This is a genomic window from Massilia sp. Masssp94 (assembly GCF_059491305.1).
The window spans coordinates 3,240,737-3,298,407 of record NZ_CP168501.1; the positions used below are offsets into that span (position 1 = coordinate 3,240,737).

Sequence of the window (57,671 nt, forward strand, 5' to 3'; positions counted from 1 at the left end):
AGGCCCAGTTCCTTGACGCGTTTCTTGGCGTGCTGCTGCGCCGCTTCCGCGCCGCTCTTGCCGCAGCTGGGGCGGCAGTCCTTGCCTTCGCGTTCGTTCAGGCAGAAGAACACGTGGTGTTGATAAAAGGGTTTGTCGTCGTTCATGTCGGTTCCGGATGGCGTGTATCTTTCATATGATACGCCGTTATCAAGAGCGATTCAGCCGGTGCGACGGCAGCAGCAGGAACCACAATGCGATGATGGGCCAGGCCATGTCGAGGAACTGGGCCGCCCCGTTGAAATTCAGGAATTTACCCTGCTGCCAGGCCTGCAGGGTGGAGACGAAATACGGGTTGGCGGGAATCGTGTTGACGACGATGAGCGACAGTACGAGCGTCACGACGGCCAGCCGGCGCTGCGCGACCTGGGGCGCGAACGCAAGGCCCGTCAGCATGATCAGTCCGATCAGGAAGCCGCCTTCGGCGCCCGGCGTGACCCACACGAACGCATTGTCGGGCGCGAAGAACAGGGAACTGGCGAGCGTCTTGACGACGATGCCGACGCCGACCAGCGCCAGCATCAGCGACAGCCGCGGCGCGCCGCGGCGCGTGAGGCACAGCAGCGTGAGGGCGGCGCCCGTCATGCCGCACGCGGTGATGATGGTTTCAGAGAGCCAGTATTGCTCCACGCTCATCGGCACGTCGCCGCGCAGCATGGTCACGAGGTCGATGTCCGTATCGAGCCAGTCGGACAGCCATTCCGACAGCAGCGGCAGGATCTGGCCGTTGCCGAACAGGTAGTTCTGCGGATAGACCTGGGCCAGCGGCCACAGCGCGACGAGCACGAGGCCCTGGCTCGCATGCGCCGCGAACCAGCGCTGCCGCAGCAGATACAAACGGCTGCGGTCGAGCAGCATCGGGGCGAACCACGCGCCGATCACCGCCCCGGCCAGGCAGCCGCCCGCATTGGTCAGCAGGTCGAGGCTCGACGGCACGCGGCTGGGCAGGTAGTTCTGCACGACCTCCATCGTGCCCGAGACGAGCAGGCCGACGACGGCCGCGATGGCGACCGCCCACAGGCCACGCACGCGCGGATGCAGCGCGAGCACGATCAGGATCCCGAACGGCATGTAGCCGACGATGTTGACCATGACGTCGAAGCCGGTCCACCAGCGCGGCATCTGCAGGACGAGGAAGGCGAACGGCGACAGGCCGCTGCTGCGCCAGCCGGAGAACGGGAACCAGCTGGCGTAGATGATCAGCAGCAGATAGGCCAGCAGCGCCGCGCGCGCCACCGGCGAGGCGCGCGGGCCGGCAGCGTCTTCCGTCTCGGTCATCGTCGGTTGAGATTCAATGTGCCCAGCCACGCCACGATGTCGGCCGCGACGGCATCGGTGCTGGCCGCGAGGGCGCGCGCGCCGCCGGCCGCATCGGCGCTGGGCGCGGCGACGGCCTGGCGGAAGCTCTTCTGGTCGACGAGCGTATGGCCCTGGAACACGGAGGCGCGCACGGCGACGACGCCGGTGCTCTGGCTCACGCCGCCGAAGTCGTGGATGAATTCATCGACATCGATGCGCAGCAGCGGGATGCCGGCGGCCGCATCCGTCTCCGACAGCACGCGCGCACCTGCCTGCGCGAGCCGCGTCTTGAAGCGCTGCGTCAGCAGCTGCAGCGGATTCGCCGTCCAGCGGCTGTTCGCATAGGTGCGGGCCTGCAGCGGGTCGGCATAGCTCAGGCGGTAGAACATGCGCTCGCTGTCCAGGGCACTCGAGCCGGTGACGTCGGTGACGACCACCGCGCCGAGCATGCCCTGTGCCTGCGCTTGCGCGGCCGTGGCGGGGCCGAAGTCGAATTGCGTGGTGGGCTGGCCCTTCTGCGAGGCGCAGGCGGATAGGGTCAAGGCCAGGGCGGCAGCGAGAATGATGCGGGTCGGATGCATGGTCGCTGGGTTCCTCATTTGGTCGGGGGGACGAAGCCGGGTTCGCCCGGGCCGGGTTCGGCGGCCGGTGCGCCGAACAGGATGCTTTGCGGGCGGTCGCCCAGGTTCGTCACGGTGCGGCGCACGGCGCGCAGCGAGGTCTTCGCCTCGTCGGCCATGTCGACGACGTGCGGCAAGGTTTGCAGCTCGAGGTCGGATGTCACGCCGCCCAGCGAATCGATGGCCGCGCCGGCGCGCTCGACCGGGCCGCCCGGGGCCTGCAGGCTCGTCGCGAGGCGGTCGTAGTTGTGTGCGGCGGCAGTGACGCTGGTGGAAAGCTCCTGTACGGAGCCCATCGTGCGGTCGAGTTTATCCGCCAGCGCGGGCAGGCGCGCCAGCGTGGGTTGCAGCTGGCCCGGGATCTCGGCATACGCGGCGGCGGCCTTGTTGATGCTGTCGAAGGCGCCCGTGAGCTTGTCCTGGTTTTCTTTACTGAGCACGTTGTTCAGGCTGTCCGTGATGCGCTCCGTTTTTTCCAGGATCGCGAGGCCGCGCTTTTCCAGTTGGTCGAGCAGGCCGGGACGCAGCGGGATGCGCGCCACGTGGCCCTTGTCGCTCTGCAGCAGCGGGGAGCCGGTGCGGTCGTCGTCGAGCTGGATGAAGGCGATGCCCGTCACGCCCTGGTAGCCGAGCGAGGCGAACGTCGTCTGCGTGACGGGCGCGCCTTCCTCGATCGAGAGCTTGATGAGGATCTGGCCCGTCACGCGCGGATCGAACACGATGTCGTCCACGCGCCCGACTTCCAGGCCGCGGTAGCGCACCGCGGCCTGCGGGTTCAGGCCGGGGATGGTCTGCGTGGTGACGATCTCGTACGGATGCATCGTGGTGCGGTCGCGGTTCAGCCACAGGCCGATCAGGATGGCCGCGACCAGCAGCGCGACCGTGAAGAAGCCCGTCATGAGGGCATACGATCTGTTTTCCATGTCAGTCTTCCGACTCCTTTCTTGCGATGCGCTCTTCCAGCACTTCCAGCGCCCGCTGGCCGCGCGGCCCCAGGAAAAAGTGTTTGATGAAGGGGTGCTGCACGCGCAGCACGTCGCACGACGGTCCCACCGCGATCACGTGCTTCTCCGCCAGCACGGCGATGCGCGAGGACAGCGCGAACAGCGTGTCCAGGTCGTGCGTGACCATCACGACGGTGAGTTTCAGCTCGCTGTGCAGCGTCTGGATCAGCGCCACGAACGAATCGGACAGGTCGGGGTCGAGGCCCGCCGTCGGCTCGTCGAGGAACAGCAGTTGCGGCTCGAGCGCGAGCGCGCGCGCGAGGGCCGCGCGCTTGATCATCCCGCCCGACAGGTCGGACGGCATCTTGTTCGCGTCGCCCGGGCCGAGTCCGACCATGTCCATCTTGAGCAGCACGGCGGCGCGCACGACCTCCTCGGGCAGGGCGCGCAGTTCGCGCAGCGGCAGGGCGATGTTGTCGAATACCGTGAGCGCGGAATACAGCGCGCCCTGCTGGAACAGCATGCCCCAGTGGTTGCGCATGCGCTGCAGCTGTTCCGGGCTGGCGCTGCTGACATCCTCGCCGAACACCCGCACGCAGCCGCTGGACGGCCGCTCCAGGCCCAGCATCTGGCGCAGCAGCACGGTCTTGCCGGTCCCGGATCCGCCCACGATGGACAGGATTTCGCCCGCATAGATGTCGAGGTTCAGGTCCTGGTGGACGACGGTGCGGCCGAAGCGCGTCCACAGGTTGCGGATCTGGACGACCGGCGGCCCGACGTCTTCCTCGGGCTCGCGGTTCAGTTGCTGCGGCGGGCGTTGGGCTGGTTGAGCAGGATTCGCCATCAGAAGCCCACTCCCGAGAAGATAATCGCGAACACGGCGTCGGCCAGGATCACGACGGTGATCGCCGTGACGACCGACGTCGTCGTGCCGCGGCCCAGGCTTTCCGTGTTCGGTTTGATGCGCAGGCCGAAGTGGCACGAGACGAGCGCGATCAGCATGCCGAACGCGACGCCCTTCGCGAGGCCGATGGTGTAATTCACGATCGGCACGGCGGACGGCAGCTTCTGGATGAAGTAGCGCATCGTCAGGTTCAGTTCGATCTTCGCGGAGACCATGCCGCCGATCAGGGCCATCGCATCCGTCCACACGACGAGCAGCGGCATCGCCAGCGCGAGCGCGACCACCTTGGGCATGATGAGACGGTAGCCGTGCGAGATGCCCATCACCAGCATTGCGTCGAGTTCCTCCGTCACGCGCATCACGCCCAGTTGCGCCGTGATCGACGACCCGGAACGGCCCGCGACGAGGATCGCCGCCAGCAGCGGCCCCAGTTCGCGGATGATGCTCATGCCGAGGATGTTGACGAGGTAGATGTCGCCGCCGAACATGCGCAGCTGCTGCGCCGACAGGTACGACAGCACGACCCCGATCAGGAAGCCCACGAGCGCCGTGATGCCGAGCGCCTGGAAGCCGGAGTGATAAATATTGGCCGACACTTCGCGCCAAGGTCCGGACAGCGGATGGCGGATGAAGCGGCCGATGTCCTGCACCACCTGGCCGATCAGGGTGATCGCGCCGCGCAGGTGTTCGAAGAAACTCAGCACGCCGCCGCCCAGCGTGATCACCCATTGCAGATGGCTCTTGCGCGTGCGCGGCAGCTCGATCCGGCCGGATTTCTCGATGCGCTCGAAGAGTTCTTCCTGCTTCGGGTCGAGCTTCAGCTGCTCGGGGCGGCGCTTGCCCCACGAACTCCAGAACAACTGGGCGCCGATGTGATCGAGGCTGGCGATCTCGGAGAGGTCCCAAACGACCGGCTTGCCGGCGAGGGATTTCAGCGTCTTTTCGATGTCCTTGAAGCCGCGCCGGGAAAACGCGTGGACCTGCCATACGCCGCGCGCCACCACGGATTGCCCCGCGCCGGCGTCTGGGTGTTCGATGGTTAATGTTGGCGCATTTTCAATCCGCATTGCGGCAGTGTAAAAGAGATTCGCGACTGCCGCCACCAGCGCTACGTTACCGTGACCGGATAGCGTTCGGTGGCGCACATTGCCGTGTTTACGCTGCGAGGTGGCGAACCTGGCGCTCGGGTGCTGCGTGCGTCGACTTGTCGGCCGGCTTGTGGGCGCTGCCGGCGTAGTCGCTCGCGATGAGGGCGGCAGCGTCGGCGGCCGGCATGCCCTGGCGCTGCAGCCAGGCCTGCACAAGCTTGGCCAGGCGGTCGAGCGCGATGCGGTGGGTGGCGTCGAGCTGCGTGTAGATCCAGTCCGAGAACGCCATGAAGTTGGCGAACGGGCTGTCGCCCAGCAGCACCTTGACCGTGTGGGCGAAGCGGCCGGAGTTCGCGACCAGGTCCCAGTAGCGGGCAAAGCGCACGAGCCGTTGCATGGTGGCGAAGTCGATGCGGTCGGTGGCCAGCACGGTGTAGGGCGGGTACGGCTCATACACCATCTTGTACGGTTCCGTGTGGCGGATGATCGGCGTGCCGCGCAGGCGCTTGAGGATGCCGAACTGGATCTCGTGCGGGCCGAGGGCGACCAGTTGGTCGAAGCCGCGCGCGAACGATTCGACGTCTTCGCCCGGCAGGCCGGCGATCAGGTCCACGTGCAGGTGGGCGTGCGATTGCGTCGTGAGCCAGCGGATGTTGTCCGCGGCCTTGGCATTGTCCTGGCGGCGGCTGACGAGCGTCTGCACTTCCGGGTTGAAGCTCTGGATGCCGATCTCGAACTGCAGCGCGCCGGGCGGGAATTGCGCGATCGTCGCCTTCAGCGCTTCCGGCAGGTGGTCCGGGACCAGTTCGAAGTGGGCATAGACCGGATCATCGGGATTCGCCGCGATCTTGTCGAGGAAGAACTGCATGATGCGCTGGCTCGTCTTGACGTTCAGGTTGAATGTGCGGTCGACGAATTTGAATAATCGTGCGCCGCGCTGGTACAGCGTCTCCATCTCCGCGAGAAAGGTGTCGATGCCGAATGGCCAGGCCGTCTTGTCCAGCGACGACAGGCAGAACTCGCATTTGAACGGGCAGCCGCGCGACGCTTCCACGTAGAGGGTGCGGTGGGCGATGTCTTCGTCGCTATATAAGGTGTAAGGCAGGGAGATGTCCGCCATCGGGGGCTGCACGCCCGCATGCACCTTCATGATCGGCTTGGGGCCATTAAGGATCTCGCCGCACAGCTTGGGGAAGGTGATGTCGCCCCAGCCGGTGACGACATAGTCGGCCAGGCGCGCGATCTCCTGCTCGTTCGTCTCGTACGAGACTTCCGGCCCGCCCAACACGACCGTCACCTCGGGCGCGACGCGTTTGAGCATTGCGACGGCCTTGGTCGTTTCCTCGACGTTCCATATATAGATGCCGAAGCCGACGATGCGCGGCTTCTTCGCCAGCAGGCGTTCGACGACCTCCACGGTCTTCGCGCCGATGACGAATTCCATCAGGCTCGTCTGTTCCTGGAGCTCGCCCATATTGGCCAGCAGATAGCGCAGCCCGAGCGCAGCGTGGGCGTAGCGGGCATTGAGGGTGGAGAGCAGGATGGTCATGGCGGTGCGGGGAGGACGGCAAAGGATGCATTGTAGCGGGACTTGCGGCCCGTATGCGACGCTGGTATGATTCGGTCCCTCGTCGCAAACGACAGGCCTTCAAACGGTTCTGAACGCTTCGATGGGAATAAAAAGAAGTTGACGAACATCGCGAAACACTGCATAATCTCACTTCTCTGCTGCTGACGAACAAAACGATTCGCAAGCGCAGCAAGGCAGTACCGAATACAGCTCTTTAACAATCAACAGTCGATAAGTGTGGGCGTTTGATGAAGTGCCAGCATCCTTCGGGGTGCTGAATGCTTAAATTATCAAATGTTCACACAAAAGAAATACGTTGCTCAGCAATGAGTGACGGTCAGTATTTTGAGTGAGCGACATGCTACGAAAGTAGCAAAAACAGAGATTAAACTGAAGAGTTTGATCCTGGCTCAGATTGAACGCTGGCGGCATGCTTTACACATGCAAGTCGAACGGCAGCGCGGGGCAACCTGGCGGCGAGTGGCGAACGGGTGAGTAATATATCGGAACGTACCCAAGAGTGGGGGATAACGTAGCGAAAGTTACGCTAATACCGCATACGATCCAAGGATGAAAGTGGGGGATCTTCGGACCTCATGCTCCTGGAGCGGCCGATATCTGATTAGCTAGTTGGTGAGGTAAAGGCTCACCAAGGCGACGATCAGTAGCTGGTCTGAGAGGACGACCAGCCACACTGGGACTGAGACACGGCCCAGACTCCTACGGGAGGCAGCAGTGGGGAATTTTGGACAATGGGCGCAAGCCTGATCCAGCAATGCCGCGTGAGTGAAGAAGGCCTTCGGGTTGTAAAGCTCTTTTGTCAGGGAAGAAACGGTTCAGGCTAATATCCTGGGCTAATGACGGTACCTGAAGAATAAGCACCGGCTAACTACGTGCCAGCAGCCGCGGTAATACGTAGGGTGCAAGCGTTAATCGGAATTACTGGGCGTAAAGCGTGCGCAGGCGGTTTTGTAAGTCTGTCGTGAAAGCCCCGGGCTTAACCTGGGAATTGCGATGGAGACTGCAAGGCTTGAATCTGGCAGAGGGGGGTAGAATTCCACGTGTAGCAGTGAAATGCGTAGAGATGTGGAGGAACACCGATGGCGAAGGCAGCCCCCTGGGTCAAGATTGACGCTCATGCACGAAAGCGTGGGGAGCAAACAGGATTAGATACCCTGGTAGTCCACGCCCTAAACGATGTCTACTAGTTGTCGGGTCTTAATTGACTTGGTAACGCAGCTAACGCGTGAAGTAGACCGCCTGGGGAGTACGGTCGCAAGATTAAAACTCAAAGGAATTGACGGGGACCCGCACAAGCGGTGGATGATGTGGATTAATTCGATGCAACGCGAAAAACCTTACCTACCCTTGACATGTCAGGAACCCTCGAGAGATTGAGGGGTGCCCGAAAGGGAACCTGAACACAGGTGCTGCATGGCTGTCGTCAGCTCGTGTCGTGAGATGTTGGGTTAAGTCCCGCAACGAGCGCAACCCTTGTCATTAGTTGCTACGAAAGGGCACTCTAATGAGACTGCCGGTGACAAACCGGAGGAAGGTGGGGATGACGTCAAGTCCTCATGGCCCTTATGGGTAGGGCTTCACACGTCATACAATGGTACATACAGAGGGCCGCCAACCCGCGAGGGGGAGCTAATCCCAGAAAGTGTATCGTAGTCCGGATCGCAGTCTGCAACTCGACTGCGTGAAGTTGGAATCGCTAGTAATCGCGGATCAGCATGCCGCGGTGAATACGTTCCCGGGTCTTGTACACACCGCCCGTCACACCATGGGAGCGGGTTTTACCAGAAGTAGGTAGCTTAACCGCAAGGAGGGCGCTTACCACGGTAGGATTCGTGACTGGGGTGAAGTCGTAACAAGGTAGCCGTATCGGAAGGTGCGGCTGGATCACCTCCTTTCTAGAGTGGCACGGAGTCTAACGACTCATCATCAAGCGCCTACGCTTATCGACTGTTCAAAGTTAAACGAGAAGAGTTTTCGGGGCTGTAGCTCAGCTGGTTAGAGCACCGTGTTGATAACGCGGGGGTCGTTGGTTCGAGTCCAACCAGCCCTACCACGTTACACTGGGGGATTAGCTCAGCTGGGAGAGCACCTGCTTTGCAAGCAGGGGGTCGTCGGTTCGATCCCGTCATCCTCCACCACTCTCTGTTCACTGCATTTATGTAAGCCCGCGTGGTTTAGATAAGTGTAGTTCTCGTTCTTTAACAATCTGGAAGAAGTAAAGTTTTCTTTAAGCGTGTAGCTGGCGAAAGTCAGATGCACACTTAGGGTAGTAATCTGTATGTATCAACAAACATAGTAAGCTGAACTCTTGTCGATATGACGTTCCCTGATACTCATGCAGGGGCCAACGTTATAGGGACAAGTGAATAAGTGCACATGGTGGATGCCTTGGCGATTACAGGCGATGAAGGACGTAGTAGCTTGCGATAAGCTGCGGGGAGTGAGCAAACACACTTTGATCCGCAGATTTCCGAATGGGGAAACCCGGCCTTTTAGGTCATTGCATACTGAATACATAGGTATGCAAAGCGAACGCGGCGAACTGAAACATCTAAGTAGCTGCAGGAAAAGAAATCAACCGAGATTCCCAAAGTAGTGGCGAGCGAAATGGGATGAGCCTTGTACGTGATAGTCGATCGAATAGTGGAACAGCCTGGAAATGCTGGCCATAGAGGGTGATAGCCCCTTACACGAAATTCGAACGGTGGTACTAAGCGTACGACAAGTAGGGCGGGACACGAGAAATCCTGTCTGAAGATGGGGGGACCATCCTCCAAGGCTAAATACTCGTAATCGACCGATAGTGAACCAGTACCGTGAGGGAAAGGCGAAAAGAACCCCGGGAGGGGAGTGAAATAGATCCTGAAACCGTGTGCATACAAACAGTCGGAGCCTCTTCGTGGGGTGACGGCGTACCTTTTGTATAATGGGTCAGCGACTTACATTCAGTGGCGAGGTTAACCGGATAGGGGAGCCGTAGAGAAATCGAGTCCGAACAGGGCGACAGTCGCTGGGTGTAGACCCGAAACCAGGTGATCTACCCATGGCCAGGATGAAGGTGCGGTAACACGCCCTGGAGGTCCGAACCCACTAATGTTGAAAAATTAGGGGATGAGCTGTGGGTAGGGGTGAAAGGCTAAACAAACCTGGAAATAGCTGGTTCTCTCCGAAAACTATTTAGGTAGTGCCTCAAGTATCACCATCGGGGGTAGAGCACTGTTATGGCTAGGGGGTCATTGCGACTTACCAAACCATTGCAAACTCCGAATACCGATGAGTGCGAGCTTGGGAGACAGACGTCGGGTGCTAACGTCCGGCGTCAAGAGGGAAACAACCCAGACCGCCAGCTAAGGTCCCAAAGATTGGCTAAGTGGAAAACGAAGTGGGAAGGCTAAAACAGTCAGGATGTTGGCTTAGAAGCAGCCATCATTTAAAGAAAGCGTAATAGCTCACTGATCGAGTCGTCCTGCGCGGAAGATGTAACGGGGCTAAGCCAGTCACCGAAGCTGCGGATATGTGCTTGCACATATGGTAGGAGAGCGTTCCGTAAGCCTGAGAAGGTGTCTTGTAAAGGATGCTGGAGGTATCGGAAGTGCGAATGCTGACATGAGTAGCGATAAAGAGGGTGAAAAGCCCTCTCGCCGAAAGCCCAAGGTTTCCTGTTCAACGTTCATCGGAGCAGGGTGAGTCGGCCCCTAAGGCGAGGCAGAGATGCGTAGCTGATGGGAAGCAGGTTAATATTCCTGCACCGTCGTATGATGCGATGGGGGGACGGATCGCGGAAGGTTGTCCAACTGTTGGAATAGTTGGTTCTTGACTCATAGAAGGCGCTTAGGCAAATCCGGGCGCGTAATTCAAGGGGTCGAGACGTGTGCCCTTGTGGCACGAAGCAATCGGAAGTGGTTCCAAGAAAAGCCTCTAAGCTTCAGTCATACGAGACCGTACCGCAAACCGACACAGGTGGGCGAGATGAGTATTCTAAGGCGCTTGAGAGAACTCGGGAGAAGGAACTCGGCAAATTGGTACCGTAACTTCGGGATAAGGTACGCCCCGGTAGCTTGAATGGTTTACTCCATGAGGGTGAAAGGGTTGCAATAAACTGGTGGCTGCGACTGTTTAATAAAAACACAGCACTCTGCAAACACGAAAGTGGACGTATAGGGTGTGACGCCTGCCCGGTGCTGGAAGATTAAATGATGGGGTGCAAGCTCTTGATTGAAGTCCCAGTAAACGGCGGCCGTAACTATAACGGTCCTAAGGTAGCGAAATTCCTTGTCGGGTAAGTTCCGACCTGCACGAATGGCGTAACGATGGCCACACTGTCTCCTCCCGAGACTCAGCGAAGTTGAAATGTTTGTGATGATGCAATCTACCCGCGGCTAGACGGAAAGACCCCATGAACCTTTACTGTAGCTTTGCATTGGACTTTGAACCAATCTGTGTAGGATAGGTGGGAGGCTTTGAAGCGGGGACGCCAGTTCTCGTGGAGCCAACCTTGAAATACCACCCTGGTTCGTTTGAGGTTCTAACCTTGGCCCGTGATCCGGGTCGGGGACAGTGCATGGTAGGCAGTTTGACTGGGGCGGTCTCCTCCTAAAGTGTAACGGAGGAGTTCGAAGGTACGCTAGGTACGGTCGGACATCGTGCTAATAGTGCAATGGCATAAGCGTGCTTAACTGCGAGACCGACAAGTCGAGCAGGTACGAAAGTAGGACATAGTGATCCGGTGGTTCTGTATGGAAGGGCCATCGCTCAACGGATAAAAGGTACTCTGGGGATAACAGGCTGATTCCTCCCAAGAGTTCATATCGACGGGGGAGTTTGGCACCTCGATGTCGGCTCATCACATCCTGGGGCTGTAGCCGGTCCCAAGGGTATGGCTGTTCGCCATTTAAAGTGGTACGTGAGCTGGGTTTAAAACGTCGTGAGACAGTTTGGTCCCTATCTGCCGTGGGCGTTGGAAATTTGAAGGGGGCTGCTCCTAGTACGAGAGGACCGGAGTGGACGAACCTCTGGTGTACCGGTTGTCACGCCAGTGGCATTGCCGGGTAGCTAAGTTCGGAAGAGATAACCGCTGAAAGCATCTAAGCGGGAAACTCGCCTTGAGATGAGATTTCCCGGAGCCTTGAGCTCCTTGAAGGGTCGTTCGAGACCAGGACGTTGATAGGTCAGGTGTGGAAGTGCAGTAATGCATTAAGCTAACTGATACTAATTGCCCGTACGGCTTGTCCCTATAACCTTGGCAGTCATTGCCATTGCAAGGGTTCAGCTGTTTGTTGAGACAACAGATTACGAAAACTGCTTCTTCCGGATTCAGAGTGACGCATGCACTATGCAAGCGGCACTCGTACAAGTTATGCCTGATGACCATAGCAAGTCTGTACCACCCCTTCCCATCCCGAACAGGACCGTGAAAAGACTCTGCGCCGATGATAGTGCTGCAACCAGTGTGAAAGTAGGTTATCGTCAGGCTAGTTATATGCAGAAGCCCGCTCAGTTGATACTGAGCGGGCTTTTTGCTTTCTAGATCCTCTCGAGCTTCTTCAGCACACCCGGAGACAACACGAGATCCGTCGCCTTCAGGTTCTCGCGCAGGTGGGCACTCGACGACGTCCCGGGAATCAGCAGAATGTTCGGCGACCGCTGCAACAGCCAGGCGATTGCTACCTGCATCGGCGTCGCCCCCAACTCGGCTGCGACTGCGGACAACGCATCCGACTGCAGCGGCGAAAAGCCACCGAGCGGGAAGAACGGCACATACGCAATACCGTCGCGCGCCAGGGCATCGACCAGCGCATCGTCATTGCGGTGTACGAGGTTGTACATGTTCTGCACGCACGCGATCGGCACGATGCGCCGTGCGTCCTCGACTTGCTTCATCGTCACGTTGCTCAGGCCGACGTGCTTGATGAGACCTTCCTCGCGCAGCTCCGCCAATGTCGTCACCTGTTCTTCGAGCGACCCTTCCGCCGGACCATGGACATCCAACATGCTGCGGAAATTGACCACCTCCAGCACGTCCAGGCCGAGATTGCGCAGATTATCGTGCACGGCCTCGCGCAGTTCCTTCGGCGACGTGGCCGGCAACCACGCACCCTGGGCGTCCCGTCGCGCACTGACCTTGGTGACGATGACGAGGTCGTCCGGATACGGATGCAGCGCTTCCCGGATCAATTGATTGGTGATGTGAGGGCCGTAGAAATCCGAAGTGTCGATGTGGTTGACGCCGAGCGCCACCGCGTCGCGCAGCACGGCGAGCGCGGCCTCCCGATCCCGCGGCGGCCCGAAGACGCCGGGTCCTGCCAGCTGCATGGCACCATAGCCGAGGCGCCGGACGGTGCGGTCGCCGAGTTGATACGTGGTGGACATTGAGATTCTCCTTGATGGATAGTGAACAGTGCAGCCACGATAAGCCCGCGACGATCTCAGGACAATCCGGCATAATCCGCATGGGTTGTACGTCAAAACGGACAATGGAAAACACATGAAAGTCGATCTGGGCGATCTGTCCGCCTTCGTCGCCGTCGCGCGTGCCGGTGGCTTCCGCGATGCCGCGCGGGCCACGAGCGGCAGCGCATCCGGTCTCAGCGATGCGGTACGGCGCCTCGAAGCAAAGCTCGGCGTGCGCCTGCTCAACCGCACCACGCGCAGCGTCGTGCCGACGGAAGCGGGCCGTAGCCTGCTTGCGCGCCTGGACCCCGTGCTCACCGAAGTCGAGAGTGCGCTCGACGTGGTCAATGGTTTTCGCGATACGCCCACCGGCACTCTCAAACTCAATGTACCGATGAGTGCGGCCCGGCTCGTGCTGCCGTCCATTGTGCCGCGCTTCCTGGCCGCGTACCCCGAAATCCGCCTGGAAGTGATCGCGGACGAGAGCTTCGTCGACGTGCTCGCGGCCGGCTGCGATGCGGGTATCCGCTACGAGGAAAAGCTCGAGCAGGACATGGTCGCCGTGCCCATCGGCCCGCGCATCCAGCGCATGGCCGCAGCCGCGGCGCCCGACTATCTCGACCGGCGCGGCCGCCCTCAGCATCCGCGCGACTTGCTGGACCACGCTTGCATGCGCGCGCGTTTTGCCAGCGGCGCCGTCATCCGCTGGACGTTCGAACGCGGCGGCGAGACGATCACGATCGATCCGCCCGGACAATTGCTCGTCCAGGTGGGCGGCGCTCTCGACCTGAAAATCGACGTCGCCGTCGCCGGCACGGGCATCGTCTACCTGTTCGAGGACTGGCTGCGCCCGTATATCGACCGCGGCGAGCTCGAGCCCGTGCTGGAATCGTGGTGGCCATCCTTTTCCGGCCCGTATCTCTACTATCCGGGGCGCAGGCTCGTCCCCGCGCCACTACGCGCCTTCATCGATTTCATCCGCGCGGATCAGTGACCGCGCTGATAGGTGCCGATCAGTTCCGCCTGCGCCTTCACATGTCCCTGCATCGCCTTTTCCAGCTGGGGCTTGGTCGGGTGACGCAGGTCGGGCAGCACGGTGTCGAGCGCATATAATTTATGCACGTAGCGGTGCCGTCCGATGGGCGGACATGGCCCGCCGTAGCGCGTGTTCTTGAAATCGTTCAGGCCGGCTTGCGTGCCGCGCGGCAGTTCCGCCTCGCGTATCCCGGCGGGAAGGTGGTTGGCCTGCGGCGGCAGGTTGTACAGCACCCAGTGCACCCAGGTCATTTTCGGTGCCGCTGGATCGGGCGCGTCCGGGTCGTCGATGATGAGGACGAGGCTGCGGGTGTCGGGCGGGACGCCGGACCACGACAGCGCGGGCGACGTATTCGCGCCATCGCATGTGTGGATGGCGGGGATGGGGCCGCCGGGCGTGAAGTCGGCCGAGGTCAATGTCAGGCTCATGCTTGCCTCCCTGGAGTCGAAACGCTACAGGCTTCGACATCGGCAAACGCTCTCGGTTGCACCGCTTCCAGCCGTCACAGCAGGCGCGCGATCGTCGCGTCGCCGCTGCGTGAACGGCTGGGCAAACACCCGCCACCGTCTGTGCTCCCCCCGATATCGGAACTTGAAGGTAGGCCAGTGTCGCCCAGTTCGTAAAATTCTTGTCCACGATGCCGTGGACACAGGAGCATTATCCGGGTGCAAGCGCCCTCATCTGTTCGCCGCCTCACACAACACGGCCGCGGCCACGCCGGCGTCAGGACCGCGGTTCGCCGACCTGGATCGGGTCACGGCGCGGAATGATGTACCAGAGTCCCACAAAGAGGAGGAGTGAGGCAACCGCGGCAGCGATACTGAGCGAGAGCATGTCGGTTGCAAGCGACACGACCGTCAACATGTCGAGCGACAGCCCAAGAGCCAGTGGCATCAACGCACCCCGGATGGCTTTGCGCGCTACCTTGACCATGAGCGACGTCGCGTAACCGTGCTGGGCGCGGTAATACACTGCCGGCGTCATCAGGAGAGCCATCGCGATCACCATCAAAGCGAGGCCGACCATGTGGCACGCCTGTGCGTACGGCGCGAGGTCATTGAACCGTTCGTTGAACACGGCGATCGTCTGGAAACCAAACACCGCCTGCAGGCCTGGGAGAATGCAGCGCGCCTCTTCGATGATGTCGCGCATGGCTCGGTGGTTCTTTTCTTGTTGAGAAGCTTGATCGTCCATGGGATGACAGTAGCGCCAAACACGGCTGTGTTCAACCGACCGCACGATTGAAGCACGTCGTTACGCGTGGACGATGCCGGCCTGCGATGCCCATTGTTCCAGGCTGTGCCGCTGGATCGCCGCCGCCATCAGGTCGGGGAATAAATCTGGCGTGCAGGCGAAGCAGGGGATGCCCAGCGCGGCCAGCTGCGCCGCATTGTTGCGGTCGTACGAAGGGGCGCCACTGTCGTCCAGCGCGAGCAGGGATATCACCTGCGCGCCGCTGCCGACGAGGCTCGCCGCGCGCCGCAGCATCTCCGCATTGTTGCCGCCCTCGTACAAGTCGCTGATCAGGACGAAGATCGTGTCCTGCGGCCGCGTGACGAGACCCTGGCAATACGCGAGCGCGCGGTTGATGTCCGTGCCGCCGCCGAGCTGCGTGCCGAACAGGACCTCGACCGGGTCGTGCAGCAGCGGCGTCAGGTCAACGACGGCCGTGTCGAACACGACCACCGACGTCGTCACCGCCTTGATGCTCGCAAGGACCGCCGCGAACACGCTCGCGTACACGACGGACGGCGCCATCGATCCGCTCTGGTCGACGCACAGCACGATGTCGCGCAGCGAGCGTCCGCGCCGGCCGTAGCCGATGCGCGTCTCCGGGATGATCGTCTGGTAGTCCGGTTGATAGTGCCGCAGGTTGGCGCGGATGGTGCGCAGCCAGTCGATGTCCTGGTGGCGCGGGCGCCGGTTGCGCGCCGCCCGGTTCAGGCTTCCCGACACGGCCTGGCGCATCGGCGTGGACAGCTTCTTTTCCAGTTCCTCGACGACCTTCGCAACGACGGCGCGGGCCGTCGCGCGCGTCTTGTTCGGCAGGACGCGGTTCAGGCTGAGGAGCGTCGCGACGAGGTGCACGTCCGGCTCGACGGCCGCCAGCATCTCCGGTTCGCACAGCATCTGCTGCAGGCCGAGGCGGTCGAACGCATCCTTCTGCATCACCTGCACGACGCTGGACGGGAAGTACTGGCGGATGTCGCCCAGCCAGCGCGCCACGCGCGGTGCCGATCCACCCAGGCCGCCGCTGCGCGTCTCCGGACCGGCGCCGTACAGCGCGTCGAGTGCCGCATCGATCGCGGCATCGGCACCGCCCAAGTTGAGTGATTCGCCCGCGTCCTGGCCCAGCACGAGGCGCCAGCGGCGCGCTGCTTCTTGTTCATTCGCCATGGACGGCCTCCTGGAGTGACCGAGTCCCGAACAGCGTGTGCAGGATGGGCAGCACGCGGCGCGCCCGCGCCGGATCGATGGCCGTTGCCGCCGCGGCGTGCGTGACCGCGCCGCCTGCTTGCGCCGCACGCTGGCCCAGTTCGCGCCGCTCCGGTGCGCTGAACGTGGCGACCGTCCGGCGCAGCAGCGGCAGCAGTTCCGTGAACACATGGTCCGGCTGCGCGAGCAGCCAGGCGTTCACGATATGCCACAACGGGTCGCTGTGCGCGAGCAGCGCGCCGCTGCCCTGTAAAAACCCTTCGAGCCAGTGCGCGGTAACGAGCGGCGGCACGGCCGGCGAGCAACGCAGCGCGAGCTGGCGCGCGGCGCGCTCGCTGTCCCAGCGTCCCTGCTCGGTGAGGATGCGGCCGCACCGCCCCGCCAGCAGCGGATGCGACAAATCGCTCGTCGCGCCGGCCTCCAGCGCATCGAACCAGGCCGCCGCATGCGCCTCGTCCTGCAACAGGCGCACGGCCTGGTCGGCCGCGATGATCTGGCCCAGCAGTGCGGCGGCCGCATCGTCCGCGACGCCGCGCAGGCCGTACGGCAGCGCGATGCACGCGCGCGCCAGGAGACCGTCGACGACGCTCGCCAGTGCCTGCGTGTCCACGTTGCGCGCGCTGCCGTAGCGCAGCACGTTGACGAGCGACGGCAGCGCCGCCAGCAGCGGCCCGAGGTCGGGCGTCAACGTGCCCACTTCCTGGATGCGCGCCATCAGCGGATCGACGGCCGCGCGCAGGTCGGCCAGCAAGATCGTCTCCATCAGGCGCGTGAGTTCCGGCAGGGTGTGCACCTGCGCGGCGCGGTCGGCGGCGAGCGCAGTTGCGGCGCTGTCGAGCGTGGCGCCCCAGCGGCTCGCGGCGATCAGGTCGACGGCGAATTCCGGCTCCCACGCGAGCTGCCATTGCTCGTGGAACGTGCCCGTCCGGCCGCGGACGGTCTGCTGCCGGCCCCACGGGACGCCCAGCAGCGCGAGGCGATGCAGCAGCACGCTCTTTTCCAGGTGAGCGGGCTGGCGCAGGTCGAGGTCGAGCTCCGTCATGTCCGCCCGCACGGGCATGCGCAGGCGCTTCTGCTGCGCGGCCACGTCCTGCGCGAGCGGCACGGCCGGCACGTCGTCCGGCACGGTGCCCAGCGCCTCGTCGACGAGCAGTTCGCGCCGGATCAGACGCAGCGGCGCGTCGCTGTCGTAGCAGAACACGGCGCGCACGGCTTCCATCAATTCATCCAGGCCCGGACGTGGACGGTCGCGCAGCGCGGCCAGCGTGTCGGCCAGGCGCGCCGCCTCGATCACGTGGGCGGACGATGCGTCGAGATCGTGCTTGCGAAGGAGCGTCGCGACTTCCGTCAGCCAGTGCAGGCCGGCGCGCTCGCGATGGCGCCACAGGTGGCGATACCAGCCGGGCGCCGTCACGCCCGCGCCGTAGCCGCTGGCGAACGTGAGGCGGCCGTGCGTCCACGGCACCCACGTCGCCGCGATCTTTTCCTTCGCCAGGCCTTTCAACAGATCGGCGTCGCTCTTCGCGCTGGGCAGCGTCGCGAGGGCCGGCACGTGCCACGCCCCACACACGACGGCGATGCGTTCGCGGCCATCCTTGACGGCCTGGCGGATCGCCGTGCGCATCCACGCTTCGCGTTTTATTTCGACGTCGTCGGACGGCGGGCCGGCTTCGTTGCGCAGCGCCGTCATCATCTCGGCGATGGCGGCGAACAGGTCCAGGCTGTCGCCGCGCTGTTCGACGAGGTGGTCCCACCACGTCTCCGTGTCGCCGTAGCCGGCCGCGCGGGCGAGCCAGCGCAGCGGGTCGTCCTGGATGTCGTCCTTCTTGTCATCCTTCTTGTCGTCCGCTGCGCGCAGTGCGAAGCGGTAGGCCTGCGGCAGATCGCAGAAGCGCAGCTCCGCGCCATGTTCGCTCGCGTAGCGGAGCGCCTGCCATTCCGGCGAATACTCGGCGAACGGGTAGAACACGGCGCGCTGCGGATCGGCCGGCGCGTACAGCAGCAGGGCCACGGGCGGTACCAGCTCCGCATGGCCGGCAAAGGGCGCCAGCGCATCCGCTTCCGCCGGACCCTCGACGAGGATGCAGTCCGGCGCCAGCGCGGACAGCGCGGCCGCCAGGCTGCGCGCGCAACCGGGGCCGTGGTGGCGGACGCCGAACAAGTGGACGCTCATGCCATGACGTCGCGGCAGGCGCGGTACAAGTCCTTCCACCCGTCGCGCTCCTTGACGACGGTCTCCAGGTATTCGAGCATCGCCACGCGGTCCTGCAGCGGATCCTTGACGATCGCGCCGACCATGCCGGCCGCAAGGTCCGCGCCGCGCAGCACGCCGTCGCCGAAGTGCGCCGCCAGCGACAGGCCGTGCGTGACGACGGAGATCGCCTCGGCCGTGCTCATGCTGGCGCTGGGGACTTTCAGCTTCGTCTTGCCGTCGCTGGTGACGCCTTCGCGCAGCTCGCGGAACACGGTGACGATGCGGCGGATCTCTTCCAGCGCCGGCGTCTCGGCCGGCAGCTCCAATGCGCGCCCGATGCTCGCCACGCGCGTCTCGACGATGCGCACTTCCTCGTCGGCCGTGCGCGGCGGCGGCAGCACGACGGTGTTGAAGCGGCGTTTCAGTGCGCTCGACAGCTCGTTGACGCCGCGGTCACGGTCGTTCGCGGTGGCGATGATATTGAAGCCTTTCTCGGCCAGCACCTCGTCGTCCAGTTCCGCGATCGGCAAGACCTTCTCGGACAGGATCGAGATCAGGCCGTCCTGCACCTCGCCCGGCATGCGCGTGAGTTCCTCGATGCGGGCGATGCGTCCCGTGCGCATGGCGCGCATCACGGGACTCGGGACGATGGCCTCCTGCGACGGGCCCTTGGCCAGCAGCTGCGCGTAGTTCCAGCCATAGCGCACGGCTTCCTCGCTGGTGCCGGCGGTGCCGTGCACGACGAGCGTGGAGTCGCCGCTGATCGCGGCCGCGAGATGTTCGGACACCCACGATTTCGCGGTGCCCGGCACGCCGAGCAGCAGCAGGGCGCGGTCGGTGGCGAGCGTGGCGACGGCGATCTCGATCACGCGCGGATTGCCGATGTACTTGGCGCTGATCGTCGCGCCGTTTTCCAGCTCGCCGCCCAGCAGGTATGTCGAGACGGCCCACGGCGACATCTTCCAGCGGGGCGGGCGCTGGCGCGTATCGGCGGCGATCAGCGCTTCCAGCTCGTCGGCGTACTGCTGCTCGGCGTGCTGGCGGAGGACGGAAGAGGTGGCGGTCATGCGGGCTCCTGGAATGAAAGGGTCATCTCGTGGCGCAGGCGCGCGAGATCGAAGAATGCATTGACGGCGTTGTCCCACTCGGCGTCGGGCTGCCAGGCCGCGCGCAGGCCTGCTTCCGACGCGACGGTGGTCGCCGGGTCGAGCGCGAGGGCGAGGCTGGACAGCATCTGGCGTACGAGCCACGGGTGGCCCATGTCGGGCAGCGGCAGCAGCGATGTGCGCAGCCGCTCCAGCGCGCACCGGCTCATGTCCGCGGACCAGGCATGTGGTGCGCCAGCGGCAAGGCGCGTCATTAACCGCATCGGGAACCCGTCGCCGATCCACTTGCCGGCGAGGGCGTCGAACAGGGCATCGTCTTGTGCGATGTGGGCGGCGGCGACGTCGAACAGGCTGTCGGGCACGGCCTCGCGCAGGGAGGGGCGGGCGCCGGCCGACCAGACGAGGAAGTCGCGCAGCCACGCGCGTGCGCCGTCCTGGCGCTGGACGGCCAGCGCCCAGCCGCGCACGAACACGGCGGCGAATTCGCCGTGCGCGGCGAGTTCGAGGCAGGCGCGCGGTGTGCGGTCGACATGGCGCGGCCACACGTTCGGATCGACGGCCGCCAGGATGTCCACGACCCACCCGGCCTTTTCGCCCAGGCCGTGATGCGGCGTGGCGCCGATGCCGTCGCGCCGCATGGCCGCATCCAGCGCTGCCGGCAAGGCCAGTTCGATGCGGTCGGATGCGATCCGCAGCAGCGGCAGCAGCCGACCCTCCATGCGCTGCGCCAGCCGCGATCCGGGCAGGCGCGCGAGCAGGCGCTGGGCCGCCGTTCGCACTTCCTTGCGGCGATCGTCGAGCGCCGCTTCGAGGAAGGCTTCGTCGTCCGGCCCCAGTCCGACGGCCAGGGCGGCCAGCAGGGCCGCGCGCCGGTCCGGGGGCTCGCTGCTCCACGCCGCCGCGAGTGCGGCGAGCGCCGTCTGCGGATCGCGCGCACGCCAGTCGCGCAGCGCGGCCACGCGTTGCTCCGGTGTGCCGGTGTCCCACGGCGCGGCCTCCGCATCGATGCCGGCGGCCCAGTCCCACTCCGCCTGCACGCGCGCGAGCCAATGTCCCCGTTCGCCCAGCACGGGCAGCAGTGCGGGACGCAGCGCCGGCTGGCGCGTGGCCGCATCGAGCAGCTTGGGCAGCATGTGTGCGGGCAGGTGGCCGCCGTACCGGTGCAGCAGCCGGAGCCACTCCGCTTCCAGGCCGGCCGGATGCAGGTCGCGCAGCAGCAGGGCCAGGACGGCTTCCGCACGGCGTGGGCAAGGACGCAGCGTCTCGGGCGCGGCGACGGATGCCGGCATCGGCGCGGGCAGGTCGGGCGCGATAAAACCGCTGCGTTCCCACAGGTCGAGTGCACCGAGCGAGAGCCACAGCGCCGCTTCCGGCACCGCCGCGGCATCGTGCGGCAGCAACGCATCGAGCGGCGCGGGGAGTCCGGCGGGCGGACGGCCGGCGCGGGCCATCCCGATTTTTAACAGCTGCTGCAGCTGGCGCGCGGCGTCGTTCATGGAAGGTTGCTGTCGATGTTGTAGAGCCGTCCGTCGCGCCAGACGGCGAGCGGCAGCAGCATGCGGCCATCCCATTCAGCGCAGACGGTGAGCGGATGGCCGCCGGAGACGGCCAGCAGGTGCACCGGATGGCGGAAAGACGGATGCAAGGCGATGCGGCGGCCCTGCGCGTTGCGGACGATGCCATGGTCCGTGCCGTCCGGTACGAGGCCGCCGAGCAGCACCGGGTGGCGCTCCAGGAAGGGCTGGGCGGCGAGGGCGTCCGCGTACGTGTCCTGCAGGGTGTCGAGGCTGGACGGGCCTGCGATGGCGGACAGGGGCTGCACGTCGTCCTGGTGCCGAATCTGCGCGCGCAGCGGCCATGCGCTCGGATAGAAGCACAGGTCACCGTCGAATGTGGTGCCCGGCGCGAGCTGTTGTTCGAAGCCCTGCGTGCCGACCGCGTACTGGAGGTGCAAGGCCCAGCGTCCCGTCGCGGCGCCCAACAGCCAGGTCGAGCGCACGCGCAGGCGTTCGTCGTCGAACGTGCACTGGGCGAGCACGCTCCAGCGGTCCGTGACGGCGCCCTGGCGCAGGACGTCGTCCTGGCTCATCGTCCACCCGAGCAGGGCGCGCACGTCGGCCTGCAGCGCCGGCGCCAGTTCGTCGATGCGCTGCCATGCCCGGACCAGCAGGTACAGCGATGCGAGTTCGTTCGCGACGAGGCTTTCGGCGTTGCGCAAGCCTGACTGGTAGAGCATGCTGCCCGCGCGGCGCAGGCGTCGTGCGACCGGGGCCGCCTGGGCATCTGCCATGCGCGCGGCGATCGCATCCCAGAACCCTTGGCCGCGCGAGCGCACGGACGCGAGACCTTCGCGCGCCAGATCGTGCAGCCAGGTCTGCAGGTCCGCCAGGCCAGCGGTCACTTTGTCTTCGCGCTTTTCCTCACGCTTGCGGGCCAGTGCCGCGGCTTCCGGACCGGCGTCTTTTGTGAGCGTCTTCTTTTCCTGGCGCGACTGGCGTCCCTGCAGCCAGTCGCTGACCCATGCCGGCGTCTCCGCCTGGTCGAACAAGAAGGGCTCGGCGGCGCGCAGCAGGTACAGGCCGAGGCCGTGCTTGCAGGGGAATTTGCGGCTGGGGCAAGTGCATTTGAAGGCGGGGCCGCCGAGGTCGATCTGGGTGCGATAGGGTGTCTTGCCGCTGCCCTGGCATTCGCCCCACAGGGCGCTGTCGCTCGTGCCGAGATTCGACCAGTTCCGCGGCGTCGCCAACTGGCTGCCGGCCTTGGCCGAGGCGGGATCGGGCGCGAGAGCCAGGATCTGGTTGGCGTCGAGGGTCACCGGTGTCCTTCAGGCGGATTGATATATTTTCTAGTTCAGTATTCGTGATTATTGCCTAAACGTCAATTAGATGGTGGAGGCGCTGAAGTCGCGCTCGTGCAACGGTACTTGCGTAAGGGCACGTGGGTTGTTATAGTGCGCCTCCTGTTTTGCAGCGCATGAATTGAGTCGGAAACGACGACGCGACAAAACAGACGAGGGGTTGACGAGTTAAGCGAAGCACGGCATAATCTCACTCCTCTGCTGCTGACGAACAAAACGATTCGCAAGCGCAGCAAGGCAGTACCGAATACAGCTCTTTAACAATCAACAGTCGATAAGTGTGGGCGTTTGATGAAGTGCCAGTATCGCTTCGGTGATACTGAATGCTTAAATTATCAAATGTTCACACAAAAGAAATACGTTGCTCAGCAATGAGTGACGGTCAGTATTTTGAGTGAGCGACATGCTACGAAAGTAGCAAAAACAGAGATTAAACTGAAGAGTTTGATCCTGGCTCAGATTGAACGCTGGCGGCATGCTTTACACATGCAAGTCGAACGGCAGCGCGGGGCAACCTGGCGGCGAGTGGCGAACGGGTGAGTAATATATCGGAACGTACCCAAGAGTGGGGGATAACGTAGCGAAAGTTACGCTAATACCGCATACGATCTAAGGATGAAAGTGGGGGATCGCAAGACCTCATGCTCCTGGAGCGGCCGATATCTGATTAGCTAGTTGGTGAGGTAAAGGCTCACCAAGGCGACGATCAGTAGCTGGTCTGAGAGGACGACCAGCCACACTGGGACTGAGACACGGCCCAGACTCCTACGGGAGGCAGCAGTGGGGAATTTTGGACAATGGGCGCAAGCCTGATCCAGCAATGCCGCGTGAGTGAAGAAGGCCTTCGGGTTGTAAAGCTCTTTTGTCAGGGAAGAAACGGTTCAGGCTAATATCCTGGGCTAATGACGGTACCTGAAGAATAAGCACCGGCTAACTACGTGCCAGCAGCCGCGGTAATACGTAGGGTGCAAGCGTTAATCGGAATTACTGGGCGTAAAGCGTGCGCAGGCGGTTTTGTAAGTCTGTCGTGAAAGCCCCGGGCTTAACCTGGGAATTGCGATGGAGACTGCAAGGCTTGAATCTGGCAGAGGGGGGTAGAATTCCACGTGTAGCAGTGAAATGCGTAGAGATGTGGAGGAACACCGATGGCGAAGGCAGCCCCCTGGGTCAAGATTGACGCTCATGCACGAAAGCGTGGGGAGCAAACAGGATTAGATACCCTGGTAGTCCACGCCCTAAACGATGTCTACTAGTTGTCGGGTCTTAATTGACTTGGTAACGCAGCTAACGCGTGAAGTAGACCGCCTGGGGAGTACGGTCGCAAGATTAAAACTCAAAGGAATTGACGGGGACCCGCACAAGCGGTGGATGATGTGGATTAATTCGATGCAACGCGAAAAACCTTACCTACCCTTGACATGTCAGGAACCTCCGAGAGATTGGAGGGTGCCCGAAAGGGAACCTGAACACAGGTGCTGCATGGCTGTCGTCAGCTCGTGTCGTGAGATGTTGGGTTAAGTCCCGCAACGAGCGCAACCCTTGTCATTAGTTGCTACGAAAGGGCACTCTAATGAGACTGCCGGTGACAAACCGGAGGAAGGTGGGGATGACGTCAAGTCCTCATGGCCCTTATGGGTAGGGCTTCACACGTCATACAATGGTACATACAGAGGGCCGCCAACCCGCGAGGGGGAGCTAATCCCAGAAAGTGTATCGTAGTCCGGATCGCAGTCTGCAACTCGACTGCGTGAAGTTGGAATCGCTAGTAATCGCGGATCAGCATGCCGCGGTGAATACGTTCCCGGGTCTTGTACACACCGCCCGTCACACCATGGGAGCGGGTTTTACCAGAAGTAGGTAGCTTAACCGCAAGGAGGGCGCTTACCACGGTAGGATTCGTGACTGGGGTGAAGTCGTAACAAGGTAGCCGTATCGGAAGGTGCGGCTGGATCACCTCCTTTCTAGAGTGGCACGGGAGCTTACGCTCCATCATCAAGCGCCTACGCTTATCGACTGTTCAAAGTTAAACGAGAAGAGTTTTCGGGGCTGTAGCTCAGCTGGTTAGAGCACCGTGTTGATAACGCGGGGGTCGTTGGTTCGAGTCCAACCAGCCCTACCACGTTACACTGGGGGATTAGCTCAGCTGGGAGAGCACCTGCTTTGCAAGCAGGGGGTCGTCGGTTCGATCCCGTCATCCTCCACCACTATCTTTACGTAAGACGCTGGTTTTAGGTAAGTGTAGTTCTCGTTCTTTAACAATCTGGAAGAAGTAAAGTTTTCTTTAAGCGTGTAGCTAACGAAAGTTGGATGCACACTTAGGGTAGTAATCTGTATGTATCAACAAACATAGTAAGCTGAACTCTTGTTGTTATGACGTTCCCTGATACTCATGCAGGGGCCAACGTTATAGGGACAAGTGAATAAGTGCACATGGTGGATGCCTTGGCGATTACAGGCGATGAAGGACGTAGTAGCTTGCGATAAGCTGCGGGGAGTGAGCAAACACACTTTGATCCGCAGATTTCCGAATGGGGAAACCCGGCCTTTTAGGTCATTGCATACTGAATACATAGGTATGCAAAGCGAACGCGGCGAACTGAAACATCTAAGTAGCTGCAGGAAAAGAAATCAACCGAGATTCCCAAAGTAGTGGCGAGCGAAATGGGATGAGCCTTGTACGTGATAGTCGATCGAATAGTGGAACAGCCTGGAAATGCTGGCCATAGAGGGTGATAGCCCCTTACACGAAATTCGAACGGTGGTACTAAGCGTACGACAAGTAGGGCGGGACACGAGAAATCCTGTCTGAAGATGGGGGGACCATCCTCCAAGGCTAAATACTCGTAATCGACCGATAGTGAACCAGTACCGTGAGGGAAAGGCGAAAAGAACCCCGGGAGGGGAGTGAAATAGATCCTGAAACCGTGTGCATACAAACAGTCGGAGCCTCTTCGTGGGGTGACGGCGTACCTTTTGTATAATGGGTCAGCGACTTACATTCAGTGGCGAGGTTAACCGGATAGGGGAGCCGTAGAGAAATCGAGTCCGAACAGGGCGACAGTCGCTGGGTGTAGACCCGAAACCAGGTGATCTACCCATGGCCAGGATGAAGGTGCGGTAACACGCCCTGGAGGTCCGAACCCACTAATGTTGAAAAATTAGGGGATGAGCTGTGGGTAGGGGTGAAAGGCTAAACAAACCTGGAAATAGCTGGTTCTCTCCGAAAACTATTTAGGTAGTGCCTCAAGTATCACCATCGGGGGTAGAGCACTGTTATGGCTAGGGGGTCATTGCGACTTACCAAACCATTGCAAACTCCGAATACCGATGAGTGCGAGCTTGGGAGACAGACGTCGGGTGCTAACGTCCGGCGTCAAGAGGGAAACAACCCAGACCGCCAGCTAAGGTCCCAAAGATTGGCTAAGTGGAAAACGAAGTGGGAAGGCTAAAACAGTCAGGATGTTGGCTTAGAAGCAGCCATCATTTAAAGAAAGCGTAATAGCTCACTGATCGAGTCGTCCTGCGCGGAAGATGTAACGGGGCTAAGCCAGTCACCGAAGCTGCGGATATGTGCTTGCACATATGGTAGGAGAGCGTTCCGTAAGCCTGAGAAGGTGTCTTGTAAAGGATGCTGGAGGTATCGGAAGTGCGAATGCTGACATGAGTAGCGATAAAGAGGGTGAAAAGCCCTCTCGCCGAAAGCCCAAGGTTTCCTGTTCAACGTTCATCGGAGCAGGGTGAGTCGGCCCCTAAGGCGAGGCAGAGATGCGTAGCTGATGGGAAGCAGGTTAATATTCCTGCACCGTCGTATGATGCGATGGGGGGACGGATCGCGGAAGGTTGTCCAACTGTTGGAATAGTTGGTTCTTGACTCATAGAAGGCGCTTAGGCAAATCCGGGCGCGTAATTCAAGGGGTCGAGACGTGTGTCCTTGTGACACGAAGCAATCGGAAGTGGTTCCAAGAAAAGCCTCTAAGCTTCAGTCATACGAGACCGTACCGCAAACCGACACAGGTGGGCGAGATGAGTATTCTAAGGCGCTTGAGAGAACTCGGGAGAAGGAACTCGGCAAATTGGTACCGTAACTTCGGGATAAGGTACGCCCCGGTAGCTTGAATGGTTTTACTCCATGAGGGTGAAAGGGTTGCAATAAACTGGTGGCTGCGACTGTTTAATAAAAACACAGCACTCTGCAAACACGAAAGTGGACGTATAGGGTGTGACGCCTGCCCGGTGCTGGAAGATTAAATGATGGGGTGCAAGCTCTTGATTGAAGTCCCAGTAAACGGCGGCCGTAACTATAACGGTCCTAAGGTAGCGAAATTCCTTGTCGGGTAAGTTCCGACCTGCACGAATGGCGTAACGATGGCCACACTGTCTCCTCCCGAGACTCAGCGAAGTTGAAATGTTTGTGATGATGCAATCTACCCGCGGCTAGACGGAAAGACCCCATGAACCTTTACTGTAGCTTTGCATTGGACTTTGAACCAATCTGTGTAGGATAGGTGGGAGGCTTTGAAGCGGGGACGCCAGTTCTCGTGGAGCCAACCTTGAAATACCACCCTGGTTCGTTTGAGGTTCTAACCTTGGCCCGTGATCCGGGTCGGGGACAGTGCATGGTAGGCAGTTTGACTGGGGCGGTCTCCTCCTAAAGTGTAACGGAGGAGTTCGAAGGTACGCTAGGTACGGTCGGACATCGTGCTAATAGTGCAATGGCATAAGCGTGCTTAACTGCGAGACCGACAAGTCGAGCAGGTACGAAAGTAGGACATAGTGATCCGGTGGTTCTGTATGGAAGGGCCATCGCTCAACGGATAAAAGGTACTCTGGGGATAACAGGCTGATTCCTCCCAAGAGTTCATATCGACGGGGGAGTTTGGCACCTCGATGTCGGCTCATCACATCCTGGGGCTGTAGCCGGTCCCAAGGGTATGGCTGTTCGCCATTTAAAGTGGTACGTGAGCTGGGTTTAAAACGTCGTGAGACAGTTTGGTCCCTATCTGCCGTGGGCGTTGGAAATTTGAAGGGGGCTGCTCCTAGTACGAGAGGACCGGAGTGGACGAACCTCTGGTGTACCGGTTGTCACGCCAGTGGCATTGCCGGGTAGCTAAGTTCGGAAGAGATAACCGCTGAAAGCATCTAAGCGGGAAACTCGCCTTGAGATGAGATTTCCCGGAGCCTTGAGCTCCTTGAAGGGTCGTTCGAGACCAGGACGTTGATAGGTCAGGTGTGGAAGTGCAGTAATGCATTAAGCTAACTGATACTAATTGCCCGTACGGCTTGTCCCTATAACCTTGGCAGTCATTGCCAACGCAAGGGTTCAGCTGTTTGTTGAGACAACAGATTACGAAAACTGCTTCTTCCGGATTCAGAGTGACGCATGCACTATGCAAGCGGCACTCGTACAAGTTATGCCTGATGACCATAGCAAGTCTGTACCACCCCTTCCCATCCCGAACAGGACCGTGAAAAGACTCTGCGCCGATGATAGTGCTGCAACCAGTGTGAAAGTAGGTTATCGTCAGGCTAGTTATATGCAGAAGCCCGTTCAGTTGATACTGAGCGGGCTTTTTGCTTTCTACTTCACCTTCTTCAGATACGCCCGCAAGCCATGGGTCAGCACCAGCGGAAAGACGCTGGCATGATCCTCGTCCGCAAATACTTCGAGCCGGCTTTTCAGGTTCGGATACCGGTGCGTTTTCAATGCTGCGTCGAAGTCGCATAGATCCGCGACCATGTCCGCATTCTCTTCCGTTCGCGACCGCTTCCGGTTCGCCGGCAATGTCTCACGGCCGCCGATACCGAAGGACACCGACGCCGGCATATCCTTGTGTCCCTTTGCATAAGCCTGTTCCCGATCGAACATCACGCCCTGGTCGAACCACAGCGATGGACTGCCGAGGATGTAATGGTCGAACGTGGCCGGCTCGCTCAACAGCACTTGCAGGCCGAGCAGGCTGCCATACGAATGGCCGACAAAGATCTTGCGACTCATGTCGGCCCGGTAGTTCGCGGCGATCAGCGGGAAGACGTCGGCAGCGATGAAGCGGCCATAGGCTTGCGCCTCGCCGAACGCGGCGCTCCACCCCGGCATATCGGAGACATATTGGCCCCGGGGCATCGACGGCGTGTAATCGCGGCGCCGGCTATACACGGGACTGTCGCCCTTCGCATACGACAGCCCGACGACGATCGCCTCTTCCAAACCCGCATGCTTGGCCAGCCGCTGGGCGATACCGCGCGCGACCGGAAACGCGTAGTTCGCGTCGACGACGAACACCACCGGATAATGCCGGCTCGACGAACGATACGAATCGGGCAGCGCGACGAATACCTGGTAGTCGCGGTTCAGCGTATTCGCATGCACGTCGCGCACCTCCGTGTCGTCGAGCACATAAGGTGTCGCGGCCGAGGCCAGGCTGGACACGAAGCAGCACGCCAACAGCAGTTTGCGGATGACCGTCACTGTTGCCCCTCCGCCGCCAGCGTCTTCGCCAGCCATTCCCGCGCGACCGCCGCGTACTTGCGGCAGGCGTCGCGATCGACGAGGGTCTTGTTCTCCTTCCGCTCCCAAAGATCACCGAAATCCGGATGCGCGCTCACGAGCACGTCGCATTCCAGTCCTTCGATCGTGGCGATCGAACGCTCGACGTCCGCGCGCGCGGTCGGATAGAGCGGATTCCTGCTGAAACTGCGGCCATCTGCAGCCATGGCGGTGAGGCTGTCCGCGTACACCACGCGCATCGTCTTGCCGCTTTCGCTCGATTGCCACGTCCAACTGGTGGCACCCGGTGTGTGCCCCGGCGTGAAGTGCGCCGTGACGGCGAGCGGCCCGAGTGTCACGACTTCGCCGTCGCGTACCGCGCGCGTGTTGGCGACGGGTGTCATCGGGACCAGGCTGGGATATTGCGGATCCCGCTTGTCCGGCTGGCCCGACTTCAGCACGGCGACAGACGCCGGGCTGCCCAGCACCGTCGCGCCGCTCATCTTCTGCAGCGCGGCGATGCCGCCCGCGTGGTCGAAGTGATCGTGGCCATTCAGGATGTAGCGGATGTCTTCGACCTTGAAGCCGAGCGCGCGGACATGCGCCGCGACCTGGTCGGCCGCGGCGGGCGGACCGCCGTCGATGAGGATGTGGCCCGCCGGCGACGTGATCAGCACGGCGCTGATGCCGTGCGTGCCGACGTAATACGTGTTGCCGTAGACGGGGAACGGATCCTGCGGCGCGAGCCACTCCGTCATGCCGGCGACGGTGGAAGCGGAGACGCCGCCGAGCAGGAGCGCGGCAGCCAGGCGTATCGTGTTTTTCATGGGTAGCTGGAGAGTTGATAAAGAGGATGCGTCGCCGATTCTGCGGCCATGCCGGTACGACGGACACGTCGCCGTGACGAAACGCCGCTTCCACGTGACGAAGCGGCCGGCCGCTGTCCACCGGCAGGCTATACTTTCCCGATGACGCAGCACGCCATTTCCCCGCCATCGATGCCGCCCGCGGTAAGGACCATCGCCATCGTCGTGCTCTTGTGGACGGCGATCAGCACCCTGGGCGCCCTGCAGACCTACAGCGACAACCTGCGCCTCGGCGTCGACAGCCACTATCCGTCACTGCTGGTGACGTGGTTCGTGGAGTACGCCGTGCCGCTGATCGTCCTGAGCGCGGGCCTGAGCCTCGCTCTCGCGCGCTGGCCGGGATTGATCGCCCGTCCGCGCAACGTGTTCCTGCTGTTCGTGGGCCTCGTGCTCGTGTTCCAGCCCACGCAGTGGACGTACATGGCGTGGCTGCGCGGCTACCTGCACATCGCGAGCGTCGACGACGCGCGCCGCCTGCTGATGAAGATGCTGCTGGTCGGCTGGTTCTCGACGACGGGCACGTTCGCCGCCATCCTCGCGGTCCACTACTGGCGGCAGGCGCGCGAGCGCGAACTGGCGTGGCAGCGCAGCCAGACCGACATGCTGAATCTGCGCCTCGCGCTGGAAGAGCAGCGCATGCTGGCCCTGCGCGCGCAGTTCGAACCGCATTTCCTGTTCAATGCGCTGAATGCGATCAGCGCGCTCGTGCGCGAAGGCGACCGCACGCTGGCCCTCGGGGGCATCGGCCGCCTGAGCGACCTGCTGCGCTACGCGCTGTCGGCCAGCGTGCGCAATACGGCGACCGTCGCGGACGAGCTGCAGTTCGTCCGCGACTACCTCGACCTGCAACGCCTGCGCTACGGCGACCGGCTGCAGGTCCGCATCGACGGCGACGACGCGCTGCTGCACGACGTCGATTGTCCGCCGCTGCTGCTGCAGCCGCTGATCGAGAACGCGTTGCGCCACGATCTCGACTGCCACGACGGACCGAGCGATATTCGCCTGTCCTTCGTGTCCGACGGCGCGGCGCTCACGATCCGGGTGACGAATCCCGCGCTCGCGCAGGCGTCGCCCAATCCCGGCGCGGGTCTCGGGCTCGCGAATACGCGCGAGCGGTTGCGCCTCATGCATCCCACCGCGACGCTGCGCACGACCCTGCCGGACGGCCGCTTCGTGGCCGAAGTCCGCCTGCCTTTGGCGCGGGAGTGAGCATGCCGGTGCGCTACCTGATCGTCGACGACGAGCTGCCCAGCCGTTCGAACCTGCGCCTGGCCCTGGCCGCGCATCCGGACTGGCGGCTCGTGGCCGAATGCGACGGCACCGCGTCCGCGCGCGCGGTGCTGGCCGCGCAGGAGGTCGACGTCATCTTCCTCGACATCCAGATGCCGGCCGAATCGGGCCTCGTGCTCGCCCGCGAGATCAGCCGCGCATGCGCGCCGCCACTCATCGTGTTCGTGACGGCCTACAGCGAACACGCGATCGACGCGTTCGACGTGCACGCACTCGACTACCTGCTCAAGCCCCTGAACGATGCACGCCTGGCCCAGACGGTCGAGCGCATAAGCGCCATGCTCGGACAGCGTCAGCGCGAGGCCTATGGCGCGGCGCTGCGCGATTACGTCGATGCCGGCCAGACTGCGGCGCGGCCGGAGCGGATCAACGTGCGCTCCGTCGGCCGCATCGAGCAGATCCGGGTGGCGGACATCCTGTGGATCGAATCGGCCGGGAATTACGTCGAGCTGCACCTGGCCGGACGCACGGTCCTGCACCGCATCACGCTCAACCGTCTCGAAACGCTGCTCGCGCCCGAGGCCTTCCTGCGCGTGCACCGCGGCGCGATCGTCAGGCGCGGCGAGATCGCGCGGCTGGATTCCGTCGGCGACGGCAGCTACCGGCTCACGCTGCGTTGTGGCGCCACGGTCGCCGTCAGCGAGCGTTACCTGGGCGCGCTGAAGTCGGCGATGTGACGGACACCCGGTTTGCCGGGATGGCCGCGCTGTCGCCGGACATGGCTGCGTGCCTATACTGGTGCCCGTCACGAACGAACGCGGAGAATGCCTTGTCTACGAAATCCATCGCCCTCGCATGCCTGTCGTTGTTGCCGCTGACGGCCGGCGCCGTCGATGCCGCCGCCGTGCGCGCTGCCGTCGACCGCGCCATCCAGCCCTTGATGGCGCAGCACGACGTGCCCGGCATGGCGGTCGCCGTCACGGTGGATGGCCAGGCACTGTTCTTCAATTACGGCGAGGCGTCGAAACAGGAGCACAAGCCCGTCACCGAGAACACCTTGTTCGAACTGGGCTCCGTCAGCAAGACCGTCACGGCGACGCTGGCGTGTTACGCGCAGGGACTCGGCAAGCTGTCGTTCGCGGATCATCCCGGCCAATACGTCCCGCAACTGAAGGGCAGCGCGATCGACCGTGCGAGCGTGCTCGAACTGGGCACCTATACGCCGGGAGGCCTGCCGCAGCAATTCCCGGACGACGTCGAGACCGAGGCGCAGGCGATCGCTTACTTCCGCACGTGGCGCCCGGACGCCGCACCCGGCACGCTCCGCCGGTATTCGAATCCCAGTCTCGGGCTGTTCGGCCATGTGACGGCGCGGGCGCTGGGCGCCGGGTTTGCCGATGCCGTCGAAGGCCGGCTGTTCCCCGCGCTGGGCCTGAAGCACAGTCATATCCGCGTGCCTGGCGGCGCAACGGGCGACTACGCCTGGGGTTACGACAAGACCAACCGACCGGTGCGCGTCGGCCCCGGACCGTTCGACGCGGAGACGTATGGCGTAAAAGCCAGCGCGGCGGACATGATCCGCTTCGTCCAGCTGAACATCGACGCCAGCGGCCTGCCGGAACCGATGCGGCGCGCCATCGATTGCACGCACACCGGTTATTTCCGCATCGGCGATACCGTGCAGGGGCTCGGATGGGAGCAGTACCGCGCGCCCGTGAGCCTGGCTGCGCTACAGGCAGGGAATTCCACGAAGATGAGTGCCGAGCCGAATCCGGCCGTCCGGCTGGAGCCGGCCCAGGTCCCGCCGCCGGGGACGCTTTTCAACAAGACGGGCGCGACGCGCGGATTTGGCGCTTATGTTTTGTTCGTGCCGTCGCGTCGCGTCGGGATCGTCATGCTGGCCAATAAGAATTACCCGAATGCGGCGCGGGTGGAGGCGGCGTATTCGATTCTCGGGCATTTAGTACCGTGACCCCCTTGCGCACTGCGGCCAGCCTTTGCTATAGTTCGCCTCCTGTTTTGCAGCGCAAGAAAATCAGTCGGTAACGACGGCGCAACAAAACAGACGAGGGGTTGACGAGTTAAGCGAACTACTGCATAATCTCACTTCTCTGCTGCTGACGAACAAAACGATTCGCAAGCGCAGCAAGGCAGTACCGAATACAGCTCTTTAACAATCAACAGTCGATAAGTGTGGGCGTTTGATGAAGTGCCAGCATCCTTCGGGGTGCTGAATGCTTAAATTATCAAATGTTCACACAAAAGAAATACGTTGCTCAGCAATGAGTGACGGTCAGTAATTTGAGTGAGCGATCTGCTACGAAAGTAGCAAAAACAGAGATTAAACTGAAGAGTTTGATCCTGGCTCAGATTGAACGCTGGCGGCATGCTTTACACATGCAAGTCGAACGGCAGCGCGGGGCAACCTGGCGGCGAGTGGCGAACGGGTGAGTAATATATCGGAACGTACCCAAGAGTGGGGGATAACGTAGCGAAAGTTACGCTAATACCGCATACGATCCAAGGATGAAAGTGGGGGATCTTCGGACCTCATGCTCCTGGAGCGGCCGATATCTGATTAGCTAGTTGGTGAGGTAAAGGCTCACCAAGGCGACGATCAGTAGCTGGTCTGAGAGGACGACCAGCCACACTGGGACTGAGACACGGCCCAGACTCCTACGGGAGGCAGCAGTGGGGAATTTTGGACAATGGGCGCAAGCCTGATCCAGCAATGCCGCGTGAGTGAAGAAGGCCTTCGGGTTGTAAAGCTCTTTTGTCAGGGAAGAAACGGTTCAGGCTAATATCCTGGGCTAATGACGGTACCTGAAGAATAAGCACCGGCTAACTACGTGCCAGCAGCCGCGGTAATACGTAGGGTGCAAGCGTTAATCGGAATTACTGGGCGTAAAGCGTGCGCAGGCGGTTTTGTAAGTCTGTCGTGAAAGCCCCGGGCTTAACCTGGGAATTGCGATGGAGACTGCAAGGCTTGAATCTGGCAGAGGGGGGTAGAATTCCACGTGTAGCAGTGAAATGCGTAGAGATGTGGAGGAACACCGATGGCGAAGGCAGCCCCCTGGGTCAAGATTGACGCTCATGCACGAAAGCGTGGGGAGCAAACAGGATTAGATACCCTGGTAGTCCACGCCCTAAACGATGTCTACTAGTTGTCGGGTCTTAATTGACTTGGTAACGCAGCTAACGCGTGAAGTAGACCGCCTGGGGAGTACGGTCGCAAGATTAAAACTCAAAGGAATTGACGGGGACCCGCACAAGCGGTGGATGATGTGGATTAATTCGATGCAACGCGAAAAACCTTACCTACCCTTGACATGTCAGGAACCTCCGAGAGATTGGAGGGTGCCCGAAAGGGAGCCTGAACACAGGTGCTGCATGGCTGTCGTCAGCTCGTGTCGTGAGATGTTGGGTTAAGTCCCGCAACGAGCGCAACCCTTGTCATTAGTTGCTACGAAAGGGCACTCTAATGAGACTGCCGGTGACAAACCGGAGGAAGGTGGGGATGACGTCAAGTCCTCATGGCCCTTATGGGTAGGGCTTCACACGTCATACAATGGTACATACAGAGGGCCGCCAACCCGCGAGGGGGAGCTAATCCCAGAAAGTGTATCGTAGTCCGGATCGCAGTCTGCAACTCGACTGCGTGAAGTTGGAATCGCTAGTAATCGCGGATCAGCATGCCGCGGTGAATACGTTCCCGGGTCTTGTACACACCGCCCGTCACACCATGGGAGCGGGTTTTACCAGAAGTAGGTAGCTTAACCGCAAGGAGGGCGCTTACCACGGTAGGATTCGTGACTGGGGTGAAGTCGTAACAAGGTAGCCGTATCGGAAGGTGCGGCTGGATCACCTCCTTTCTAGAGTGGCACGGGAGCTAACGCTCCATCATCAAGCGCCTACGCTTATCGACTGTTCAAAGTTAAACGAGAAGAGTTTTCGGGGCTGTAGCTCAGCTGGTTAGAGCACCGTGTTGATAACGCGGGGGTCGTTGGTTCGAGTCCAACCAGCCCTACCACGTTACACTGGGGGATTAGCTCAGCTGGGAGAGCACCTGCTTTGCAAGCAGGGGGTCGTCGGTTCGATCCCGTCATCCTCCACCAACTCTCTGTTCACTGCATTTATGTAAGGCACAAGCTTTAGATAAGTGTAGTTCTCGTTCTTTAACAATCTGGAAGAAGTAAAGTTTTCTTTAAGCGTGTAGCTAACGAAAGTTAGGTGCACACTTAGGGTAGAAAATCTGTATGTATCAACAAACAAAGTAAGCTGAACTCTTGTTGTTATGACGTTCCCTGATACTCATGCAGGGGCCAACGTTATAGGGACAAGTGAATAAGTGCACATGGTGGATGCCTTGGCGATTACAGGCGATGAAGGACGTAGTAGCTTGCGATAAGCTGCGGGGAGTGAGCAAACACACTTTGATCCGCAGATTTCCGAATGGGGAAACCCGGCCTTTTAGGTCATTGCATACTGAATACATAGGTATGCAAAGCGAACGCGGCGAACTGAAACATCTAAGTAGCTGCAGGAAAAGAAATCAACCGAGATTCCCAAAGTAGTGGCGAGCGAAATGGGATGAGCCTTGTACGTGATAGTCGATCGAATAGTGGAACAGCCTGGAAATGCTGGCCATAGAGGGTGATAGCCCCTTACACGAAATTCGAACGGTGGTACTAAGCGTACGACAAGTAGGGCGGGACACGAGAAATCCTGTCTGAAGATGGGGGGACCATCCTCCAAGGCTAAATACTCGTAATCGACCGATAGTGAACCAGTACCGTGAGGGAAAGGCGAAAAGAACCCCGGGAGGGGAGTGAAATAGATCCTGAAACCGTGTGCATACAAACAGTCGGAGCCTCTTCGTGGGGTGACGGCGTACCTTTTGTATAATGGGTCAGCGACTTACATTCAGTGGCGAGGTTAACCGGATAGGGGAGCCGTAGAGAAATCGAGTCCGAACAGGGCGACAGTCGCTGGGTGTAGACCCGAAACCAGGTGATCTACCCATGGCCAGGATGAAGGTGCGGTAACACGCCCTGGAGGTCCGAACCCACTAATGTTGAAAAATTAGGGGATGAGCTGTGGGTAGGGGTGAAAGGCTAAACAAACCTGGAAATAGCTGGTTCTCTCCGAAAACTATTTAGGTAGTGCCTCAAGTATCACCATCGGGGGTAGAGCACTGTTATGGCTAGGGGGTCATTGCGACTTACCAAACCATTGCAAACTCCGAATACCGATGAGTGCGAGCTTGGGAGACAGACGTCGGGTGCTAACGTCCGGCGTCAAGAGGGAAACAACCCAGACCGCCAGCTAAGGTCCCAAAGATTGGCTAAGTGGAAAACGAAGTGGGAAGGCTAAAACAGTCAGGATGTTGGCTTAGAAGCAGCCATCATTTAAAGAAAGCGTAATAGCTCACTGATCGAGTCGTCCTGCGCGGAAGATGTAACGGGGCTAAGCCAGTCACCGAAGCTGCGGATATGTGCTTGCACATATGGTAGGAGAGCGTTCCGTAAGCCTGAGAAGGTGTCTTGTAAAGGATGCTGGAGGTATCGGAAGTGCGAATGCTGACATGAGTAGCGATAAAGAGGGTGAAAAGCCCTCTCGCCGAAAGCCCAAGGTTTCCTGTTCAACGTTCATCGGAGCAGGGTGAGTCGGCCCCTAAGGCGAGGCAGAGATGCGTAGCTGATGGGAAGCAGGTTAATATTCCTGCACCGTCGTATGATGCGATGGGGGGACGGATCGCGGAAGGTTGTCCAACTGTTGGAATAGTTGGTTCTTGACTCATAGAAGGCGCTTAGGCAAATCCGGGCGCGTAATTCAAGGGGTCGAGACGTGTGTCCTTGTGACACGAAGCAATCGGAAGTGGTTCCAAGAAAAGCCTCTAAGCTTCAGTCATACGAGACCGTACCGCAAACCGACACAGGTGGGCGAGATGAGTATTCTAAGGCGCTTGAGAGAACTCGGGAGAAGGAACTCGGCAAATTGGTACCGTAACTTCGGGATAAGGTACGCCCCGGTAGCTTGAATGGTTTACTCCATGAGGGTGAAAGGGTTGCAATAAACTGGTGGCTGCGACTGTTTAATAAAAACACAGCACTCTGCAAACACGAAAGTGGACGTATAGGGTGTGACGCCTGCCCGGTGCTGGAAGATTAAATGATGGGGTGCAAGCTCTTGATTGAAGTCCCAGTAAACGGCGGCCGTAACTATAACGGTCCTAAGGTAGCGAAATTCCTTGTCGGGTAAGTTCCGACCTGCACGAATGGCGTAACGATGGCCACACTGTCTCCTCCCGAGACTCAGCGAAGTTGAAATGTTTGTGATGATGCAATCTACCCGCGGCTAGACGGAAAGACCCCATGAACCTTTACTGTAGCTTTGCATTGGACTTTGAACCAATCTGTGTAGGATAGGTGGGAGGCTTTGAAGCGGGGACGCCAGTTCTCGTGGAGCCAACCTTGAAATACCACCCTGGTTCGTTTGAGGTTCTAACCTTGGCCCGTAATCCGGGTCGGGGACAGTGCATGGTAGGCAGTTTGACTGGGGCGGTCTCCTCCTAAAGTGTAACGGAGGAGTTCGAAGGTACGCTAGGTACGGTCGGACATCGTGCTAATAGTGCAATGGCATAAGCGTGCTTAACTGCGAGACCGACAAGTCGAGCAGGTACGAAAGTAGGACATAGTGATCCGGTGGTTCTGTATGGAAGGGCCATCGCTCAACGGATAAAAGGTACTCTGGGGATAACAGGCTGATTCCTCCCAAGAGTTCATATCGACGGGGGAGTTTGGCACCTCGATGTCGGCTCATCACATCCTGGGGCTGTAGCCGGTCCCAAGGGTATGGCTGTTCGCCATTTAAAGTGGTACGTGAGCTGGGTTTAAAACGTCGTGAGACAGTTTGGTCCCTATCTGCCGTGGGCGTTGGAAATTTGAAGGGGGCTGCTCCTAGTACGAGAGGACCGGAGTGGACGAACCTCTGGTGTACCGGTTGTCACGCCAGTGGCATTGCCGGGTAGCTAAGTTCGGAAGAGATAACCGCTGAAAGCATCTAAGCGGGAAACTCGCCTTGAGATGAGATTTCCCGGAGCCTTGAGCTCCTTGAAGGGTCGTTCGAGACCAGGACGTTGATAGGTCAGGTGTGGAAGTGCAGTAATGCATTAAGCTAACTGATACTAATTGCCCGTACGGCTTGTCCCTATAACCTTGGCAGTCATTGCCAACGCAAGGGTTCAGCTGTTTGTTGAGACAACAGATTACGAAAACTGCTTCTTCCGGATTCAGAGTGACGCATGCACTATGCAAGCGGCACTCGTACAAGTTATGCCTGATGACCATAGCAAGTCTGTACCACCCCTTCCCATCCCGAACAGGACCGTGAAAAGACTCTGCGCCGATGATAGTGCTGCAACCAGTGTGAAAGTAGGTTATCGTCAGGCTAGTTATATGCAGAAGCCCGTTCAGTTGATACTGAGCGGGCTTTTTGCTTTTCGGCGCCTCGAAAACGGATATTTGAATCGGAAAAAACGAAACCTGACAAGCTTGTGTTCCAACAGTTGTAGCAAAAGCGAAAACCGCTAGCATCGATAGCCCGATTCGCGTTCTACGTTCAAGGAGCACTATGCACTTCCATCGTGTTTTTCCTGCGATCGCCCTGGGCGCCATTTTCACCGCCTGCAGCCATCACGACAGCGACATTTCGCCTTCCACGTCCGCACCGCCGCCCCAGTTCAGCGCCGACATCATCCGCACGACCCACGGCATCGTCCACGTCAAGGCGGCCGATTTCCGTAGCCTGGGCTATGGCCTCGCGTATGCCTACGCGCAGGACAACCTGTGCATGTTTGCCGATTCCTTATTGACCGTACGTGGCGAGCGTTCGCTGTATTTCGGCGGCGAAGCCCGTGCCACGGCCCGCAAGGGCGATGAATACGGCGCCGCCAGCGGATTCATGGACCTGAAAAACGAAGACAGCGATTTCTTCTTCAAGGGCTATCTCGACGTCGACCAGCTGCGCGCCAGTTATACCGCCGGCGCAAAGGAGCCGCGTGATCTGCTCGAAGGCTATGTGGCCGGCTACAACCGCTACCTGAAGGATCATGCCGGCAATTATCCGGCCGCGTGCAAGGACGCGAAGTGGGTCAAGCCGATGACGGTCGAGGATATGTACCTGGTCCTGGCCGAGAAAGCGCTGCACGCCTCGGGCGAAGTGTTCGCGAAGGAGGTCGTTGCGGGCGCCCGCGATGCGACCGCGATGGTGGCGGTGGCTACAAAGTCGCCACGGCGCAAGCTCGACCCCGTGTTCCTGCTCGCCCGCCTGGACAAAGTCGTGCACCAGGGCTTCGGCAGCAATGCGCTGGCCGTCGGCAAGGACTTGTCCGCGAGCGGCCGCGGCCTCCTGCTCGGCAATCCCCACTTCCCCTGGACGAGTACCGACCGCTTCTACCAGGCCCATCTCACCGTGCCCGGCCGCTATGACGCGATGGGTGTCGTGCTGGGTGGCTTGCCGGTCGTTGTCATCGGGTTCAACAAGGATGTCGCGTGGTCGCACACCGTCACGGCCGCCACGCACTTCACGACGTTTAAACTGGCACTCGATGCGGGCGATTCGACGGGCACGACCTATCTGATCGACGGCGAGAAGAACAAGATGACGTCGAAGACAGTATCCGTCGACATCCTCATGGCGGACGGCACGACGGCGAAGCGCACCAAGACCTTTTACTTCAGCAAGCAGGGCGCCGTCATCGTGAAACCGGAGGCGGGGCTGACGTGGAGCAGCACGACGGCCTAATGTCCTTGCGGACCCAAACCGCGGCAATACCCGCATGCTCGAACAATGGCTGGGCATCGGCACCGCGACGAGCGTGCAGACGCTCAAATCGTCGCTGGACACCGTCGTCGGCCTGCCGTGGGTGAACACGGTCGCGGCCGACCGCGCCGGCAATGCGTTGTATGCGGACGCAAGCGTCGTCCCGCGCGTCACGACGGACAAGTTCGTGGGCAATTGCCTGCTCCTGCCGGCCCTCGTGTTGTTCGACGGTTCGCGCAGTGCGTGCGGCTGGGGCCAGGATGCCAATGCGCCTGCCGGCATTTTCTCGCCGGCCAATGCCCCATCGATGCTGCGCACGGACTACGTGGGCAATTCGAACGACAGCTACTGGCTGACCAACGCCCGATCCCTGCTGACGGGCCCGGCGCCGCTGGGCTATTCGCCGCTGTACGGCAAGACGGGTGTCGAGCAGCGCCTGCGCACGCGCATCGGCTTCATCCAGTTCGAAGAGTTGGCGCAACAGGGACATCAATTCCAGCTGTCCGACCTGCAGACGCTCGTGTTCGCCGACCGCATCTACGCTGCCGAGCTCGTGCTGCCGGACCTGCTGGCGGCCTGCCCAACGAACGATGCGACCCTCGTCCAGGCCTGCACGGTGCTCGCTGCGTGGGACCGTCACGCGAACCTCGACAGCCGGGGCGCCGTCCTGTTCCGCGAATTCTGGACCGCGGCCTCGCAGATCCCCAACAAGTGGAAGGTGCCGCTCGACCCGGCCGACCCCGTCCACACGCCCAATGGTGTCGCGCCCGCCGCGCTGCCCGCGATGTTCGCCGCGCTGAAGACGGCGGCGCAGACCTTGCAATCGCTGAACATCCCGCTCGACGCGAAGCTGGGCGATTACCAGGGCGAGACGCGCAACGGCGCGCGCACGCCCTTGCATGGCGGCGTGGGCGACGTCGACGGTTCGTACAACTCGCTGCGGATGAGCACCGGCCTCACGACCACCGGCTACAACAACGTCTATTGGGGCACGAGCTATGTGCAGACGGTGACGTTCGACGATGCCGGCCCGGTCGCCCAGGCGATGCTCGTCTATGGCCAGTCGACGGACCCGAAGTCGCCGTACTATGCGGACCAGTTGCCGCTGTACTCGCGCAAGGAATGGCCGACGCTGCCGTTCACGGACGCCGGCATCAATGCGGATCCGAACCGCAAGACCACAACGCTGACCGAGTAACCCGCGTCAGGCTTGCGACAGCGGCGCCGGATCCTGCGCCACGGCTGTCGCTGTCTTGCCCTGCGTGATGCTTGCGCCATCGCCGCGGCGCAGGCGCGCGAAGACGAGGGACGACAGCATCGTCATGACGGCCAGCGTGATGAACGCGTGGTGCAGCGCCTTGGTGACCATCACCTGGTCCGTCTGCGGCACGCGGCCCAGGAACCACGCCGTCACGATCGAACCGGCGGCGAGGCCGAAGCTCATCGACAGCTGTTGGAATGACGAGGCGATCGTGCTGGCCATGCTGGAGTCTTTCGATTCCACGTCGGCATACGCGAGCGTGTTCATGCTCGAGAATTGCAGCGAATTGAAAAAGCCCTGCAGCAAGCCGATGCCCGCGATGGCGTACCACGGCGTGGACGGCCCAACGAGCGAGAACAGGCCGATCGTCAGGCCGATGCAGATCGTGTTGAACATGAGCACCTGACGGTAGCCGAAGCGGGCGAGGACTTTAGGCGCGATGAGCTTCATGCCCATCGCGGCGGCGGCTGTCGGCATCATCAAGAGGCCCGACTGCCACGGCGCGAGCTTGAGGCCCAGCTGGTACAGCAGCGGCAGCAGGAAGGGCAGGCCGCCGATGCCCAGGCGCGTGATGAAGCCGCCCAGCACCGAGATGCGGAACGTGCGCACCTTGAACAACGCCAGGCGCAGCAGAGGGAACTGGGCTTCGTTCGCGTGCCAGGCATACGCGGCCAGCAGGGAGATCGATAGCGCCAGCATCAGGCCGGCCGTCATGGGGTCGAGCGTGTGCTCGCCGAACACTTCCAGCAGCCAGGACAGGATCGCCGTGCCGGAGCTGAACAGGATCAGCCCGATCACGTCCAGCGGACGCGGCTCGGCGCCGTGGTAATCCGGCATATGGCGCCAGACGAGGTATAGCGCGAGCAGGCCGACGGGCACGTTGACGAAGAAAATAAAGCGCCAGGAAACCCAGTGCACGATCAGGCCGCCGACGGTCGGGCCCAGCAACGGGCCGATCAGCGCCGGCAGGATCACGAAGTTCATCGCGCCCAGCAACTCGTTCTTGGGAAACGTGCGGATGATCGACAGGCGCCCGACCGGCATCATCATCGCGCCGCCGAGGCCCTGCAACAGGCGGGCCGCGACCATCATCGGGGCGTTCAGCGACAGGCCGCACAGCACGGACGCCACCGTGAAGATCGCGATCGCCGTGAAGAACACGCGGCGAGTGCCGAACCGGTCGGCCATCCACCCGCTCACCGGAATGCCCACGGCCAGGCTGAGGATGTAACTCGTGACGACGGATTTGAGACTGAGCGGTGTGACCTGCAGGCTGGCCGCGATGCTGGGGACGGCGGTGTTGACGATGGTGGCGTCGAGCTGCTCCATGAACAGCGCAGTCGCCACCAGCCACGGCAGATAGCGTTTGATGGTGTCGGTATCGGTCATCGGATGGATTCTCACACAAATCCGATAACCGGGTCGCAACCGGGGTCAGAGCCCGATTTTGGGCAATTGCTTAAATTCGGGCTCTGACCCCGGTTTGATCTTAATAGTGGTACGCCGCCTTCAGCAGCAGCAGGTTCACACCGCCGTTCGGTTTCTTGATGCCGCCGTTCGAGTAGTGTTGCAGGCGCGCGCCCAGTTCCCATTTGTTGGCGAAGACATAGCCCACGCCCACGTGGTCGGCGAATTCGAACGCGGTCGACAGCTGGCGGTGCGTGTTGCGGTAGACGCTCGAGAAGACCGCGGCGCCGATGCCGGCGTCGGCGTAGAAGCCCAGCTTGTTGTCGGCTTCCCAGCGGAACACCGGCGTGATGCCGACGACGGCCAGGTCCTTCGTGTTGCCCTGCTGGTCGAGCCACTGGTTGGCGCGCCAGTAGGCCACGTTCGCGTCCCAATAGCCGTTCAGGTGGTAGCCGCTGGTCGGCAGCCAGGATTTGTTCCAGTCTTTCTGGACCGCGAGACGGACGACTTGCACGTGTTCGCCGCCGCCGACTTCCACCGACGAGGAATCGAAATAACCGTCGGCGGCATGGGCCGCCGTCGCGGCCGACAACGCGGCCACGGCCGCCAGGGAACGCATCATTTTTTTCATGGAGAACATTGCCTTTGCTGTGAATGAGAGCCGTGCAAGCAAAATGGTCACGGCCAAACCGCTATTGTAGCGAGGTCGTTGAAAGGACGTAGTCGACCTATCAATTGTTAAAATGCGGACAATGAATCATCGAGAGGAAGCAATGACGTTACCGACTGTGGCATTTCTCGGCATCGGCCTGATGGGCAAACCGATGGCGACCCGGCTGGCGCAGGCCGGCTATCCCCTGCGCGTGTGGAACCGTACGGCCGCCAAGGCCGAGGCACTGCGCGACACCGGGGCCGAACCGCAGGCCGACCTGATGGATGCCGTGCGCGGTGCCGACATCGTGATCTCGATCCTGGAAGCGGGCCCGGTCGTCGGCCAGGTCATCGACGATGCCCTGCCGGCACTCGCGCACAACACGTTGTGGATCGACATGAGCTCCACGCGCCAGGACGAAGCCGTGAATTTTGCCGCCCGCCTGCGCCAGGCCGGCTGCCGCTTCGTCGATGCGCCCGTGTCCGGCGGCGTGGGCGGCGCGGAAGCGGGGCAACTCGCGATCATGGCCGGCGCCGATGCGGCCGACTACGCCCAGGCCGAGCCCGTGCTGCGCGTGATGGGATCGCCGAAAGCCGTCGGGCCCGTCGGCAGCGGCCAGGTGGCCAAGTTGTGCAACCAGTTGATCGTCGGTGCGACGATCAATGTTGTGGCGGAAGCGCTGCTGCTGGCGGAAGCGGCCGGGGCCGATCCGGCTGCCGTGCGCGAGGCGATCCGCGGCGGCTTTGCCGGCAGCCGCGTGCTGGAAGTGCATGGCCAGCGCATGCTGGAGCGGGACTTCATGCCGGGCGGCCAGGTCAAGACGCAATTGAAGGATCAGCGCAACATCCTGGCGGCAGCCAGCGGCGCCGGCGTCACGTTGCCCGTGACGGAACTCGTGACGCGGCAGTTCGAGAGCATCGCGGGCGACATCCCGTCCGCCGACCATGCGGCCGGCCTCATCGCGCTGGAGCGGATGAATCCAGGCAAGCGGCTGGGCACCGCGCCGGACCGTATGCCATAAGTATTTATTCGCTACCTGTTTGCGCTATCAATACAACCTCGTATAATTCCCAGAGGTATTACATCGTTACGTAATATCACGGAGACAATGGACTAGATGGCCCGCCGCAACAGTTTGTTGCCCCGGGCCGAAAACTTCTCTACCCTTGCCGCACATAACGAACCCAATACAGGGGCAGCATGGATAATCTGGGAAACGGCTTCCGCACGCGGCGGCAGCTGTTGAAACTGGCGTCGGCAATGGCCTTGCCGTCCGCTTTGGCGGCGTGTTCTTCGGAGAAGAAAAGCGCATCACTGGTCGTCGGCGGTTTGCCGGTGACGTGTAACCTGACCCTGCCCGTCGCGTGTGCGGCCAAAGAGGCCGAGATCGCCGCAAAGAATGCCGCAACCAAGCCGGCGAACCCGCTCGGCTTCGAGTACAGCAAATACAGCGGCTTCCCCGAGCTGAAGGAATCGCTGATGTCGGGCCGCATCCAGGCCGCCTATGTGCTGGCGCCGATGGTCATGGACCTCGTGTCCAGCAATATCCCCGTCAAGGTCGTGTCGCTGGGCCACCGCTCGGGCGCCGTCATCATGGTGCGCACGGATGCCGGCTACAAGAAATTCCGCGACCTGCAGGGCAAGCGCGTCGCCATCCCGAGCCGTTTCGCCGTCGACCTGCTCTTCCTGCGCAAGATGCTGGCGGAAGAGGGCATGAACATCAAGGACGTCGAACTGGTCGAGATGCCCCCGCCGGACATGCCGGCCGCGCTGTATGCGAAAGCCATCGATGCCTATTGCACGGGCGAGCCGTTCGGCGCCGCCGCGCAGATGGCCGGTTACGCGACGCCGCTGCGCATGACGCGCAACGAATGGCCGAATTACATCTGCTGCGTGCTCACCGTGCGCGAAGACCTGATCGCGAACAACCGCGCCGCCGTGCAGGACCTCGTCAACTACGTCCAGGCGGCCGGCAGCTGGATGGATGCGGATCCCGTCCACCGCGACCGCGCCATCGCCATCGCCGCGACCAGGAAATACTTCAATCAGGATCCGAAGATCCTGAAATTCGTGATGACGAATCCGAGCGACCGTGTCACGTATGGCGACCTGCGCATCATCCCGAAGGAATTCGACGAATTGATGCAGATGTCGCTGGACGCGGGCACGCTGAAGAAACCCATCCAGTTCAACCAGTACGTGGACGAAAGCTTCTTCAAGGCCGTCCGCCCCGTCACGATCACGCTATGAAACGCCTCGCCGCAGCACTGCTGTTTGCCTTGCCGTTGGCCGCGAGCGCGGAAGCATTGAAATCCGGGGAATTCTCGCCGCCCCGCATGGCGCCGGATTTCACGCTGCAGGGTTCGACCGGCAAGCCTCTTAAGCTGTCGGATTACCGCGGCAAGGTCGTGGCGCTGGGCTTCGGCTTCACGTCCTGCCCGGCCGTCTGCCCGACGACGCTCGCCGAACTCGCGGCCGTGAAAACGAAGCTCGGCGCGCAGGGCAAGGATTTCCAGGTCGTGTACGTGACCGTCGACCCGGAGCGCGACACGGCGGAGCGCATGCGCGCCTACCTGACGGCGTTCGATCCGACCTTCGTGGGCGCGACCGGCCCCGCCGCGCAACTGGCCGAGGTGCGCAAGGAATACGGCGTCACGTCCACGAGGACGGGCAGCGGTGCGAATTACGGTTTCAATCATTCGTCCTTCGTCTACCTGATCGACCGGTCCGGCAAGCTGCGCGCATTGAGCCCGTACGGCCGTGCGGTGGATGACGTCGTGCACGACGTGCGCGTCCTGCTGAATCAATGACGCGTTCCCGCATCCTGCTGCCGGCCGCGGCGGTGCTGGCCATCGCGGCGCTGTGGGCCACGCTGTGGGCCATGTATGCGCCGATTCCCGCAAGCTCGCGCGAGCAGCTGTTCGAGATTCCCGCCGGGACGTACGCGCGGCGCGCGGCGGGCGACAAGGTCGAGATCCTGCCGACGTCGATCCGGCTCACGCTGGGCGTGAAGGACATCCTCGTGCTGAAGAATCTCGACAACGTGCCGCAAACGTTCGGGCCCGTGCTGATCATGCCGGGGCAGAGTTTCAGGATGCCGTTCGGCGTCGCGGGGGACGTGCAGTTCGAATGCACGGCGCACGCGAGCGGCCAGATGCGCATCGTCGTCGAGCCGGCGCCCGATGCGGGCTGGCGCCGGCTTGTGTGGCGCGCACGACATTGGATGCAACCATAAGAGGGAGACAAGAGGCTGTGAAAAAGAAGAGCTTTTTTGCACAGAAGCGGGCGCGGATCATTGCGCCGGCGGTCGTGCTGGCGTTATTGATCGCGGTCTGGTGGATCGTCGTCGTCCAGACCAGGAGCGCGATCTTCCCGACGCCGGGGCAGGTCGTCAAGGGCACGTGGGAACTCGTGCAGGACGGTACGCTGTGGGAGCACATCGGTTCCTCGCTGATGCGCGTCGGTACCGGCTTCCTGCTGGCGATCGCCGTCGCCATTCCGCTGGGCCTCTGGATCGGCCGCATGGAGGGCGCGTGGGTCACGCTGAATCCGCTGTTCCAGCTGCTGCGTCCGATCTCTCCGATCGCGTGGATCCCGCTCGCGATCCTGTGGTTCGGCGTGGGTAACGCATCGCCGATCTTCCTGATCTTCATCGCGTCCGTGTTCCCGATGATCGTGCAGACCGCGGCCGGCGTGCACACGATCGAGCGGCGCTACCTGCGCGCGGCGGAAAACTTCGGCGTCTCGCGCGCCAAGCTGTATCGCCAGGTGATCATTCCCGCCGTGCTGCCCGAGATCATCGTGGGCATGCGCATCACGCTCGGTGTCGCGTGGCTGGTCGTCGTCGCGGCGGAAATGATCGCGCTGCGCTCGGGCCTCGGCTACCTGATCATGGATTCGCGCAACGCGGGCAACCGCTACGATCTCGTGATCGCCGCCATGATCATCATCGGCATCATCGGCCTCATGCTGGACGGGATCACCCGTCTCCTGGAACGTCTCAAATCGGTAAGGTGGCGCTATGGACGCTAAGGTGAACTACAAGGTCGCGGACAAGATCGTCGTCGACGACATCCGTCGAAGCTTCGAGACGCGCAAGGGCACGCTGCCGGTCGTCGGCGGCATCAGCCTCACGATCCGCGACGGCGAATTCGTCGCCATCGTCGGGCCGTCCGGCTGCGGCAAATCCACGTTGATGAAGATGCTGTGCGGCTTCGATCAGCCGGACGAAGGCCGCGTCCTGATCGACGGCCAGGTGCGCCACGGTCCGAGCCCGAAGGGCATCCTCATTTCCCAGCACGGCTCCGTGTTCCCGTGGCTGACGGTGCAGCAGAACCTGATGTTCGGCCTGGACGGCATCAGCGAGGCCGAGAAGGCGGAACTCGCCGACCACTACACGGCGATGGTGGGATTGAAAGGTTTCGAAAAAAGCTATCCGCACGAGCTGTCGGGCGGCATGCTGAAACGCGTGGAGATCGCGCGGGCGCTCGTCATGAAACCCGAGATCCTCTACATGGACGAGCCGTTCTCCGCGCTGGACGCGCTCATGAATCTGAAGATGCGCATGGAGCTGCTGCGCATCCTGGAAGAGGAGCGCCACACGGTGCTGCTGATCACGCACGACGTCGAGGAAGCCGTGCACCTGGCCGACCGCATTGTCGTGCTGTCGCCGCGGCCGACGACGATCCAGGCCACGTTCGAGGTGAACATCCCGCATCCGCGCAGGATGTCCAGCCTTGACGCGCAGGATCTCAAGGAAGCCGTGTTGAAGGAGCTGGGGCTGTAAGGCTCATCTCGACCAATCTCGCCCAGAAGCTCGCGCCGATCGGCAGCAGGTGGTCGTTGAAGTCGTAGCTGCCGTTGTGCAGCTGGCACGGTCCGAGGCCGTGCCCGTGGCTTCGATGATCGCCGTCGCCGTTGCCGATGAAGACATAGCAGCCCGGCTTTTCCTGCAACATGAACGCGAAGTCCTCGGCGCCCATCGTCGGTTCGACGTTCGTGTCGACGTTGTCCGCACCCACCACCGCACGCATCGCTTCGATCGCGAACGCCGTCTGTTCCGGGTGATTGATCAGGGGCGGGTAGTTGCGCTTGAACGAGAAATCGATGGTTGCGCCGAAACCGGCGGCCAGGCCGCTCGCGATCTCGTTCATGCGCCGCTCGATCAGGTCCAGCACGCTGGTGGAGAACGTGCGCACGGTGCCGATCATGACGGCTTCGTCCGGGATGACGTTGGTGGCGCTGCCGGCGTGGATCTGCGTGATCGACAGGACGGCCGTATCGAGCGGGTTCTTTTCGCGCGAGATGATCGTCTGCCACGCTTGCGCGATCTGCACGGCGGCCATCACGGGATCGATGCCGCGGTGCGGCTGCGCGGCATGCGCGCCCTTGCCCTTGACGACGACGCGGAACTCGTTACTGGATGCCATCATCGGCCCCGCGACGACGCCGAAGCTGCCCGCCTTGATGCCCGGCCAGTTGTGCATGCCGTACACGGCGTCCATCGGAAAACGTTCGAACAAACCATCGTCCATCATGCGGCGCGCGCCGGCGCCGCCTTCCTCGGCCGGCTGGAAGATCAGGTAGACGGTGCCGTCGAAGTTGCGGTTCTGCGACAGATAGTGGGCTGCACCCAACAGCATCGTTGTGTGCCCGTCATGACCACAAGCATGCATCTTGCCGGCGTGGCGCGACGCGTGATCAAATGTGTTGAGTTCCTGCATCGGCAGGGCGTCCATGTCGGCACGCAGGCCGATGGCGCGGTCCGAGGTGCCGTTCTTGATGATGCCGACGACACCCGTCACGCCCAGCCCGCGGACGACGGGGATGCCCCATTCGGTGAGGCGCGCGGCCACCACGTCGGCCGTGCGTTGTTCTTCGTAGCAGAGTTCGGGATGGGCGTGGATGTCGCGCCGGATCGTTTCGAGCTCGGATTGGTAAGCGAGTATGGGTTCTACCAGTCTCATTGATCTCTCCTCATGCCTGATAGGCATGCATGTTTTGAACTATTGTAGCCCTTCCATCATGTGGAAGGCCAGAGCCCCGGCGGCTGCCACCGGAATCGTATAAAGTACTGGTTTATCGACGTTTTTCCGGATGAATCCATGACCAAGACCATCGTCCGCGGCGCCTGTCCGCATGACTGCCCCGATACCTGCGCGTTGCTCGTGACCGTGGAGGACGGCGTGGCCACGGAGGTCAAGGGCGATCCGGATCATCCGACGACGGCCGGGGTGCTGTGCACCAAGGTCTCGCGCTACGTCGAACGCACGTACCACCCCGACCGCCTGCTGTACCCGATGCGCCGCGTGGGTAAAAAGGGCGAAGGCAGGTTCGAACGCATCACGTGGGAACAGGCGCTCGACGAGATCGCGAACCGCCTGCAACCCATTGCCGCGCGTGACCCGCAGGCGATCCTGCCGTACAGCTATTGCGGCACGATGGGCCTCGTGCAGGGCGAGGCGATGGCCATGCGTTTCTTCAACACGCTCGGTGCTTCCCTGCTCGACCGCACCGTGTGCGCGAACGCCGGTGCCACGGGCTACAAATACACGATCGGTGGTTCGATCGGCACGGATACCGAACAGTTCCAGGATGCGAAGCTGGTCTTGATCTGGGGCGGCAATCCCATCGCGTCGAACCTGCATTTGTGGACGCGTTTGCAGGAAGCCAAGCGCCGCGGCGCGAAGCTGATCGCCATCGATCCGTATCGCTCGCTGACCGCCGAGAAATGCCACCAGCACATCGCGCTGATGCCCGGCACGGACGCCGCGCTGGCGCTGGGCATGATGCACGTGCTGGTGAAGGACAACCTGCTCGACCACGACTACATCGAGAAGCACACGTTCGGCTTCGCGCAACTGAAGGACCGGGTGGCCGAATGGACGCCGGAGCGCACGGCTGCAACCTGCGGCATCACGGTGGAAGAAGTCGTCGACCTCGCGCGCGAGTACGGCCGCACGGCGCGCGCGGGCGAACCGGTTGCGATCCGCATGAACTACGGCCTGCAGCGCGTGCATGGCGGCGGCATGGCCGTGCGCAATATCGCATGCCTGCCGGCGCTCGTGGGCGCGTGGCGCCACGCGGCGGGCGGCGTGCAGTTGTCGACGTCGGGCACGTTCCCGGCCAATAAAACCGTCCTGCAACGCCCGGACCTGTTGCGCGGCAAGCTTCCGCGCACGATTAACATGAACACGATCGGCGCCGACCTGCAGCGCGACGCGTCGCCGGATTTCGGCCCGAAGATCGAGGCGGTCATCGTGTACAACTCGAACCCGCTCGCGATCGCGCCGGATTCGGCGCAGGTGCAGCGCGGCTTCGAGCGCGAGGATCTCTTTACGGTGGTGCTGGAACACTTCCAGACCGACACCGCCGACTACGCGGACATCCTGCTGCCGGCCACCACGCAGCTGGAACACGTCGACGCGCACCTCGCGTATGGCCATTTGTACATGATGGCGAATAATGCGGCGATCGCGCCATTGGGCGAATCGAAGCCGAACACGGAAATCTTCCGCCTGATCGCGAAGCGCATGGGCATGAACGACCCGATCTTCGACGAGACGGACGACGAACTGGCCGCGCAAGCGTTCGACAGGAAACACGAACGCGCCGTGCACTTCGACTGGTCGTCGCTGAAGCGCACGGGCTGGCAAAAGCTGAACATGCCGGCCGCGCCGTTCGCCGAAGGCGGCTTTCCGACGCCGTCCGGCAAGTGCGAGTTTTATTCGAGCTCGATGCTGGCCGATGGCCTCGACCCGCTGCCGACCTATATCCCGAACTACGAATCGGTCGCCTCCAACCCCGAACTGGCTGAGAAATATCCGTTGGCGATGATTTCTCCGCCGGCCAGGAACTTCCTCAACTCAACCTTTGTCAATGTCCAGAGCCTCCGCGCAACGGAAGGTGAACCGCACCTGGACATCCATCCCCTTGATGCCGCCTCCCGGGGCATCGTCGATAAGGAGATGGTGCGCATCTTCAACGACCGGGGCGCGTTCGTCGCGCGCGCCCGGGTCACCGCCAAAGCGCGGGCCGGCCTCGTCGTCGGCCTGTCGATCTGGTGGAAGAAGCTCGCCAGCGACGGCAAGAACGCCAACGAAGTCACCAGTCAGCGCCTGACCGACATGGGCCGGGCGCCCACCTTTTACGACACGCTGGTGCAGGTTGAAAAGGCCGCACCATGATCTGGAAATATGAAACTCACACGGATTACCCCGTGGCTCCGCCCCGTGCTGATCGCAGGCACGGCAGCGGGGCTGCTGGCCAGCTGCTCGACGCTGAATTACTACACCCAGGCCGCCCAAGGGCAGCTTGAACTCCTGTCGGACGCCCGTCCGATCGATGACTGGATCGCCGACCCCGGCACCAGTACCAAACTGCGCCATCGCCTCGAGACGGCGCGCCAGATCCGCCGCTTCGCAGTTGCCGAAATGGCTTTACCCGACAACAACAGTTATAAAAACTACGCGGCGCTGAAGCGGCAATACGTGTTGTGGAACGTCGTCGCCACGCCCGAGCTGTCGCTGCGGCCCCTGCAATGGTGCTTCCCCGTCGCCGGCTGCGTGAACTACCGCGGCTATTACAACAAGGAAGCGGCCGAGTCGTACGCGAAGGAATTGCGCGACGCCGGTGACGACGTCGAGGTCGGCGGCGTGGCCGCGTATTCGACCCTGGGCTGGTTCAGCGATCCGCTGATCTCCACGTTCATCAATTACCCGGACGGCGAACTGGCGCGCATGATCTTCCACGAGCTGGCGCACCAGATCGTGTACGTGCAGGGCGATTCGCAATTCAACGAAGCGTTCGCGTCGACGGTGGAAGAGGTCGGCGTCGAGCGCTGGATGGAGCGCTTCGGCAACCAGCAGATGCGCGACGCCTATGCGCGCTACCGGAGCCGCAAGAAGGATTTCCTCGGTTTGCTGATGAAGTACCGCAAGGCGCTCGAGCAGAATTACGCGCTCGTCGACCGCAGCGATGCGCAGAAGCGGGCCGTCAAGGCGCGTTTGTTCCAGGAGTTGAAGGACGAATACCAGGTCCTGAAGGGCAATTGGGGCGGGTATGCAGGGTATGATCGGTTCTTCGAGCAGCCGTTGTCGAACGCTCACCTGGCATCGATCGCGACCTACGAGGATTTCGTGCCGGCGTTCCGCGCGCTATTGCAACGCGAGGGCAGCTTCCCGAAATTCTATAACGCCGTCAAAAAACTGGCCGACATGGACCGTTCCGACCGCCACCGCGTGCTGAACGCCCTGGTGCCGCCGCTCGTGACGGCACCGTTGATGGTGCAGCGCAGCGAAACGCGACCGTAGCCATTTACGTCAAACGTCGATAGAGTCGTTGTTCGAAAAGCGCAAAAGTGCTTGCGTCCGCGGGCGCTGCCCGATAGCATCTTGTTTAATAATATCAGCACGACCGTGCGATTTTTTTTTGGGCCGCGCTCAGAACGATAACGATACTGGAGACAGAGGCACCGATGGACAAGATTTGGCTCAAGGCTTACCCGCCCGGCGTGCCGGCGGAAATCGATCCCGACCAGTATGGTTCGCTGGTGCAAATGCTGGAGGAATCGTTCCGCAAGTATGCGGCGAACAACGCGTACGTCTGCATGGACAAGTTCCTCACCTACGGGGAACTGGACAACATGTCGAAGCGCCTGGCGGCCTGGCTGCAGAGCCGCGGCATGAAGCCGGGCGCGCGCGTGGCGGTCATGATGCCGAACGTGCTGCAATACCCGGTGGCGCTGGCCGCGATCCTGCGCGCGGGCTATACGGTCGTCAACGTCAATCCGCTGTACACGCCGCGCGAGCTGGAACACCAGCTGAAGGATTCGGGCAGCGAAGCCATCATCGTGCTCGAGAACTTCGCGCACACGGTCGAGCAGGTACTGAGTAAAACGCTGGTGCGCCACGTCGTCGTGGCCAGCATGGGCGAGCTGCTGGGCGGTGCCAAGGGCATGCTCGTCAACTTCGTCGTCCGCAACGTCAAGAAGATGGTGCCGGACTTTACGATCCCGCACATGGTGCGCTTCAAGGACGCGCTGGCGCAGGGCGCGAAGATGCCGTTCCAGGCGGCGCAACTGAAGAGCAGCGACGTCGCCTTTTTGCAGTACACGGGCGGCACGACGGGCGTGTCGAAGGGCGCGACGCTCACGCACCGCAACGTCATCGCCAACATCCTGCAGACGGAGGCGTGGTCGAAGCCGGCGATGAGCCAGCCTCCGCTCGTCGAATTCCCGACCATCGTGTGCGCGCTGCCGCTGTACCACATCTTCGCGCTGACGGCGTGCGCGCTGTGGGGCATGCGCGTGGGCGCGCTGAACATCCTGATCCCGAACCCGCGCGACATCCCGGGGTTCATCAAGGAGCTCAAGAAGTACCGCATCAACATGCTGCCCGCGGTGAACACCTTGTACAACGCGCTGGTGAACCACCCCGATTTCAAGGACGTCGATTTCAGCGCGCTGAAGGTCTCCAACGGCGGCGGCATGGCCGTGCAGCAGGCCGTCAACGACAAGTGGAAGTCGCTCACGGGCACCAACATCATCGAAGGCTACGGCCTGTCGGAGACGTCGCCCGTGGCCACGTGCAACCGCTGCGACGTGCCCGGCTTCACCGGCACGATCGGCTTGCCGGTGCCGTCGACGGACATCGCCATCGTCGACGACGACGGCCGCCCGCTGCCGGTGGGCAGCATCGGCGAGATCGCGATCCGCGGTCCGCAGGTGATGGCCGGTTACTGGAACCGTCCGGATGAGACGGCGAAAGTCATGACGGCGGACGGCTTCTTCAAGTCGGGCGACGTCGGCATCATGGATGACAACGGCTACGTGAAGATCGTCGACCGCAAGAAGGACATGATCCTCGTGTCGGGCTTCAACGTGTATCCGAACGAACTGGAAGCGGTGATCGCGGCGCATCCGGGCGTGCTGGAATGCGCGGTGGTCGGCGTGCCGGACGAGCATTCCGGCGAGGCCGTGAAGGTGTTCGTCGTGCGCAAGGATGCGAGCCTGACGGCCGAGCAGCTGATGGACTACTGCAGGCGCGAGCTCACCGGCTACAAGAAGCCCAAGTACATCGAATTTCGCACCGAGCTGCCGAAGACGAACGTCGGCAAGATCCTGCGCCGCGCGCTGCGCGAGGAAAAGCAGGCGGCGTAGCGTCACCGGGCAGCGAGCATGAACCGCCCGTTTGCCGGGCGGTTTTTTTGCGCATACGATTCATATGATTGAGAACTAGCGAGGCAATGACATGGACAAATTCTGGCTGAAGTCGTACGAGGCGGGCGTGCCTGCGGAAATCGACTGGACGCAGTACCGCTCCCTCACGCACCTGCTGGAGGATTCCTTCCGCAAGTACGCCAACCGCGACGCCTTTGCGTGCATGGGCAAGTCCATGTCGTTCGCGGAGCTGGACAAGCTGTCCGGCGCGATGGCCGCGTGGCTGCAGCAGAAGGGCCTGGCGCCGGGCGCGCGCGTGGCGATCATGCTGCCGAACGTGCTGCAATATCCGGTGGCGATGGCCGCCATCCTGCGCGCCGGCTACACCATCGTCAACGTCAACCCGCTGTACACGGCGCGCGAATTGCAGCACCAGCTGAACGATTCGGGCGCGGAAGCCATCGTCGTGCTGGAGAACTTCGCGCACACCGTCGCCGAAGTCGCGCACAACACGAAGCTCAGGCACGTCATCGTCGCCACCATGGGCGACCTGCTCGGCGTGAAGGGCCTGCTCGTCAACTTCGTCGTCCGCACCGTCAAGAAGATGGTGCCGGCGTGGTCGCTGCCGTCCGCCGTGCCGTTCAAGCGCATGCTGGCCGAAGGCGCGCGCCTGTCCCGCAAGCCGGTCGAGTGCGGCCATGAAGACGTCGCCTTCCTGCAGTACACGGGCGGCACGACGGGCGTGTCGAAGGGCGCGGTGCTGAAGCATAAGAATGTGATCGCCAACGTGCTGCAGAACGAAGCCTGGTTCGCGCCGACGCTGGCCAAGATCCCGGCCGGCGAGACGCCGATCTTCGTGTGCGCGCTGCCGCTGTACCACATCTATGCGCTGACCGTGTGCGCCCTGATGGGCCTGCGCGCGGGCGGCACGAACCTCCTGATCCCGAACCCGCGCGACATCGGCGGCTTCATCAAGGAGCTCAAGAAATACCGCATGCACGTCTTCCCGGCCGTGAACACGCTGTACAACGGCCTGCTGAACCACCCGGACTTCGCGAGCCTGGATTTCTCGGGCCTGAAGGTGTGCCCGGGCGGCGGCATGGCCGTGCAGAAGGCCGTGGCCGACAAATGGCTCGCGGTGACGGGCGCGCCGATCGTCGAAGGCTACGGCCTGTCGGAGACGTCGCCGGTGGTCGCCGCCAACCGCTGCGACATCACCGAATTCACGGGCACCATCGGCTTTGCGCTGCCCTCGACGGAGCTGCGCATCATCGACGAATCCGACAACGAAGTCCCGTTCGGCACGGCCGGCGAGATCGCCGTGCGCGGCCCGCAGGTGATGGCCGGCTACTGGCAGCGTCCGGACGAGACGGTGAAGGTCATGACGGCGGACGGCTTCTTCAAGACCGGCGACATCGGCGTGATGAACGCCAGCGGCGCCGTGAAGATCGTCGACCGCAAGAAGGACATGATCCTCGTTTCCGGCTTCAACGTGTACCCGAACGAAGTGGAAGACGTCGTCGCCGCGCACCCGGGCGTGCTGGAAGTGGCGTGCGTGGGCGTGCCGGACCAGCATTCGGGCGAGGCCGTCAAGCTGTACGTCGTCAAGAAGGACAAGACGCTGACCAAGGACGACCTGCTGGCCTTCTGCAAGGAGCAGCTGACGGGCTACAAGCGGCCGAAGTACGTCGAGTTCCGCGACAGCCTGCCCAAGACGAACGTCGGCAAGATCCTGCGGCGCGAGCTGCGGGATGAAAAGCAGACTGCCTAACCGTCGTCCCCGCGGAGGCGGGGACCCATGCTGAGCATCAGTAATCGCGATACCTGAAGCGCCGCAGCATTTCTAACGTTGCGACGCCGGCGCCTCAGCTTGGATTCCCGCCTGCGCGGGAATGACGGTTTTTAATGCAGCGGCAAGAAACACGTTCTAGACCGCCGTGATCTCCACCCCAGGCTTCCCATCCTCGACCCGAAAGGCCGCCAGCTCCCGCTGGACGGTCTTCGGATCGCGCACCTCGTCCAGCCCGATGAAATGCGTGCGCGTCTCGCCGGGGGTAATCTCCATCAGCATGTACCCCCGCTTGTCGCTGCGCCCGTACCGGAGGTGCGGGTTCATCGCCACGTATTGCGACGTGCGCAGCTGCGGGCGCGAATTCGACGTGACCGACGTGCCGACGAATTCCGTCGCGACGACCGGATTCGCGGTCGACACGGGCCGGTTGAAATCGCGCCGCAGCTCCGTCGCGTAGAACGTGTGCACGTCGCCGCCCAGCACGAGCGGGTTCGCGGCGCGCGTGTCCACGAGCGTGTCGAGCAGGCGCCGGCGCGCGACCGGGTAACCGTCCCACCCGTCCGTCCAGAAGCGGCCGCCGTCGCCACTCCCCACCGGGATCTGCGACGACTGCGCCATCATCGTCTGCTGCGCGAGGACGTTCCAGCGCGCCTTCGACGACGCCAGCCCCGCCTTCAGCCACGCTTCCTGCTCCGCCCCCAGCATCGTGCGGCGTGGGTCGAGCAGGGCGGGGCAGGCGCGCGGCGTCACGGAATTCGAGCCGCCGATGCCCGGATGCGAGCACGCTTCCCACGCGCGGTACTGGCGGTCGTCGAGCACGTGGAAGCGCGCGAGGCGCCCCCAGTCGTAGCGCTGGAACATGCGCACGCTCGCAAAACTCTTCGGTGGCGGCAGGCGCAGCGGCATGTGCTCGAAGAAGGCCTGGTAGGCGGCCGCGCGGCGCTGGAGGAAAGTCGGCGACAGGCGCTCGTCGCGGTCCGCCGCGTAGTCGTTCGCGACCTCGTGGTCGTCCCACGTGACGATCCAGGGCGCGATCAGGTGCGCGGCCTGCAGGTCCGGGTCCGTCTTGTATTGCGCATAGCGGCGGCGATAGTCCGCCAGGGTGAACGATTCGTCCTGGCGCACGATCCGCACGCCGGGCGCCGGATGCTGCAGGCGGTACGCGCCCCATTCGTAGATGTAGTCGCCGAGGAAGGCGACGAGGTCCGGGTTCGCCTGCGCGAGGTAGCGGTGCGCCGCATAGCTTCCGAATTCCCAGTGCTGGCACGACGCGACGGCGAGTTTCAGGCTGTCCGGCATGCTGTCCGGCGCCGGCGCCGTGCGCGTGCGGCCGACGGGGCTGACGGCGTCGCCCAGCATGAAGCGGTACCAGTACCAGCGCCCCGGTTCCAGGCCGCGCACGTCCACGCGCACGCTGTGCGCCAGTTCCGCCGTCGCGACGGCGGTGCCCTTCGCGGCGATCTTGCGGAACGCGCCGTCGTGCGCCACTTCCCA

The 57,671-nt window shown here is 62.0% G+C and carries 36 protein-coding genes, 6 tRNA genes, 9 rRNA genes and 1 pseudogene (2 of these 52 running past the window's edge); 31 read left to right on the plus strand and 21 right to left on the minus strand.

Annotated elements, in window-relative coordinates; genetic code table 11:
• The 7 genes from ACEN9G_RS14370 to ACEN9G_RS14400 form a co-directional block, all read right to left on the minus strand.
• A protein-coding gene (locus ACEN9G_RS14370; RefSeq protein WP_105380024.1) for a (2Fe-2S) ferredoxin domain-containing protein crosses the window boundary here: on the minus strand, positions 1 to 146 show its start. 181 nt of this gene lie to the left of the window's left edge; the window shows 146 of its 327 coding nt (coding positions 1-146); it begins with the start codon at positions 144 to 146; its stop codon lies beyond the left edge, outside the window.
• A gap of 43 nt (positions 147 to 189) precedes the next feature.
• Complete coding sequence (locus tag ACEN9G_RS14375) at positions 190 to 1,317, minus strand: VanZ family protein (protein ID WP_413341901.1); 1,128 nt, start codon at positions 1,315 to 1,317, stop codon at positions 190 to 192.
• Positions 1,314 to 1,919 (minus strand): ABC-type transport auxiliary lipoprotein family protein, encoded by a 606-nt coding sequence (locus ACEN9G_RS14380; RefSeq protein WP_413381340.1) that lies wholly within the window; start codon positions 1,917 to 1,919, stop codon positions 1,314 to 1,316. Before ACEN9G_RS14380 ends, ACEN9G_RS14375 begins: the two co-directional genes overlap by 4 nt.
• 14 nt (positions 1,920 to 1,933) lie before the next feature.
• Positions 1,934 to 2,881: an MlaD family protein gene (locus ACEN9G_RS14385; protein ID WP_413343607.1), complete on the minus strand. Its 948-nt coding sequence runs from the start codon at positions 2,879 to 2,881 to the stop codon at positions 1,934 to 1,936.
• Position 2,882: 1 nt separating this feature from the next.
• A complete protein-coding gene (locus tag ACEN9G_RS14390) occupies positions 2,883 to 3,746 on the minus strand; it encodes an ABC transporter ATP-binding protein (RefSeq protein ID WP_413343609.1) in 864 nt (287 codons plus the stop codon).
• A complete protein-coding gene (locus ACEN9G_RS14395) occupies positions 3,746 to 4,873 on the minus strand; it encodes an MlaE family ABC transporter permease (RefSeq protein ID WP_413343611.1) in 1,128 nt (375 codons plus the stop codon). The genes ACEN9G_RS14390 and ACEN9G_RS14395 overlap by 1 nt, the downstream gene beginning before the upstream one ends.
• 88 nt (positions 4,874 to 4,961) lie before the next feature.
• Positions 4,962 to 6,443 carry a B12-binding domain-containing radical SAM protein gene (locus ACEN9G_RS14400; protein ID WP_413343613.1) on the minus strand — a complete coding sequence of 494 codons (1,482 nt, stop codon included), beginning with the start codon at positions 6,441 to 6,443 and terminating at the stop codon, positions 4,962 to 4,964.
• Between the two features lie 408 nt (positions 6,444 to 6,851).
• Between ACEN9G_RS14400 and ACEN9G_RS14405 the strand changes: the two genes are divergently transcribed.
• The 5 genes from ACEN9G_RS14405 to rrf (ACEN9G_RS14425) all read left to right on the plus strand — a co-directional run bounded on the left by ACEN9G_RS14405 (position 6,852) and on the right by rrf (ACEN9G_RS14425) (position 11,957).
• Positions 6,852 to 8,380: ribosomal RNA gene (locus tag ACEN9G_RS14405) — 16S ribosomal RNA — on the plus strand.
• Positions 8,381 to 8,461: 81 nt separating this feature from the next.
• Positions 8,462 to 8,538 (plus strand) — tRNA-Ile (locus ACEN9G_RS14410).
• Positions 8,539 to 8,547: 9 nt separating this feature from the next.
• Positions 8,548 to 8,623: transfer RNA gene (locus ACEN9G_RS14415), tRNA-Ala, on the plus strand.
• Positions 8,624 to 8,841: 218 nt separating this feature from the next.
• Positions 8,842 to 11,718, plus strand: a 23S ribosomal RNA gene (locus ACEN9G_RS14420).
• A gap of 126 nt (positions 11,719 to 11,844) precedes the next feature.
• Positions 11,845 to 11,957 (plus strand): 5S ribosomal RNA (gene rrf / locus ACEN9G_RS14425).
• Together the 16S, 23S and 5S rRNA genes with 2 tRNA genes alongside form the textbook arrangement of a ribosomal RNA operon.
• Before the next feature lie 51 nt (positions 11,958 to 12,008).
• Here rrf (ACEN9G_RS14425) and ACEN9G_RS14430 read toward each other — a convergent pair.
• Positions 12,009 to 12,854, minus strand: coding sequence for an aldo/keto reductase family oxidoreductase (locus tag ACEN9G_RS14430; protein WP_413341300.1), 846 nt, complete (start codon positions 12,852 to 12,854; stop codon positions 12,009 to 12,011).
• A 115-nt stretch (positions 12,855 to 12,969) separates the two neighbouring features.
• Between ACEN9G_RS14430 and ACEN9G_RS14435 the strand changes: the two genes are divergently transcribed.
• On the plus strand, positions 12,970 to 13,869 hold the full coding sequence (locus ACEN9G_RS14435; RefSeq protein ID WP_413341302.1) for a LysR family transcriptional regulator: 900 nt from the start codon (positions 12,970 to 12,972) through the stop codon (positions 13,867 to 13,869).
• On the opposite strand, the gene ACEN9G_RS14440 is transcribed toward ACEN9G_RS14435, so the two are convergent.
• The 7 genes from ACEN9G_RS14440 to ACEN9G_RS14470 form a co-directional block, all read right to left on the minus strand.
• Entirely contained in the window at positions 13,863 to 14,339 is a 477-nt protein-coding gene (locus ACEN9G_RS14440) for a YbhB/YbcL family Raf kinase inhibitor-like protein (protein ID WP_413341304.1), read from the minus strand. The genes ACEN9G_RS14435 and ACEN9G_RS14440 overlap by 7 nt on opposite strands.
• Before the next feature lie 295 nt (positions 14,340 to 14,634).
• On the minus strand, positions 14,635 to 15,105 hold the full coding sequence (locus ACEN9G_RS14445) for a DUF6328 family protein (protein ID WP_413341306.1): 471 nt from the start codon (positions 15,103 to 15,105) through the stop codon (positions 14,635 to 14,637).
• A gap of 60 nt (positions 15,106 to 15,165) precedes the next feature.
• A complete protein-coding gene (locus tag ACEN9G_RS14450; protein WP_413341307.1) occupies positions 15,166 to 16,308 on the minus strand; it encodes a VWA domain-containing protein in 1,143 nt (380 codons plus the stop codon).
• Positions 16,298 to 18,520 carry a DUF5682 family protein gene (locus ACEN9G_RS14455; RefSeq protein ID WP_413341309.1) on the minus strand — a complete coding sequence of 741 codons (2,223 nt, stop codon included), beginning with the start codon at positions 18,518 to 18,520 and terminating at the stop codon, positions 16,298 to 16,300. The genes ACEN9G_RS14450 and ACEN9G_RS14455 overlap by 11 nt, the downstream gene beginning before the upstream one ends.
• Complete coding sequence (locus ACEN9G_RS14460; protein ID WP_413341310.1) at positions 18,517 to 19,608, minus strand: ATP-binding protein; 1,092 nt, start codon at positions 19,606 to 19,608, stop codon at positions 18,517 to 18,519. The genes ACEN9G_RS14455 and ACEN9G_RS14460 overlap by 4 nt, the downstream gene beginning before the upstream one ends.
• A complete protein-coding gene (locus ACEN9G_RS14465) occupies positions 19,605 to 21,143 on the minus strand; it encodes a DUF5691 domain-containing protein (protein ID WP_483126721.1) in 1,539 nt (512 codons plus the stop codon). The genes ACEN9G_RS14460 and ACEN9G_RS14465 overlap by 4 nt, the downstream gene beginning before the upstream one ends.
• A complete protein-coding gene (locus ACEN9G_RS14470; RefSeq protein WP_413345948.1) occupies positions 21,140 to 22,462 on the minus strand; it encodes an SWIM zinc finger family protein in 1,323 nt (440 codons plus the stop codon). The genes ACEN9G_RS14465 and ACEN9G_RS14470 overlap by 4 nt, the downstream gene beginning before the upstream one ends.
• Positions 22,463 to 22,936: 474 nt before the next feature.
• On the opposite strand from ACEN9G_RS14470, the gene ACEN9G_RS14475 reads away from it, so the two are divergent.
• From ACEN9G_RS14475 to rrf (ACEN9G_RS14495), 5 genes are all read left to right on the plus strand, one after another.
• Positions 22,937 to 24,465, plus strand: a 16S ribosomal RNA gene (locus tag ACEN9G_RS14475).
• Between the two features lie 81 nt (positions 24,466 to 24,546).
• Positions 24,547 to 24,623: transfer RNA gene (locus tag ACEN9G_RS14480), tRNA-Ile, on the plus strand.
• Positions 24,624 to 24,632: 9 nt separating this feature from the next.
• Positions 24,633 to 24,708: transfer RNA gene (locus ACEN9G_RS14485), tRNA-Ala, on the plus strand.
• A 206-nt stretch (positions 24,709 to 24,914) separates the two neighbouring features.
• Positions 24,915 to 27,792: ribosomal RNA gene (locus ACEN9G_RS14490) — 23S ribosomal RNA — on the plus strand.
• Between the two features lie 126 nt (positions 27,793 to 27,918).
• Positions 27,919 to 28,031, plus strand: a 5S ribosomal RNA gene (gene rrf / locus ACEN9G_RS14495).
• Positions 28,032 to 28,082: 51 nt separating this feature from the next.
• Here the strand turns inward: rrf (ACEN9G_RS14495) and ACEN9G_RS14500 are convergent.
• Both ACEN9G_RS14500 and bla read right to left on the minus strand, forming a co-directional pair.
• Entirely contained in the window at positions 28,083 to 28,970 is an 888-nt protein-coding gene (locus ACEN9G_RS14500) for an alpha/beta hydrolase (RefSeq protein ID WP_413343488.1), read from the minus strand.
• Complete coding sequence (gene bla / locus ACEN9G_RS14505) at positions 28,967 to 29,815, minus strand: subclass B3 metallo-beta-lactamase (RefSeq protein ID WP_413343486.1); 849 nt, start codon at positions 29,813 to 29,815, stop codon at positions 28,967 to 28,969. Before bla ends, ACEN9G_RS14500 begins: the two co-directional genes overlap by 4 nt.
• Before the next feature lie 141 nt (positions 29,816 to 29,956).
• Here bla and ACEN9G_RS14510 point away from each other — a divergent pair, with 141 nt between their 5' ends.
• The 10 genes and pseudogenes from ACEN9G_RS14510 to ACEN9G_RS14555 all read left to right on the plus strand — a co-directional run bounded on the left by ACEN9G_RS14510 (position 29,957) and on the right by ACEN9G_RS14555 (position 41,105).
• Positions 29,957 to 31,063: a sensor histidine kinase gene (locus ACEN9G_RS14510; protein ID WP_483126722.1), complete on the plus strand. Its 1,107-nt coding sequence runs from the start codon at positions 29,957 to 29,959 to the stop codon at positions 31,061 to 31,063.
• A gap of 2 nt (positions 31,064 to 31,065) precedes the next feature.
• On the plus strand, positions 31,066 to 31,821 hold the full coding sequence (locus ACEN9G_RS14515) for a LytR/AlgR family response regulator transcription factor (RefSeq protein ID WP_413343482.1): 756 nt from the start codon (positions 31,066 to 31,068) through the stop codon (positions 31,819 to 31,821).
• 87 nt (positions 31,822 to 31,908) lie between these two features.
• A pseudogene (gene ampC, locus ACEN9G_RS14520) lies at positions 31,909 to 33,056 on the plus strand (class C beta-lactamase).
• A 371-nt stretch (positions 33,057 to 33,427) separates the two neighbouring features.
• Positions 33,428 to 34,956: ribosomal RNA gene (locus ACEN9G_RS14525) — 16S ribosomal RNA — on the plus strand.
• Between the two features lie 81 nt (positions 34,957 to 35,037).
• Positions 35,038 to 35,114: transfer RNA gene (locus ACEN9G_RS14530), tRNA-Ile, on the plus strand.
• Positions 35,115 to 35,123: 9 nt separating this feature from the next.
• Positions 35,124 to 35,199: transfer RNA gene (locus ACEN9G_RS14535), tRNA-Ala, on the plus strand.
• Positions 35,200 to 35,418: 219 nt separating this feature from the next.
• Positions 35,419 to 38,295 (plus strand): 23S ribosomal RNA (locus ACEN9G_RS14540).
• Positions 38,296 to 38,421: 126 nt separating this feature from the next.
• A 5S ribosomal RNA gene (gene rrf / locus ACEN9G_RS14545) occupies positions 38,422 to 38,534 on the plus strand.
• Between the two features lie 182 nt (positions 38,535 to 38,716).
• On the plus strand, positions 38,717 to 39,889 hold the full coding sequence (locus tag ACEN9G_RS14550) for a penicillin acylase family protein (RefSeq protein WP_413343627.1): 1,173 nt from the start codon (positions 38,717 to 38,719) through the stop codon (positions 39,887 to 39,889).
• Between the two features lie 34 nt (positions 39,890 to 39,923).
• On the plus strand, positions 39,924 to 41,105 hold the full coding sequence (locus tag ACEN9G_RS14555) for a penicillin acylase family protein (RefSeq protein WP_413343629.1): 1,182 nt from the start codon (positions 39,924 to 39,926) through the stop codon (positions 41,103 to 41,105).
• 6 nt (positions 41,106 to 41,111) lie between these two features.
• On the opposite strand, the gene ACEN9G_RS14560 is transcribed toward ACEN9G_RS14555, so the two are convergent.
• Together ACEN9G_RS14560 and ACEN9G_RS14565 are read right to left on the minus strand one after the other, a co-directional pair.
• Positions 41,112 to 42,557, minus strand: coding sequence for a DHA2 family efflux MFS transporter permease subunit (locus tag ACEN9G_RS14560; protein ID WP_413343631.1), 1,446 nt, complete (start codon positions 42,555 to 42,557; stop codon positions 41,112 to 41,114).
• A gap of 100 nt (positions 42,558 to 42,657) precedes the next feature.
• The gene (locus ACEN9G_RS14565; RefSeq protein ID WP_229412198.1) at positions 42,658 to 43,197 is read right to left on the minus strand and encodes an acyloxyacyl hydrolase; all 540 of its coding nucleotides are present in this window, start codon (positions 43,195 to 43,197) and stop codon (positions 42,658 to 42,660) included.
• A 151-nt stretch (positions 43,198 to 43,348) separates the two neighbouring features.
• On the opposite strand from ACEN9G_RS14565, the gene ACEN9G_RS14570 reads away from it, so the two are divergent.
• The 6 genes from ACEN9G_RS14570 (at position 43,349) to ACEN9G_RS14595 (ending at position 48,013) form a co-directional block, all read left to right on the plus strand.
• Positions 43,349 to 44,248 carry an NAD(P)-dependent oxidoreductase gene (locus tag ACEN9G_RS14570; RefSeq protein WP_483126723.1) on the plus strand — a complete coding sequence of 300 codons (900 nt, stop codon included), beginning with the start codon at positions 43,349 to 43,351 and terminating at the stop codon, positions 44,246 to 44,248.
• Between the two features lie 179 nt (positions 44,249 to 44,427).
• Positions 44,428 to 45,477: an ABC transporter substrate-binding protein gene (locus ACEN9G_RS14575; protein WP_413338833.1), complete on the plus strand. Its 1,050-nt coding sequence runs from the start codon at positions 44,428 to 44,430 to the stop codon at positions 45,475 to 45,477.
• Complete coding sequence (locus ACEN9G_RS14580) at positions 45,474 to 46,037, plus strand: SCO family protein (protein ID WP_413338835.1); 564 nt, start codon at positions 45,474 to 45,476, stop codon at positions 46,035 to 46,037. The genes ACEN9G_RS14575 and ACEN9G_RS14580 overlap by 4 nt, the downstream gene beginning before the upstream one ends.
• On the plus strand, positions 46,034 to 46,462 hold the full coding sequence (locus ACEN9G_RS14585; protein WP_413338837.1) for a cupredoxin domain-containing protein: 429 nt from the start codon (positions 46,034 to 46,036) through the stop codon (positions 46,460 to 46,462). The genes ACEN9G_RS14580 and ACEN9G_RS14585 overlap by 4 nt, the downstream gene beginning before the upstream one ends.
• 17 nt (positions 46,463 to 46,479) lie before the next feature.
• The gene (locus ACEN9G_RS14590; RefSeq protein WP_413338838.1) at positions 46,480 to 47,259 is read left to right on the plus strand and encodes an ABC transporter permease; all 780 of its coding nucleotides are present in this window, start codon (positions 46,480 to 46,482) and stop codon (positions 47,257 to 47,259) included.
• Complete coding sequence (locus tag ACEN9G_RS14595) at positions 47,249 to 48,013, plus strand: ABC transporter ATP-binding protein (RefSeq protein WP_413338840.1); 765 nt, start codon at positions 47,249 to 47,251, stop codon at positions 48,011 to 48,013. The genes ACEN9G_RS14590 and ACEN9G_RS14595 overlap by 11 nt, the downstream gene beginning before the upstream one ends.
• Here the strand turns inward: ACEN9G_RS14595 and ACEN9G_RS14600 are convergent.
• The gene (locus ACEN9G_RS14600) at positions 47,979 to 49,193 is read right to left on the minus strand and encodes a M20 aminoacylase family protein (protein WP_413338842.1); all 1,215 of its coding nucleotides are present in this window, start codon (positions 49,191 to 49,193) and stop codon (positions 47,979 to 47,981) included. The two genes, ACEN9G_RS14595 and ACEN9G_RS14600, sit on opposite strands and share 35 nt — an antisense overlap.
• 138 nt (positions 49,194 to 49,331) lie before the next feature.
• Between ACEN9G_RS14600 and ACEN9G_RS14605 the strand changes: the two genes are divergently transcribed.
• The 4 genes from ACEN9G_RS14605 (at position 49,332) to ACEN9G_RS14620 (ending at position 56,156) form a co-directional block, all read left to right on the plus strand.
• Positions 49,332 to 51,413 carry a molybdopterin-containing oxidoreductase family protein gene (locus tag ACEN9G_RS14605; RefSeq protein WP_413338844.1) on the plus strand — a complete coding sequence of 694 codons (2,082 nt, stop codon included), beginning with the start codon at positions 49,332 to 49,334 and terminating at the stop codon, positions 51,411 to 51,413.
• 9 nt (positions 51,414 to 51,422) lie between these two features.
• On the plus strand, positions 51,423 to 52,538 hold the full coding sequence (locus ACEN9G_RS14610) for an aminopeptidase (protein WP_413338846.1): 1,116 nt from the start codon (positions 51,423 to 51,425) through the stop codon (positions 52,536 to 52,538).
• Positions 52,539 to 52,702: 164 nt separating this feature from the next.
• Positions 52,703 to 54,385 (plus strand): long-chain-fatty-acid--CoA ligase, encoded by a 1,683-nt coding sequence (locus ACEN9G_RS14615; RefSeq protein ID WP_413338848.1) that lies wholly within the window; start codon positions 52,703 to 52,705, stop codon positions 54,383 to 54,385.
• Between the two features lie 91 nt (positions 54,386 to 54,476).
• Positions 54,477 to 56,156 carry a long-chain-fatty-acid--CoA ligase gene (locus ACEN9G_RS14620; RefSeq protein ID WP_413338850.1) on the plus strand — a complete coding sequence of 560 codons (1,680 nt, stop codon included), beginning with the start codon at positions 54,477 to 54,479 and terminating at the stop codon, positions 56,154 to 56,156.
• A gap of 156 nt (positions 56,157 to 56,312) precedes the next feature.
• Here the strand turns inward: ACEN9G_RS14620 and ACEN9G_RS14625 are convergent, their stop codons facing one another.
• On the minus strand, positions 56,313 to 57,671 hold the 3' portion of the coding sequence (locus tag ACEN9G_RS14625; protein WP_413338852.1) for an alkaline phosphatase D family protein. 219 nt of this gene lie beyond the right edge of the window; the window shows 1,359 of its 1,578 coding nt (coding positions 220-1,578); its start codon lies beyond the right edge, outside the window — the gene reads right to left on this strand; its stop codon occupies positions 56,313 to 56,315.

Excerpts from the sequence above, each read along its gene's own strand:
- ACEN9G_RS14600 (WP_413338842.1), bottom strand. The coding sequence starts at position 49,193 with ATGAGACTGGTAGAACCCATACTCGCTTACCAATCCGAGCTCGAAACG.
- ACEN9G_RS14375 (WP_413341901.1), bottom strand. The coding sequence starts at position 1,317 with ATGACCGAGACGGAAGACGCTGCCGGCCCGCGCGCCTCGCCGGTGGCG.
- ACEN9G_RS14395 (WP_413343611.1), bottom strand. The coding sequence starts at position 4,873 with ATGCGGATTGAAAATGCGCCAACATTAACCATCGAACACCCAGACGCC.
- ACEN9G_RS14570 (WP_483126723.1), top strand. The coding sequence starts at position 43,349 with ATGACGTTACCGACTGTGGCATTTCTCGGCATCGGCCTGATGGGCAAA.
- ACEN9G_RS14605 (WP_413338844.1), top strand. The coding sequence starts at position 49,332 with ATGACCAAGACCATCGTCCGCGGCGCCTGTCCGCATGACTGCCCCGAT.
- ACEN9G_RS14610 (WP_413338846.1), top strand. The coding sequence starts at position 51,423 with ATGAAACTCACACGGATTACCCCGTGGCTCCGCCCCGTGCTGATCGCA.
- ACEN9G_RS14580 (WP_413338835.1), top strand. The coding sequence starts at position 45,474 with ATGAAACGCCTCGCCGCAGCACTGCTGTTTGCCTTGCCGTTGGCCGCG.
- ACEN9G_RS14585 (WP_413338837.1), top strand. The coding sequence starts at position 46,034 with ATGACGCGTTCCCGCATCCTGCTGCCGGCCGCGGCGGTGCTGGCCATC.
- ACEN9G_RS14615 (WP_413338848.1), top strand. The coding sequence starts at position 52,703 with ATGGACAAGATTTGGCTCAAGGCTTACCCGCCCGGCGTGCCGGCGGAA.
- ACEN9G_RS14515 (WP_413343482.1), top strand. The coding sequence starts at position 31,066 with ATGCCGGTGCGCTACCTGATCGTCGACGACGAGCTGCCCAGCCGTTCG.
- ACEN9G_RS14430 (WP_413341300.1), bottom strand. The coding sequence starts at position 12,854 with ATGTCCACCACGTATCAACTCGGCGACCGCACCGTCCGGCGCCTCGGC.
- ACEN9G_RS14455 (WP_413341309.1), bottom strand. The coding sequence starts at position 18,520 with ATGAGCGTCCACTTGTTCGGCGTCCGCCACCACGGCCCCGGTTGCGCG.
- ACEN9G_RS14510 (WP_483126722.1), top strand. The coding sequence starts at position 29,957 with ATGACGCAGCACGCCATTTCCCCGCCATCGATGCCGCCCGCGGTAAGG.
- ACEN9G_RS14620 (WP_413338850.1), top strand. The coding sequence starts at position 54,477 with ATGGACAAATTCTGGCTGAAGTCGTACGAGGCGGGCGTGCCTGCGGAA.
- ACEN9G_RS14560 (WP_413343631.1), bottom strand. The coding sequence starts at position 42,557 with ATGACCGATACCGACACCATCAAACGCTATCTGCCGTGGCTGGTGGCG.
- ACEN9G_RS14575 (WP_413338833.1), top strand. The coding sequence starts at position 44,428 with ATGGATAATCTGGGAAACGGCTTCCGCACGCGGCGGCAGCTGTTGAAA.
- ACEN9G_RS14465 (WP_483126721.1), bottom strand. The coding sequence starts at position 21,143 with ATGAACGACGCCGCGCGCCAGCTGCAGCAGCTGTTAAAAATCGGGATG.
- ACEN9G_RS14595 (WP_413338840.1), top strand. The coding sequence starts at position 47,249 with ATGGACGCTAAGGTGAACTACAAGGTCGCGGACAAGATCGTCGTCGAC.
- ACEN9G_RS14435 (WP_413341302.1), top strand. The coding sequence starts at position 12,970 with ATGAAAGTCGATCTGGGCGATCTGTCCGCCTTCGTCGCCGTCGCGCGT.
- ACEN9G_RS14555 (WP_413343629.1), top strand. The coding sequence starts at position 39,924 with ATGCTCGAACAATGGCTGGGCATCGGCACCGCGACGAGCGTGCAGACG.
- ACEN9G_RS14385 (WP_413343607.1), bottom strand. The coding sequence starts at position 2,881 with ATGGAAAACAGATCGTATGCCCTCATGACGGGCTTCTTCACGGTCGCG.
- ACEN9G_RS14565 (WP_229412198.1), bottom strand. The coding sequence starts at position 43,197 with ATGATGCGTTCCCTGGCGGCCGTGGCCGCGTTGTCGGCCGCGACGGCG.
- ACEN9G_RS14450 (WP_413341307.1), bottom strand. The coding sequence starts at position 16,308 with ATGGCGAATGAACAAGAAGCAGCGCGCCGCTGGCGCCTCGTGCTGGGC.
- ACEN9G_RS14380 (WP_413381340.1), bottom strand. The coding sequence starts at position 1,919 with ATGCATCCGACCCGCATCATTCTCGCTGCCGCCCTGGCCTTGACCCTA.
- bla (WP_413343486.1), bottom strand. The coding sequence starts at position 29,815 with ATGAAAAACACGATACGCCTGGCTGCCGCGCTCCTGCTCGGCGGCGTC.
- ACEN9G_RS14550 (WP_413343627.1), top strand. The coding sequence starts at position 38,717 with ATGCACTTCCATCGTGTTTTTCCTGCGATCGCCCTGGGCGCCATTTTC.
- ACEN9G_RS14445 (WP_413341306.1), bottom strand. The coding sequence starts at position 15,105 with ATGGACGATCAAGCTTCTCAACAAGAAAAGAACCACCGAGCCATGCGC.
- ACEN9G_RS14390 (WP_413343609.1), bottom strand. The coding sequence starts at position 3,746 with ATGGCGAATCCTGCTCAACCAGCCCAACGCCCGCCGCAGCAACTGAAC.
- ACEN9G_RS14400 (WP_413343613.1), bottom strand. The coding sequence starts at position 6,443 with ATGACCATCCTGCTCTCCACCCTCAATGCCCGCTACGCCCACGCTGCG.
- ACEN9G_RS14460 (WP_413341310.1), bottom strand. The coding sequence starts at position 19,608 with ATGACCGCCACCTCTTCCGTCCTCCGCCAGCACGCCGAGCAGCAGTAC.
- ACEN9G_RS14440 (WP_413341304.1), bottom strand. The coding sequence starts at position 14,339 with ATGAGCCTGACATTGACCTCGGCCGACTTCACGCCCGGCGGCCCCATC.